Here is a 57,471-nt window from a genome sequence, read left to right as displayed (position 1 = left end):
CTGGTCGCGGACCTTGCCCTCGAAACCCGAATAAGCGTGAATGATGTACCAGCGCGCCATGAAGGTCCCTTACTGAGCCAGGCGGAGAAGATAGTTGACGATGGTGTCGAAGAAGGTGTCGACCCCGACGAAGAAGATCCCGAGGATTGTCGTCATGATGATGACCATCACGCCGGTCATGATCGTCTCGCGGCGCGTCGGCCACGCGACCTTCCGGGTTTCGGCCTTCACCTGATTGAAGAATTCGACGGGACTGGTCTTCGCCATCTGTCTCAACTCACGAAAGAATAGGCCCGACTTCGAGGCATGGGTCCGCTGCCCGGTCCTTCCTTGGAACCGGTGCAAACCCTACCGCGCTGTCGGATGGGTGTCGCATCTAGCGATTGTTGCCGGGGAGCGCAAGCGGCTGCGCCCCCGGGGCAATGTTCAGAGATAGGCGATCAGCGCGAAGCCGCCGACCAGCGCGATCAGGAACAGCCAGGCGATCAGGTTCAGCCGCTTTTCGATAAAGGCCTGAACCGGCTCGCCGAACCGCTTGAGCAGCGCTGCGATCAGGAAGAAGCGGCCGGCGCGGGTGATCGTCGCCAGGATCACGAAGAGCGGGAAATTATAGGCGAAGAAGCCGCTGGCCAGGGTGACGAGCTTGAACGGGATCGGCGTCAGACCCTTCAGCAGGATGATCGCTGCGCCATATTGCTCATAGCCGCCGCGCAGCGCCTCCATCTTGCTCTCCATATGGTAGAGCTGGACGAGCCACTGGCCCACGCTGTCCCACAGGAAATAGCCGATCGCATAGCCGAGCATGGCGCCGAGGATCGAGGCGACGGTGCAGACCGCGGCGATAGTATAGGCCTTGTCGCGGCGCGCGAGCACCATCGGCACCAGCATCGCATCGGGCGGAATGGGAAAGAAGCTGCTCTCCGCGAAGGAGACCACTGCCAGGCTTCGCATCGCGTGGCGATGATGCGCCATGCGCAGGACCCAGTCGTACATTGCGCGGAACATGATCTATCCTTTTGCCCAGCGCGCCTTTCGCAGACTGGCGTGCGCCGATCAATCCGCTTCGCCGAATTCCTCCGTGTCGATTTCGACCTGGGTCGCCGCCGGGTAGCGCGGGCCGGCGATCCGCGACGGCGCGAAGGCGGTCTCAAGCGCCGCCTCGCATTTGGGCGGGAGGGCTGCGTCGGTGACGCCCAGATTTTCCTCCAGATGAGCGCGCGAGGTGGTGCCGGGGATCGCCACGACATGATCGCCGCGGGTCAGCAGCCAGCGCAGGCACAGCTGGGCGGGCGTCAGGTGCAGCGCCTCGGCCTGGTCGCGCAGGATCTGGAGCAGCGCGAGGTTGCGTTCGAAATTGCCGGGTTGGAACCGCGGCATGCCGCGACGGATGTCGCGCTCGACCAGCGCGCCGGGCGAGGCGACGCCGCCGGCCAGGAAGCCGCGGGCGACGGGCGAGAAGGCGACGAGTGTCGCGCCGAGTTCGCGCGTCGCGTCGAGCACGCCCAGTTCGACGTTGCGCGACCAGAGCGAATATTCGTTCTGCACCGCCGCGATCGGATGCACCGCATGCGCCCGGCGCAACGTCGCCGCGGAGATCTCGCTGAGACCGATGGCGAGGATCTTGCCCGCCTCGACCATCCGGGCGAGTTCGCCGACCGACTCCTCGATCGGCACCGAGCGGTCCCAGCGATGGAGATAGTAAAGGTCGATCCGGTCGGTCTTCAGCCGGGTCAGGCTTTCCTCGATCGTCGCGCGCAGCGTCTCTGGCCGGCCGTCGATCACGCGCTTTCCGTCGACCCCGGTCATGCCGCATTTGGAGGCAAGGAAATACTCGTTGCGGCGGTGGGCGATCGCCTCGCCGATCAGCCGCTCATTGGCGCCGAAGCCGTAGAGCGCCGCCGTATCGAGATGGTCATAGCCGAGATCGAGCGCCGCATTGAGCAGCTGGGCGCCGTCGGCGGGCGAGGGGGGCTCGCCATAGGCATGGCTGAGCGACATGCACCCCAGACCAATCGGATTGACGGTGGACGATCCCAGGCGACGCTTCATAAACCCTCCGATGACCGGCCCCGATTGGGCACTCGCGCCGCGCGTGGCAAGCCCCGGTATCAGCGGCGGCGGGCAAAGTCGGCGACGGGCCCTTCGAGGAAGGCGGCGATCTGGCGGTCGATCCCGTCGGCGTCGCTTGCCTCCTGATTGTAATTGTCGAGGTCGAGCGAGAGCACCGGAACGCCCGCCCGCCGCAGCGCGCGAAGCACGAAAGGGTCGGCATCGGACAGCGCCACTGCACCGTCCACCGCATGGCGTTCGGCCTCGCGGACATGCCAGGCGCCCGCCCAGGTCGGCATGCGCAGTTCGTCGCCCATGGTAACGAAGCGTGCGGCGAGCGCCCGCATCGGATCGCGCCCGTCATCGATTTCCCGGATATAGCCGTCGGCGGCGAGCGCGAGATACATCGACCAGACGAACACCGCGCCATGGCTCTGCTCCCAGCGCTGGTAGAAGCCCATGTCGCTCCACATGCCGCGGCCGACCCACATCAGGCGGAGCTTCTCGTCGGGGCAGGCGGCTTCGCCCGCCTCGTGCCTCGCCTTGACCTCGTGATAGAAGTCGCGGGCGGCATCGCGCGCCCAGACGGTGCCGCGATGCCATTGCGGCACCATCGTCGCGGGCATGGTGTCCGCTACCGACACGGGCACCGGGTGCGCGCCGGCGATCAGGTCGCGGGTCTTGCGGTAATAATCCTGCTGTTCGTTCACCAGCGCCATGATCCCGGCGAAGCGGTCGGGATCGAAGTGGCGATCGGTGGTCGCCTCGATCCGCTCGATCAGGCCGGTCAGTTCGGCGACCATCAGGTCGATGCGGTGCGGCTCGATCCCCTCGTCCCAGCGGGTCTGGAGGCTGTCCCACCAGTCGATCGGGAAGTCGAGCCGCGTCTCGATGCTGCGTTCGAACAGGAACAGGTCGGCATCGGTCTCGCGCGCCCAATGTTCGAAGATGCGCGGGGTCGCGTCGGTGCCGAGCACCGCCTGAACGAAGGCGGGGCGGGGCAGGCCGCCCCAGGGCGCCTGATCCGCGTCGCTGTCGAAGGCGGCGGCAATGCCTTGCGCGCTATAGGCCTCGGCATCCGCCGGATAGCCATGGTCGCGCAGCAGGTCGAAATAGCGCGGCGATTGCTGCTTGGCGGCGACGATCGACGCCCACCATTGGTTGACGACGAACGGCACGTCCATCGCGCGCAGGATCTCCTGCGGCGAGTTGGCATTGACGAGCGCGAGCGGCGCGCCGTCGGATATCCGGTCGCGCAACCCCTTGAACCAGTCGCGCTGGAAGCTGCCGAAACCGGCGATCGAGTCGAGCGACTTGCGGCTGCGGCGCCCGCCCGCGGGCGCGGGGCGGGCGGCGGTGTCCGCGGGGGGCGGGGGCGGGGCACCGATCCGGTCGACGGTGATGCCATGCGCGCGCAACTCGCGCTCGAAATAGCCGGCGTCCCATACCGTGGCTTCGTCGCCCTCGGACTCCACGATCACCGCGCGGCGGGTGCCGAGGTCGCTCATCCGATCGACGATCCGGGTAAGGCGATCGGACACCGAGACAAGCATGCGCGGCTGAAGCCGGGCGGGGTCCGCCAGACCGTCGATCGTCAGCGGGCTGTCGGCCCATCCCGCGACCAGCGGGTCGCCCCAATCCTGATCGTCGCCCAGTGCGATGCGTCCCGAACGCTCGAGCTCGGCTTGCCGGGCGGTCGAGTAATGCGGGGAGCCGAGAACGAATATGGGCTCGCCCTCGAGTCCCCCGGACAGGTCCCCCACCGCCGCGCGCCAATCGGCGGGATCGAGGGCGTGGGCGGCGCCGATGGCGGCAATGCGAATGCGGCCCGACAGGCCGTTCATCAGCGCAGCGCGGCCGCGTTCCTCCTCGGCATGATACTTGAGCGTCGCGGGATCGAAGGGCGATGCGGCGACGGTGTCGAGCCAGCCGAGCAGCGCGGCAATGCGCCCCTGATTATATGCCCGGCTGGACTCGCGCGGCAGGTGGAGCAGGTCGAGCAGGTGGATCGGCCGGGGCGCAATATCGCCGGTGCGCAGCAGTTCGCGGACCGCAGCGAACAGTTGCGGCAGCTCACTGTTCGCATGGGTGAAAAGCAGCGGATCGCCGCTGTCGTCGGCGACGATCTGTTGCAGCAGCGATCGGCCGCGTTGCGACAGCGTACCGTCCCCGGCCAGCGCATCGGCATCGGGGGTGGGGCCGGGCCGGGGCACCATCCGCACCGGGAACAGGCCGGCGGCGCGCAGCAGCGCATAGGGCGCGTCCTGCCCGAGCACGCGGATCACCCGCCCGCCATCGGCGCGCGCGCGGGCCGCGACCGCGCCCGGATCGTCGCATGCCGCGATCAGCAGCGCCGCCGCATCGGCCATCAGATCACGCCCCGCGCGCGGAGATCGGCGATCCGTTCGGGCGGGTAGCCGAGCGTCTGGCTGAGGATCTGGTCGTTATGCTGTCCCACCTGGATCGGCATCACGTCGTCGAAGCCGGTATCGGCATCGGAGAAGACGATCGGGATGCCCGCGGTGCGCAGGTCGATATCGGAGTCGTAGCTGGGGTGGGAAACCGGCACCGCCTCGTGCCGGTCGGCCACCCGCGTGTCGCGCAGCGCATCCTCGGGATGGCGGACCAGTGCCGCTGGCACACCTTGTGCCTCCAGCGCGGCCACGACCTGCGCAGAGGGCAGCTGGCGCGACCAGGCGTTGATCGTTGCCTCCAGCGCCGCGGCATTGGCGACGCGGCTGTCGCGATTGGCGAAGCGCGGGTCGCGGCCGAGTTCGGGATTGCCCATCGCGCGGAACAGTCCCTCGGCCAGCTTCTCGTGCACCGCGACCAGCGCGACATAGCCGTCCGCGCATTCGAACACGCCGAAGGGCGACAGGCGCTGGACGGTCAGGCCGGTGCGCGCCTGCATCCCCGCCGCCGCCATCGCCGACCAGTTCTCGATCGCGACGAAGCTGGTGAGCGCGCCGAGCATCGAGACGTCGATATGCTGGCCGGTGCCGGTGCGATGCCGTTGTTCGAGCGCGGACAGGATGCCGATCACCGAGAAGACCGGGGCGAGCATGTCGGCGATCGGGATGCCGATCCGCACCGGCGGCTCGTCGGGGCCGCCGCTGGCATACATCGCGCCCGACAGCGCCTGGATAATGATATCCATCGCCTTGCCGCCCTCGGGCGCGGTCGCGCCGAAGCCGCTGAGCGAGCAATAGATGATGCGCGGGTTCACCTCGCGTGCGGCCTGATAGCCGACGCCCAGCCGGTCGGCTGTGCCTGCGGTGAAATTCTCGACCACGATGTCGGCCGAGCGGACGAGATCGAGGAACACCTCGCGCGCCTCGGGCCGTTTCAGGTCGAGCGAGACGCCGCGCTTGCCGCGTGCGCGGGTCAGGTGAGAGATCGAGACATCGTCGTCATGCTTGCGCTCGACGGTGATGCCGTCGCGGCCGACATAGGGGCTGTTCTCGCGCGCCAGGTCGCCACCCCTCGGGTCCTCGATCTTGATGACCTCGGCGCCCAGGCCCGCCAGCAGCAAGGTCGCATAGGGCCCGGCGAGCGCACGGGTGAGATCGATGACGCGGAGCCCTTCGAGGGGACGGTCGCGGGTGGGTTGGGTCACGGCAATCTTCCTTCAAGCGCATCGATCTGCGCATCGTCATAGCCAAGGCCGGCCAGCACCCTGCGCGTGTCGGACCCGGCGGGTCCGGCGGCGCGGGGAGGTGCGGGCGGCGTGTCGGAAAGGTGGATCGGGCAGCCGATCTGGCGCACGCTGCCGCTGCCCACGGGCAGGTCGACGACCATGTCGCGCGCCCGGTTGTGCGGATCGTCGAGCGCCTCGACGATGGTCAGCACCGGGGCATATTGGGTGCCGGCCTCGCCCAGCAGCGCGAGCCATTCTGGGCGGGTGCGGGTGGCCATCACCTCGGCGATCTGCGCCTTCATGGCCGGCCAGGCGGCGCGGTCCATCTGGCGGTCGGCGAGTTCGGGCAGGCCGATCGCCTCGACGAACAGCCGCCAGTAGCGCGGCTCCATGTCGGTCGTGACGAGGTGCAGGCCGTCGGCGCAGCGCCAGATGCCGCTGTCGGCGCGGTGCATCCCCTTGGGCGGGGCGCGCGACAGGTCGGGGTTGCGTGAGATGACATTGGCGATCAGCGCAAGCGAGCTGTCGGACATGGCGATATCGACCTGCTGCCCCTTGCCGCTGGTCGCGCGGGCGATGATCGCGGCGAGGATGCCGATCACCGCATTCGATCCGCTGAGCAGGTCCGCGACCGGCACGCCGGGAAAGGCGGGGCGGCCGGGATCCTCGCCCATGCGCGACAGTGCGCCGGCAATGGCGAGCGCGACCGGGTCATGGCCCGGCCGGGTCGCATAGGGGCCGGTCTGACCGCACAAGGTGACCGAGCAATAGACCAGGCGCGGGTTGAGCGCCGCCATCTCCGGCCAGCCATAGCCCATCGCCGTCATCACGCCGGGCCGGTAATCCTCGACCAGGATATCCGCGTCAGCGATCAGGCGGTGGACCGCCTCGCGCCCGTCGTCCGAGCCGGGATCGATCAGCACGCTGCGCTTGCTGCGGGCGAAGATGTCCTGTGCGCGGAGCCGGGCATTTTCCTCGTCCGACAGCCTGTCCCAGCCGAACACCTTGCGCTGCTTGGCGAGTTCGCGCGGATTCTCGATGCGGATCACCTCGGCGCCGAGTTCGGCCAGCAGCCAGGTGCAATAGGGGCCGGGGAGGAATTTCGAGAAGTCGACGACCTTCAGGCCGGAGAGGGCGGTCATGCCTCGTCCTCCAGCGAAGAGACCCATAGCTTGCCGGGCAAGTTGACGCCGTCAACATTGCGCCACAGGCTGCGCGCCGCGAGATGTTCGCTGGCCAGCGCATCCTCGGGCGTGTCGATCCAGGACAGGCCCAATCCGCCCGCGGCCGACATCGCGCCCAGCTCGGCGCGCGTGTGGCGCAGGAAGAAGGCTTCGACGATGGCCTCCCATTCGGCGAGCGTCTCGCGCGGGACATCGGCGACGAGGATCGAGCCCCAGTCGATCTCGGCCAAAGGTCCGGCGGCGTCGCCCATCGCCTTCACCATCCCGCGCATCATCGGTGGGTTGTCGACCAGCGCCCAGGTGACCCAGCCGTCGCTGCACGGCCAGACCTGACGCACGCCCGACTTGCCGCGGACCAGCAGATTGCCGGTGCGGTTGCCGACGCGCCCGGTCCAGGCCCAGGTCAGCGGCTCGCGGTAATTGGCGAGCACCGCCGACTGATAGGCGGACACCTCGACCAGCTGGCCGCGCCCGGTCGCGGCGCGGGCATGGAGCGCGGTGAGCGCGCCGATCACGCCCTGGATGCCGGCCAGCGCGAAGGCCTGCTCACCGGGCATGGTCATCGGCGCACGGTCGGGATCGCCGAGGATCGTCATCAGCCCCGAACGGGCCATCAGGGTGAGGTCGCTCGCCGGCCGGCCATCCTTGTCGCCGCCGGGCAGGAACGGTGCGATGACCACATCGATCAGGGCCGGATTGGCCGCCGCCAATGTTTCATGGTCGCGCCCGGGATTGCGAAACAGGATGTCGGCCGACGCCAGCAGCGCCTCGCCGTCGCCGGTCTCCTTGCCGTGCGCCCAGGCGACATGGCTGCCGGGATCGGGCCGCACGACGCGCGCGCCGAGTTCGGCCAGCATCCGCCCGGCGAGTTCGCCGAGACCGTGGGTGAGGTCGACGATGACGAGATGGGACAGGATGCCGGTCATGCCAGGGCTCCGCTCTCGACCAGGTCGCGCATCTCGGCCTCGCTCAGGCCGAGCAGGTCGACGAAGATCGCGTGGTTGTGCTGGCCCAGATTGGGCGGGGGACCGACACGCACCTCGCTTTCGGAAAAGCGCAGCGGCGGTGCGGGCATGTCGCATTTGCCAAGCTTGTCATGCTCGATGGCGCGGTAATGGCCGCGCTCGATCAGTTCGGCGTCGGTGAAGACGTCGCGGCCGTCATTCACCGCTTCCGACGCGATGCCGAACGCGGCGAGCCGGTCCGCCAGCACATGCTTGTCCTGCAGGCGCGTCCATCCCGACAGCGCGGCGTCCAGCGCGTCCTCATTCGCCTTGCGCCCGTCGAGGGTGGCGAAGCGGGGATCGTCGATCGCCGCGGCCCGTGCCAGCGCCTCCCATTCGGCATCGCTGCGCACGGCGATGGCCAGCCATTGATCGACGCCGCGCGCCGGGAAGGCGCCATGGGGCGCGTATCGCGCGGAGCGGTTGCCGGGCTTGGTCGTGTCGCCGGCCTGGGTCGCGGCGAAGCGGTCGGCGGTGACATGGATCAGCGGCTCGACCTGGCTGATGTCGATATGCTGTCCCTCGCCGGTGCGGCGGCGATGTTCGAGCGCTGCGAGCATCGCCACGGTCGCGAACATTGGCGCGACCACATCACCATAGGCGAAGGGCGGCATGTGCGGCGGACGATCGGGCCAGCCCGACTGGGCGGCGAGCCCCGACAGGGCGGCGGCCGAATTGCCATAGCCGCGCATCGGCCCCAGCGGTCCGGTCCGGCCGGCGACGCTGACGCTAACCTGGATAATGTCGGGCTTGATCGCCTTCAGCGTGTCGAAGTCGAGCCCGATCCGGTCCATATAGCCGTGGCTGAAATTCTCGACGACCAGGTCGGCTCGCGCGACGAGCTTCTTCGCCACCTCGACTCCGCGCGGATCGCCCAGATTGATGGTGACGCCCATCTTGCTGGTGTTGGTGATCGCGAAGAAGGTCGAGGCGTCGGGATCGCGGCCGCCCCCGGCAAAGGGCGGGCTGAGCCGGCCGAGGTCGAGCCGCTTGCGCGATTCGATCTTGATCACGGTCGCGCCCAGGTCGGCCAGATCCTTGGTGGCACGCGGACCGGCGCCGACCCAGGAAAAATCGGCAACCAGCACCCCTTCGAGCGGCAAGGCCATCAGCGGGTCTCCTGTGTGGTGCATCGGATGGCGCCCCCGGCGATCAGCCGCTGTGCCTCCTGAAGGATCGGCACCCCGTCCACGCCGACCGAGGAGAGCCGCTGCGCCTGGCCGAACGCGTCGCGATTATAGAGGGCGTCGAAGCCGCGCTGTTCATGCGCGGCGATCGCGCTGAAGCTGATGCCGTTGGCCTTGCCATAGGCGATGCCGGCGTCCTCCGCCTTCAGCAGCTGGCGCGCCAGTGCAGCTTCCCAGACCTGCTTGCCCTCGGTGAGGATCGCCTGGAGGTCGGGTGGGAGGCGGCGCCACGCCCGGTCGGACATGGCGCGCGCGGGATAGGCGCCGCGACTGAAGCGGATCGTCGTGAAATGCTTCGCCACTTCGGCGAAGTGCAGGCTGCGGATCGTGTCGGCGGGGGCGACGACGCCGTCGATCACGCCCTTGGCGAGCGCCGAATAGACCTCGCCCATCGGCATGTTCACCGGATCAGCGCCCAGCTGGCGCAGGATATCGACCGCATCGCTCTGCGCGCGCAGGCGAAGGCCCTTGAAGTCGGCAAGGCTGTGGATCGGGCGGTCGCGGGTCAGCGCGCCGGGGAAGTTTCCGCCCTGGACGGCGAGGACATGCAGCCCCTCCATCTCCTTGTCGAAACCGGGGAAGCGCGCCGCGAGGCAGTCATAGACCGCGACCTGATCCTCGATCGTACGGACGCCGCCATAGAAGCCCGACTGGCCACGCAGCAGATGCGCGCCGCCCTTGGAATAGATCGGCGTGATCAACCCGATATCGGCGACGCCGTGGCGGATCTCCTCCATGCTCATGTCGGAGGACAGCAGCGCGCCCGACCAATAGGTCTTGAAGCCGATCCGCCCGCCGCTCTTCGCCTCGACCCATTTCATCCATTCCTGGTCGGCAAGGCCGAAGGGATGGGTGGGCGGATAGGGGCTGGCATAGGTCAGCACATGTTCGGCGCTGGGCGGGGGCGCCGCCTTGCATCCGGCGAGCGCGAGCGCGGCGAGGATCAGGAACAGGCGCATGGGTCAGCCCCCCGTGACGCTTGGCAGCCACAAGGTGAGCGCCGGGACGGCGATCAGCAGGGCGAGGTGGAAGAAGTCGGCGATCAGGAACGGCACGATGCCGCGGAAGATCGACCCCAGCGGGATGTCCTTGCCGATCGCCTGGATGACATAGACGTTCAGCCCGAGCGGCGGGTGGACGAAGCCGATCTCCATCGTCCGCACCAGGAAGATCCCGAACCAGATCGGGCTGTAGCCCAGCTCGATCGCGATCGGCAGGAAGATCGGCGTCGTCAGCAGCATCAGCGCCAGCCCGTCGAGGAACGAGCCGAGCACCAGCAGCAGTAGCGCCATGACGATGATCGCGACAATCGGGCTGGTGTGCATCTCGCGCACCGTGTTCGACATCAGGTCGGCGATGCCGGTCACGCTGATGAAAGTGGCGAACAGGATCGCGCCGATGATGATCAGATAGATCATGCCGGTGGTCGACAGCGTCTTGGCGAATGCCTGGCCGATCGCCTCGCGGTTGAAGGCACCGCGCAGTGCGCACAGCAGGAAGGCGGCGAGCACGCCGACCGATGCTGCCTCGGTCGGGGTGAACCAGCCGATCATCAGCCCGCCGATCACGAAGACGACCAGCACGATGATGTCGAGAATGCCGACGATGCCGCGCATTCGGTCTGCCCAGCCGACCCGCGGCGAGCGGGGGCCGAGTTCGGGGCGGAAGGCGCACAGGATCGCGATCGCCGCCATGTAGAACAGCGCCTGGGAGAAGCCCGGGATGATCGCGGCGGTGAACAGCTTGCCGATCGACTGCTCGGCGATGATCCCGAAGACGATCAGCGCGCCAGAGGGCGGGATGAGCGCGCCGAGCGTGCCACCGGCGGCAAGCGCACCGGCCGCGAAGCCGGGGTGATAGCCCGCGCGCCGCATCTCGGGCAGCGCGGCCGATCCGACGGTGGCCACCGTCGCGAGGCTCGACCCGCTGATCGACCCGAAGCCGGCGCATCCGGCGATCGAGGCAAGCGCGAGGCCGCCGCGGCGATGACCGATGAAGCGCGCCGCCACGTCGAAAAAGTCGCGACTGGCCCCGGCTGCAAAGCACAGATGCGCCATCAGCAGGAACAGCGGCAGGACGCCCAGTTCATATTTGTTGGCGACCTCGAACACGACGACGCCCGCCTTGGCCAGCGCCGCCTCGGGCGAGAGCATGACCATCAGGCTGAGCACGCCGGTCAGCGCCAGGCTGACGCCGATCGGGACCCCGATCGTCAGCAGGAGCAGCAGGCCGAGGATGCCGGCAAAGCCGATCAGTTCAGGCGTCATGTCGCCTCCGCCCGATGGCGTCGCGGGCGAACAGCGCGGCGACGAACAGCAGGGCCGCGATCATCAGCATGCGGAACCAGCGCAGCGGGATGTGAAGGATTTCCGACCGCTCATATCCATTCCACAGGTCGGCCAGCATCATGATCGACCCGATTGCGAGCAGCAGCACCGCGACCGTGCCCAGCACCATCGCAAGCCGTCCCAGCGCCTCGCGGCGGACCGGCTGCAACCGGTCGGTCAGGATATGGACGGCCGCATGGCCGCGAACCAGGGTGACGCTGACCATCGACGATGCCGCGATGAAGACGATCGCTGCCTGGACGATCTCGATCGAGCCGAGCAGCGCGAAGCCGGTATGCCGGCCGAGCACGGCGATCGAATCCGCCGCGGTGGCCAGCAGCAGGCCTGCCGATCCGATCATGAAGATGATCCGCTGGGCGACGCCCCCGGTTGCCGCCGCCGGCGGCTCCTCGCCTTGCGGCGGGGCAATGTCAACTGGGTCAGCCAAGGCCTCAACCCCTCCCGATTGACAGCCCTTGAGGCGGGCAGTCTAATGACGTTCAATATCGAGATCGTAGAATAATTCAACCATCTATATTGCACCCTAAATTGGTGCGAGCGAGGCAGTGGCGTGACCGATGAACGGGGCAGGGATAGCGACGGCGCAAGCGAGCGGCGGGTGCAACTCGGCCGGCTCGGCGACTATGTCGGCTTCCGCATGCGCCGGGTGCAGAATCAGCTGTCCGCCGATTTCATGGCGGCGACTTCGCACTTCGGACTGCGCTCCGGCCTGTTCTCGTCGCTGGCGCTGATCGACGCCAATCCCGGCATGTCGCAACAGGAATTGTCGAGCGCGGTCGGTCTGGACAAATCGATCACGGTGCAGATCGTCGACGAGCTCGAGCGGCGCGGCTGGGCCCAGCGCGAACGGTCGAAGGTCGACCGGCGCCGCCATGCGCTGACCGCGCTTCCGGCGGGACGGGACTTTCTCGACCAGCTGTTCAAGATCATGGAAACGGTCGAGGCCGAGGTGCTTGCCCAGCTCAGTCCGGACGAGCGGCTGATCTTCGACGGCGCGCTCGACCGGATGTACGACGTCTTTCATCGCTGAGCATAGGCGACCGTGTAGGTCGCCGGGGCGAAGGGAAGCTGCACCGTTGAACGATGGGCGTCGTCGTTCAGGATGCGGATCCGCGACCGGGTGGTCGGCGCCTGACGTTCGCGCCAGTCCCAGCCGGTGACGGTGACCTGGAGCCGGTGTCCCTTGCGAAACACGTATGAGGCCGGGAGCATCGCGAATTGCAGCCGGGCTGGCTCACCCGCGGTCAGCGGTTGCGCATCCTCGCGAAAGGCGCGGTGCCAGGGAATGCCGATCGTCTGCCAGGGCGCGGCCGCGGTCTTGCGGATGCTCGCCTTCAACCGCCCCTCGGTCACGACGCTGGTCTTTCCGTCGGGGGCGACATCCTCAAGATAGGCGAACAGATGCTCGTCGGGCGCGTCGGAGGCGATCCACAGATCGACCTGCGGGATGCCGGTGATCTCGGTATCGGCGATCACTGGCATGCTCCAGGAGGCGCCCAGGCTCGGAAGGTGACAGGGCTGGGCGGCGGCACCGCTCGCGCCGGGGCAGGTGCCTTCACGCTTCACCTCGAATTCGGTGGCCGCGGCCTTGCCCGGGCGCGTCGCCAGCCGGCTTGCCGCGCCGAGATGGAAATTGCGCATCTCGGTTCCTGGTAGCGGAAAGGCAGCCGCGGAACGCCAGCCGGTCCCTTCGGGTGCGTTGATCGTGAAATAATGGACGGGCGCATCGGCGAGGATGCCGGTGTCGATGCCCTTCAGATGCTGGTCGAAGAAGCGCAGCGCCTCGGCCGCGACGCCGTCCTCGAAGCCGGTGGTCGCGCAGTGGGTCCAGGGGCCGATGATGATCCGCGGTCGGTTGGGCAGATTGGCCTGGGCGATCAATCCCTGCGCGCGGAAATCGTCATACCAGCCGCCCTGGATATAGGTCGCGACCTTCGACGTGCCGAGCTGTGCGGCATAGCTGCTCGCCGATCCCTCGCCCCAGAAGCGGCTGAAGGTCAGTGGCGAGGTCGTGTCGCGATACGGCATCGATAGCATCAGGTCGAACAAATTGGTCGATCCCTGATGCTCCTTGGCCGCCTGGCGCAGCAGCAGGCGGTTCTCGTCGCCATCGACCGGCGTGGACTTCATGTCCTGCTCGACCGTCCTGGTCGGGCCGGTGCCCCAATTGGCGATGATGCCACCGCGGGCAAAGCCGTCGAACTTGTTCCAGGAGAAGCAGCCCGAGAAGACCGCGGTCATGCTGGGTGGCAGGACCGACATCGAATGGAGCACCGCCTCGCCGGTGTTGGAGCAGCCGAACATGCCGACCTTGCCGGTCGACCAGGGCTGGTGCGCGGCCCATTCGGTGATCTCGTAGGAATCATAGGCTTCGTTGCGGTCCTGATAGCCGCGCCGCGTGCCGAACGACGCGCCCGATCCGCGCCGGGCGGCGGTGACGACGACATAGCCATGGCCAACGATCGTCCCCATGCCGAACCGGCCGCCGCGGACGTTGATCGGCCCGCCATCGCCATTGGGCCCGCCGATATCGAGCGACCCGGTCCAGATCACCGGGAAGCGCCCGGGCGCCGCGGCCTTGCCGATCGCGGGCCGCGTGACGCTGACCGCGATGCGGACGCCGTCGCGCATGGTGAGATATTCGGAGGTGACGATCGTGTCGGTGAACTTCAGCGCCGGCGCATAGCGCCCGAAGCTGGGCGCCTCCTGGGCATGGAGCGCGGTCGGGGCTGCGGCAAGCACCAGAGCTGCGGCGAGCGTGCGGATCATCTGAAGGCTTCCTCGGCAAAGTTGCGGGCTTCGGCTTTCTGGGCGGCGGCATCGGGCGCGAGCAGCCAGCGGGCGCGGACCAGTCGGTCGATCGCGGCATCGAAGCGGCGCAGATTGCCGTCGCGGCCGCCGGGATAGAGCGCCGCCAGTTCGGCTTTCGACAGCGGGATGCGGCGCATCGGGATCGACGGGCTGCCGATTCCGCCACGCGCCTGGTCGCATCCGGGCGCGGCGCCATATCGGGCGAGCGGGACGTCGAGCTGGGCAGGGCGGACGCCGCCCATCGTGTTGCCGCTCGCGTCGCGCTGCTGCCTGCCCTGGGCATGGCGCAGCCGCGCGGCGCGCGGCGGGGCAAGACCGCGGCGCGACCAGCTGTCGAGATTGGCGTGGGCGGCCGCGGCAAAGGCGGACATGTCGATATCGGTCTGGGCAAAGGGGCAGTCGTCGGTCCTCGCCGGCGCGGGACTGCCCAGACGTGTCGCGATCTGGCGTTCCGAAACGCCGTCACGCCGGCGGCTGGAGCCATGGGTCAGGCCGGGTACTTCGTAAAGCCGGTGCGCCCCCGGTGCGCGGTCCTTGTCCGGACTCTGCGGCTCGCGGTTGGTGATCGCCTCATTCTCGCTCTGAAGCTCGATCACCGGCACATCGATCGCGACATTGGTCCGGCGCGGATCGTCCTCGGCCAGATTGGGCGATCGCGAATTGATCGGGACATAGCCCGAGCGGTAGCTGAACGACGAAATGCCGATCAGATAGCCGTCGATCAGCGGCCTGCCGTCGGCGCGGCGGTATTTCGCGTGGAAGCCGGAATTGATGAAGGTGCGCAGGAAGCTGCCGGTGAACGACCAGCCCGAGGCATAGGCCCGTTCGACCTTCAGCGGACCGAGGGGCCCGGTGCGGGCGCGGATTAGCCGCGCAGTATCGGCGAACACGTCCCAGCGGATGCCGTCCTCATCGCTCGGCCAGTCGATCGGCGCATAGCGTTCGGGATTGAACCAGCCGAGCATTTGCGTCGCCATGATCGGCGATCGTCCCGGCGGCGCGCGGCGGGTGTTGTCGTCGGCGCCGATCATCACTCCGACAAAGGCATCGCCGCGGCGCATCGCATAATCGGCGATGGTGCCCCAGTTGAGATTGCCCATGACCGGATGCGCCGGGTTCAGCTGGACGGTACCGCTGAAGCGCTTCGGATCGGACGGGCGCAGGACGATCAGGCGGGTGGTGTAGGGGACGTCGCTGCGCTCGGTCCGCACCTTTCCGGCTGCGTCATAGCCATAGACATTGGCGGTGCCGCTCTGGAACCATTCTTCCCGCACATAGCCGGCCCGTGCCAGCGCCTCGGCTCCGGGCGTGCCGGGCAGGGCGGGATCGAGCCAGATTTGCGACGTCGCGCTGGGGGCGGGCGCGGGGCGGACGCTGTCGGGATCCGGCGCAGCGCTGGCGGTCAGCGCGAGCAGCGACGCCGCGAGGAAAGGGCGGATCACAGGCGCTTGCCCGGCGCAACGCAGCGGAACGAAGCGGCGCTGGCGGGATCGCCGCCGCGGTAGCGCGCCTGTTGCGGATAGGGGCAGATCAGCCGCGTGCGGGTGACCGAGCCGGCCTCGACCTTCGACGCGACCATCGATCCCGGTGCGCGGCCATGCTCGACCCATTGCTCCATCGCGGTCAACAGGTCGTGCTGCGCGTCGAGCATGGGCGCATCGCGGCCCGATCCGCCGATCTGGTCGGGGCCGGGGCCGCCCGCGCAGTGATGGACGCCGGGGAGCATGTAGAGGCGCGCGAAGCTCGATGTCGGCCGGACGCCCCCCATGCGCCGCGTCAGCGCGTCGTGATAGTCGATCACCATCCGCGCCGCGACCGCGCCGTCGAGCCAGCCGGTATATTGGATCAGCTTGCCGCCACGCCTGCGAAAGGCGGAAACATCGGGATCGTCGGCGCGCAGCTGGGGCATCACCCGGTCGATCGCCGCCAGATCCCGCGCCACGTCGAAATCGGCGCCGTTCCAGTCGCGCAGCCCGCGGATCGCTTGGCCGAAGGTGCCGATCGCCAGCTGCGACCGGCCTCTGTCGACCAGCACGCCGGGGAGCAGCCCCTTGTCGATCGCACGGCCGCTGACATCTGTCAGCGACGCATAGAAGCGCTCGGCAAAGCGGACCTGCTGCGCGCTAAGGCAGCCGCTCGTCTGGCCGGGGCGGCACTGGAGCGAGGCAATGCGAAAGTTGCAGGCGCGTGGATCCTCGACCAGCCCGTCGCGCACGCCGTCGCCGGCGTCGCATGCCTCGCTGCCCTTGTCGGCGATCAGCTTCCAGTCGGCGGGGGACATCAGGCCCGGATTGCGGTCGCGCTCGAGCAACTCCCACATCCGGCGCACCGTCATCTCGGGTGTCTTCGGCCCGTTCGCGCCGGTGACGATGCCGTCATAATCCTCGGGGAAGCGCTGCAGCGCTTTCAGCCCCTGACGGCCGCCGCCCGAACAGCCGATGAAATAGCTGTAGCGCGGTGCGGTGCCGTAATGCGCGGCGACGATCGCCTTGGCCTTTTGCGCGAGCAGATGGTTGGCGCGGTGGGTGTAATTCTCGCGCGCCCGGGCATCGAGCATCCATGCCGGATCGCTCATCTTGTGCCCGGTGTCGGTGGTCGCCGCGGCATAGCCGCGACTGATACCGCGGGGGAGGTCCTGATAGTTGAAGGTGCCGGCAGCCCCGCCGACGCCCGCGCCGAGAAACTTGCCGTTCCACCCAGCCTTGCCGGGCAACCAAAGCTCGAATGCGATGCTGCCCTCGATCCGGCCGCGCACCCGGCAGAAGGGCCGCGCGGTCGCGACCGGATCGCCGCGGCCCGGCGGCATGCCTGCCGCCCAGGCGGTACCGCTGTCGGTCGGTGTGGCGGAGTCGATGGTGACATCGGGGATGGCGAGGCTGGTCACACCTTCGCAGAGATTTGCTGGTGCCGGGATCGGCGGCGACGCTGCCGAGCCGAGCAACAACGCCGTGGCACCAAGCGCGAGACGTGCGATCATCTTCTTTCTCCGGTGCGGCATTCATAGGAAGCTGCCTGCTCGATCGGGCCGCCGACATGATGGGGGCGGGCGGGGAAGGCGCAGGCCGGGCGCGTGCGGACCGGCACGCCGTTCTCGACCCGGGCGGTGCGCACCTGGTTCGGGGCGGGGCCGCCATCGACCCACTGCTCCAGCGCGGTGAGCAGGTCGTCGCCCGCCGCGCGCGACACGCCTTCGCCGTCGAGGCCGCCCGCGCCGCCGAACCGGTCGGGCACGCCGCCGCCGCGGCAATGGTCCATGCCGGGCATCAGGAACAGCCGCGCGAAGCCGCTGGCGCGATCGGCGCCGAAGCGCTTTTCAAGGGTGCGGTAGTAGTCGATCGTCGGCAGGGGCGAGACCAAAGGGTCTGCCCAGCCATGATAGAGGATCAGCTTGCCGCCCCGCCGGACGAAGCGATCGATCCGCGGATCGTCGGCATGAAGGTTCATCACCCGGTCGATCGCGGACAGGTCGCGTGCGATCCGGAACCGGCGCACGTCCCAATTTGCGTCACGGTAAATGCCCTGTCCGAACAAGACCGTGGCCAGATATTTGGGACCCGGCGTGAAGGGTTCAGGAACGGCAACCGGCGAGACCGGCGTGCCGGGGAGGATGCCGTCGTCGATCCTGCGACCGCTCTCGTCATGCAGCGGCGCATGGATTCGCTCAGCCAGCGCGACCTGCTCTGGCGTCAGGCAGGCTTTGGATGATGCCCCGGCGGTGCAGGCAAGCTGGGCAGGACGGAAATCGCAGCGGCGCGGATCCTCGATCAGGCCGTCCTTCAACCCGTCGGCTGCATCGCACCGCCCCACGGCGGCATCGGCAATCCGCTTCCAGCCCGCCGCGTCCAGCACGCCGCGGTCGCGGTCATGCTGGATCATCTCCCATAGCCGCCGCGCGCTCATCTCGGGCGTGTTCACCCCCGGCGCGCCCGCCAGGATGCCGTCATAATCCTCGGGATAGCGCTGCAGCTCGGTCATTGCCTGACGTCCGCCGCCCGAGCAGCCGACGAAGATCGCCTTGCGCGGCGCGCGGCCATAATAGGCCGCGGCGATCGCCTTGGCCTTGAGCGCCAGCAAATGATTGGCGCGGCCGGCATAGTTGGCGGCGCGATCGGGACGGCCGAGCAGCCAAGTCTCGTCGGATGCCTTGTGGCCGGTATCGGTGCTGGCAGCGGCATAGCCGCGCTCCACGCCGCGGGCGAGATCGGGCAACGCGACGCTGCCCGCCTGTCCGCCGACGCCCGCACCCAGGAAACGCCGGTTCCAGTCCGCGCCGGCCGGCAGCCATAGTTCGAAGCCGATCTCGCGTTCGATGATTCCCTCGACGCGGCAGAAGCTGCGGGTCGGGCGGTAGCTGCGGGTGCCCGTCACCGTCTGCCCCGCTGCAACCGGCGATGCGGCGGTGATGCGGACATCGGGCGGCAGGTCGATGCGGACACCGCACAGCAGCGCGCTGGGCGCTCCTGCTGGTGCCGCGCTGCCTTGGAGCAGCAGCGCGGCACCAGTCGCGGCGATCAGCGTCAGGACCGGCCGGATCCTCACCGGCTCAGAACGACTTGCGCAGGTCCAGCGCGATGAAGCGGCCGATCGGGGACGCGTTCTGGCCGTCCCAGGCCTGGGTTCCGTTGATCACGTCGGGCGGATCGCGGTCGAACACGTTCTGGGCGCTGAGCGTGATCCTCAGGCCGTTGAGCGCGCCCTGGTCGGGGAATTTATACCCGATCGACGCGTCGAACGTGTTGTAGGCGCGGACCTGCTGGCTCGGGGTGATCAGGTTGTTGGTGTAGTCGCCGACATGGTTCCAGAACAGGTTCGCCGACCAGCGCCCGTCGCTCCATCCCAGATTGCCGCGGATGCGGGTGTCGACGGGGAAGTTGATCAGGTTCAGCGCGTTGCGGAACGGCACGCCGGGTGCGGAGGACCGTTCGGCATTCAGGATCTGGGTCAGGTAGAAGCCGACATTGAAGGCGCCGATTCCGGTGTCGATCCGCTGGTCGAGCTGCACGTCGATGCCGTCCTGATGCAGTTCGCCGATATTGTCGCGCCGGCCGTCGACGATCAGCAACAGGCTGGAGGCGGGCTCGCGGACCGTCTCGAGATTGGGCGAGTTCAGCAACGCCTCGACCTGCTGGATCGTCGGATTGCGATTGACATAGCTGCTGTACAGGCCGTCGCTGCTGAGGATCGTCGCCGGGGCGAGCGCGTCGATCAGGTTCGAATATTTGATGTTATAATAGGTGACCGAGGCGCTGAAACCGGTCAGGAAGCTTGGCTTGAAATCGGCGCCCACCGACCAGGTTTTTGCGGTCTCGGGGCTCAGGTCGTTGCGGCCGCCATTCATGAAGATGCCGCGCTTCGTGACGCCGTTGTCGACCAGATTCTGGATGAAGATGTTGAAGATCGCGTCGGAGGAGTCGATCAGCGACGGCGCGCGGAAGGATGTGCCCCAGCTGCCGCGCAGGCGAAGGCTGTCGATCGGCGTCCAGGTCACGCCGATCTTCGGATTGAAGGTGTCGCCGAAGTCCGAATATTCCTCGTAACGGCCGGCCAGCTGGACGGTCAGTTCCTGGAATCCGCCAATGGCGTTGGCGGAGCTGAACAGCGGGATGTTGAGCTCGCCGAACACCGCCTTGTTGTTGCGCGACTTGGTCCGCTGGCGGTCGAGGATCAGGTCGTTGGCGAGGTTCTTGAGCGTCGAGTAGATCGTGTATTCGAGCTCGTTCTCATGATATTCCGCACCGATCGCGACGCGCACGTCGCCGCCGCCGATGCCGAACAGCGGACCGTCGATCTTGGCGACGAAATCGCGCCCGTCATTCACGGTGAAGCTGTCGCGATAGCCGGCGATGCTGGCAAGGGTGGCGGGATTGTTGTTGGCGAAGGCGCCGTTGCCGAACGGATTGAACGCGGTCGCCGGGTTGCTGTCCGCGAGCGCGCGGGGAAGCGTCAGCGTGTTGAGCAGGTCATCGGTCTTCGCACGACCACGATTGCGGTTGAGCGCGGCATAGGCGTTGAGCTGCCACGCGCCGCCCAGATCGTAGCGCAGGCCCAGCGTGTTCTGCCACCCGATGTCATGGCCCGACCAGGTCGCGTCGCGCTGGGCATCGATGAAGCGATATTCGACCGTGACATTGGCCGCCGCCGGATTGGTCGGGTGGACGAAGAACGGATTGCTGCGCGGCACGATCAGGTTCGAGCCCGGCGGCTGGACATTCTCGCTGAAGGTCCGCCGGCTGTAAAAGCCCTCATAGGTCAGCGTCAGCCGATCGGTGAGCTCCTGATAGGCGCTGAGGAAGACCGAGTGGCGCTCCTGTTCGGGCAGCAGGTCGCCCCAAAGCCCCTGGTCGAAATAATTGGGCGTGCCCGCCACTAGCTGGCCCGCGGTCAGCCCGCGGCCGTTGCCGTTCGGCAGGGGATAGCGGGTGCTGCCGATCAGGATGTTGCCGGGCGCCGCCTGGGTCGATCGCTGGTCGGTGCCGCCGATGCTGCGCAGATCGGCAGAGGTGAAGTCGCGGTCGACCGCGCGCAGATTGCTGCGGAAATAATAGTCATAGGCGGCCAGAAATCCGCCATTGCCCCATTTGCGGCTGAACAGCGCTGAGCCCTGCATCTGGTCGAGCCCGTCCGCGCCGCCATAGCGCAATTGTACCTCGGCACCGTTGAACGGCCGGCGCGTGATCATGTTGACCACGCCCGCAACCGCATCGGCACCATAGATGGCCGAGGCGCCGTCGGGCACGATCTCCAGCCGCTCCAGCGCGATCGCCGGGATCATCGCCGGGTCGGCCAGCGCGCGGATCGTGCCGTTCGGTGCCAGGCGGCGGCCGTTCAGCAGCAGCAAAGTCGCCTCGTTCGACAGGCCGCGAAGATTGATGCCCGAGGTACGGGTACGATTGGCCGCGGCATCCTGCGCACCGCCGCGCCGGCTTTCGTCCGCGCCGATATTGACCACCTGGGGCAGGGTGCGGGCGATCTCGGTCGATGTCGCCGCGCCGCTGCGCAGGATATCCTCGCGGTCGAGCTGGACCGAAGGGGAGGCGGGCGGTGCCACGCCGCGAATGCTGGTGCCGGTGACGACGATCTCGTCATCCGCGGCAGGGGCCTGAGCCTCCTGCTGTTGCTCGACCGGCGTCGGGTCGGTCTGCGCATGCGCCAGCCCCGCCTGCACGAGTGAACTCAACGCAACCCCGATGAACAGGCCCGATGACGTGCGCATGCCCTTCTCCCTCTCCGATGAACGGCCGCTTTGCGACTCTCAATTGATATGAATATAAACAGTCCATAATGTCAACGATATTGGTTCGAACCTAAGCGGAGATTGACGGACGGGCGCAAAACGTGTCTTCGCTGTGTCCCATGTCCCGAGAGAATGACGTTGGCGCGCTCGCGCCGCTGATCGGCTATCATCTGCGTCGCGCCTCGGGCGCCTTTGCCAGCGACTTTGCCGCGGCGGTGGACGGCACCGGCATGCGCCAGGTGCTGATCGGCATCCTCGCGGTCGTCGAAGGGACGCCGGGGATCAATCAGGGAGCGGTCGGTCGCGTTCTGGGCATCAAGCGCGCCAACATGGTTTCGCTGATCAACGAGGTGGTCGATGCCGGCCTGATCGACCGCGAGATCGATGTGAGCGATCGCCGCGCCTTTTCGCTGAGCATCACGGAGCTGGGCCGCGCCAAGCTGGCGGACTGCCTGAAGCGCATCGAGGCGCATGAGCGGCAGATGCTGGCGGGCTTTTCCGAGGCGGAGAAGGCGACCCTGCTCGAGCTGCTGGGCCGGATCGAGCGCCGCGCGGCGTCCGACCTGAGCTAAAGCCCCAGCAGCCGGGCCGCATTGCCCTTCAGGATCGGGTCGCGAAGCTCTGGCTTGAACCCTGCCTCGTCAAACGCAGCGATCCACCGATCGGGCGGGATCAGCGGGAAGTCGGACCCGAACAGGAATTTGTGGCCCAGCTGGCTATTGGCGTAGCGGACGACCTGGGGCGGGAAATATTTCGGGCTCCAGCCGGACAGGTCGATGAAGACGTTCGGCTTGTGCAGCGCCATCGACAGCGATTCATCGGTCCAGGGCCAGCCGGGATGCGCCAGCACGATCTTCATGTTGGGGAAGTCGACCGCGACATCGTCGACCAGGATCGGCTGGCCATATTTCAGGCGGATGCCGCCGCCGGCGGGCATGCCGGTTCCCATGCCCGAATGACCGGTGTGGAAGATTGCGGGCAGGCGATAATGATCGATCACCTCGTAGAGCGGCCAGGCCATTCGGTCGCCGGGGTCGAAATCCTGCAGCGGCGGGTGAAACTTGAACCCCTTCACCCCGTGCTTCTCGATCAGGTCGCGCGCCTCGATCGCGCCGCGCTTGCCCTTGTGCGGATCGATCGAGGCGAAGGCGATCATGATGTCGCTGTTCGCGGCCGCCGCCTCGGCGATCTCCTCGTTCCGGATTCGCCGGATGCCGGTGCCGGCCTCCATGTCTACCGTGAACATGACCAGCCCGATCTGGCGCTCGCGGTAATGAGCGATCGTCTCGGGGATGGTCGGGCGGCGCCGATCCGCCTTGAAATAGGTAGTGCTGGCATCGAGGAACTCGCCGAAGATCGGGTCCTCGGGATCGTGGCACGACACCTCGGCATGGACGTGGATGTCGATCGCCTTCAGCTTGTCCACGTCCATGGCGGCGACTCCTATTCGGCGAGGATCAGCGCATCGAGCGCCACCGCGCCCTTGCCCTTGGGATAGACCACCACCGGGTTGAGATCGACCTCGCGGATCGCCGGCGTTCCCGCCAGCGCACCGCCCAGCGCGGCGATCAGCGTCGCGACCGCATCGATATCGAGCGCCGGACTGCCGCGATAGCCGTCGAGCAGCGCGCCCTGCTTGAGGCTGCGCAACTCGGCGACGATCGCGTCATGCGTCAGGTCGATCGGCAGCAGGCGGACGTCGTGGAGCAGCTCGGCGGTCACTCCGCCGAAACCGACCAGGATGACCGGTCCCCAGTCGGGATCGTTGCGCGCGCCGACGATCAGCTCGGTCCCGCGCTCGCCCATCGCCTCGATCAGTGCGCCGTTCAGCGCGATGCCGGAGTCATAGACGGCGACATTGTCGTAGAGCCGGGTCCATGCCGCTTCCAGCGCGGCGGCATCGGCCAGGTTCAGGATGACCCCGCCGGCATCGCTCTTGTGGCTGAGCGCTGCTGCCTGTGCCTTGATCGCCACCGGATAGCCGACGCGCGCCGCGACCGCCTTCGCCTCTTCCACATCGCGGGCGAAGCCGCCCTCGGGAAAGCGGACGCCCAGCGGGGCGAGCAATGCCTTGGCCTGATATTCGGGGATGACGCCGTGCGGCAGGTCGAGCGCCACGGCCTGGCTGTCGCCGGCGGCGAAGTCGCGCTCGGCAAGCTGGCTCAGATGCCGCAGCGCGCGGAAGGCGCGGTCGGGCGAGGCGAAATAGGTGACGCCGATCTCGCGCAGCTGATTGATATAGGCCGGGGGCACGGGGGCGCCGTCGTCCAGCCCGGCGAAGATCACCGGCTTTTCGGGCTTCAGCGCCTTCACCGCATCGATGATCGGCGGGAATTTGCGCGCGCTGGTCGCTTCGTCGGTCTGGATGATGCCGAACACCAGAGCCGCGAAATTCTCGTCGGCCAGCAGCGGCTCCATCGTGCGGCGATACAGGTCGGGATCGACCAGCGCCTGGGCGGTCAGGTCCATCGGGTTCGACACGGGGATGAAGTCGGGGATCGCCTCGCGCATCCGCGCCGCAGTTGCGCCGCTCATCTCCGGCAGGTCGAGCCCGATCCGCTCTGCCAGGTCGAGGGTCAGCGCCTTGAACGCGCCGGACTCCGTCAGCACTGCGGTACCGCCGCGGCGCACCGGCTTGGACCGGACGACCAGCTCGATCACGTCGCCCAGTGCCTCGAGGCTGTCCACCAGCACGACGCCCGCGCGCTCGACCTTGGCCTTCATCAGCTGCCAGTCGCCCGCCATCGCCCCCGTATGGGTGGCCGCGGATTCGCGCGCTGCGCTCGACGTGCCGGGGTGCAGCAGGACGATCGTCTTGCCCGCTTGGCGCGCCTGCTCGGCGAGCGCGAGGAAGCGCGCCGGCTTGCGGAACTGCTCGACGATCATCGCGATCGCCGGGGTCGCGGGATCGTTCAGCAGATGCTCGACATAATCCTCGACGCCCGACGCGGCTTCGTTGCCGGTCGATACCGACACGGTGATGCCCAGGCCCTTGGCCATCAATGTCGTGCCCAGCACCACCGCCATCGCGCCCGACTGGCTGACGATCCCGACCGCCGGCTTGCCCTCCAGCGGCAGGATCGGCGTCTCGACGAAGGTCAGCGGGATGCCGGCGGCATAGTTCACCATGCCCAGGCAGTTCGGCCCCTCGATCACCATTCCATGCTCGGCGGCGATGCGTGCGACCTCGGCCTGGGCGGCGAGCCCCTCGGCACCGCCTTCGGCAAAGCCCGCCGAGAAGATGATCGCCGCCCCGACGCCGCGCCGGGCCAGCGCCTGAACCGCGGGCAGTACCGCCGGGCCGGGGATGGCGAGCACGGCGGCGTCGACGCCCTCGGGCAATTCGTCGATCGACTTGAGGCAGGGGCGCCCGCCAATCTCGTCGCGCTTCGGGTTGATCAGGTGGATCGCGCCCGAATAGCCGTGCCGGTCCAGATTCTGCAGCACCGAATTGCCGAGCGCCCCCGGCGTGGGCGATGCGCCGACGATCGCGACCGATTTCGGCGAGAGCAGGCGGGACAGGTTGAGCATCGTCGTTCCTAGCCGGGCGCCCGCCGGCCCGCGGCGCGCGCGAACCGGCGGGGACACCCCGTATCGTTGGTCGTCACGCCGCCGGCGCGAGGCGCCGGTGCGGCTCGGTCAGGCGAGGGTGGGGGCGTCAGCCCTTCACCCGCTCCTTGTCATAGGCGCCGAGGCCGGGCTTGTAGCTCTTCTCGTCGATGAACTGGCGGATGCCTTCCTTGCGACCTTCATTGTCGTAGGAATTGGCCGCTTCCTGCGCGCGGACCAGATAGTCCTCGGCATCGTCATAGCTCATCAGCGTGACGCGGCGGACCGCGTCCTTGGTCGCCTTCAGCGCGACCGGGTTCTTGGCGAGCAGAACCGTGGCGACCTCGGTCACCCGAGCCTTCAGCTGGTCGAGCGGCAGCGCCTCGTTAACCAGGCCCCATTCGACCGCGGTCCTGCCGTCGATATTCTCGCCCATCATCGCATGGTACATCGCCTTGCGGAACGGCATCAGCTCGACCGCCACCTTGGTCGCACCGCCGCCCGGCAGAATGCCCCAGTTGATCTCGGAGAGGCCGAACTTCGCGTCCTCCGCGGCAAAGGCCAGGTCGCAGGCGAACAGCGGGCCATAGCCGCCGCCGAAGCACCAGCCATTGATCATCGCGATCGTCGGCTTCTGGTACCAGCGCAGGCGGCGCCACCAGCCATAGCTTTCGCGCTGTGCCTTGCGGGTGCCGCGCAGGCCGTCCGCCTCGGTCTCGCGGAAATATTCCTTCAGGTCCATGCCCGCGGTCCAGGCGCTGCCCTCGCCGGTCAGCACCAGCACGCCGACATCGTCGCGGAACTCGAGCTCGTCGAGCACTTCCATCATGTCGCGGTTGAGCGTCGGGCTCATCGCGTTCCGCTTGTCCGGGCGGTTGAACTTCACCCAGGCGATGCCGTTCTCGACATCATAGGCAACGACGCCGTTGCTGCTCAATTCGGTCATTCTTCGGTCCTTGCTGGCGCGGGTCCGCGCTCGATGATCAACGGTAGGATGGAAACGGGGATCGGCGCCTTGCGCGGCGTCAGATCGGATAATGGCCGGGCTCGGTCTCGATCGTGACCCAGCGCAGCTCGGTGAAGCTGTCGATGCCCGCGCGGCCGCCGAACCGGCCATAGCCGGAATTCTTGACGCCCCCGAACGGCATCTGCGCCTCGTCATGCACGGTGGGTCCGTTGACGTGGCAGATGCCCGACTTGACCCGACGCGCGACCTTCAGGCCACGCGCAGTGTCGCGGGTGAAGACCGAGGCCGACAGGCCATATTCGGTATCGTTCGCCAGCTCGATCGCATGCGCCTCGTCGCGGGCGCGGATCACGCCGACGACCGGGCCGAAGCTCTCGTCGCGGAACAGCTTCATCTCCGGCGTCACCTTGTCGATGACATGGGCGGGCATCAGCACGCCATTGGCGTCGCCGCCATTGACCTGCACCGCGCCCTGCGACGTCGCATCGGCGATCAGCGACTTCACATGATCGACCGTCTTCTGATCGACCACCGCGCCCAGCGGGGTCTTGCCCTCGCGCGGATCGCCGACCGCCATGGTGGCGACCTTCGCCTTGAACTTCTCGACGAACGCATCGGCGACCGACTCGACGACGATGATCCGCTCGGTCGACATGCAGATCTGGCCCTGGTTCATGAAGGCGCCGAAGGCAGCCGCCTTGACCGCCTCGTCCAGGTCAGCATCGTCCAGCACGATCAGCGGCGCCTTGCCGCCCAGTTCGAGCAGCACGGGCTTCAGATGCTCGGCAGCGCGCTTGGCGATGATCCGGCCGACTGCGGTCGATCCGGTGAAGTTGATCCGGCGGACATGCGGATTGTCGATCAGCGCGCCGACGATCTCGCCGGCATCCTCAGGCGCGTTGGTGACGATGCTGACGCTGCCCTCGGGCAGGCCCGCCTCGGCAAATGCCTCGGCGATCAGCGAATGGGTGCGCGGGCACTGCTCGCTTGCCTTCAGCACCACGGTGTTGCCGCAGGCCAGCGGCACCGCGACCGCGCGCACGCCCAGGATGATCGGCGCGTTCCACGGGGCGATGCCCAGCATCACGCCGACCGGCTCGCGCAGCGCCATGGCGATGCAGCCCGGCTTGTCGGACGGAATGACCTCGCCGCCGATCTGGGTGGTCAGGGCGGCTGCCTCGCGCACCATGCCGACGGCCAGCATCAGGTTGAAGCGCGCCCAGCCTTCGGTCGCGCCGATCTCACCCATCATCGCATCGACGAACTGGTCGGCCTTGGCGGCGAGCGCGTCGGCTGCCTTGGTGAGCAAGGCGCGGCGCGCATTCGGGCCCATGGCGGACCAGATGGGGAAGGCCGCGGCGGCAGCAGCGGCGGCGGCGTCCGCCTCCGCGACCCCTGCAGCTTGCGCGGTGGTCGCGACGTCGCCCGTCACGGGGTTCAGCCGGGTGAAGGTCCTGCCGGTGGCCGGCGGTGCGATGGTAGCCATGAGCCTCTCCTTTATTGTTATGTGATATAACCTAAACCGGGCGCGCGCAAGCGGTCCTTTGCGATTCCGTCCAGCAGATTTGCCGCCGCGCTTTCGGTCGGGAAGTGAAGAATGCGGTTCGCGAGCATCTCGGCATCATCCGTCGCCAGAGGGGTGGCCGAATAGCGGGTGCAATCGACGAATTTCGCGATCAGGCCGGCATCGTCGATCGGCCGATCAGGGTGGCCTGCCGCCTGGATGACGACCTGATGGCGCACCGACCCGTCCCGCAACTGCACGGTCAGCGATCCGCTCGCTGCCTCGGCGCGGCCCCAGTCGGGATTGCGGCGCTCGACCACCTTGATGGCAAGGTCGCGCGTCGCCTGATCCTCCAGCCGTTGCGGCAGGAAGGTCGCGAGCGTCACCTCGCCATCGATCAGCGCCGCGGCGACGGTGTAGGGGATGCTGAACTTCGCCTCGATCGGGCGGGAAGGGGCTACCTTGGTCGGTTGTGGCCGAATCAGCATCTCCTGGATCGGTCCGGTCTCGGCCTCGATCGACACGATTTCGTCCAGGTCGAGCCCCTCGCGCAGGGTTAGCGCCGCCTCGATATAGGGATGGGTGCCGCGGCAGGCGGGCCAAGGTTTGAAGCTGACCTGATCGCCCAGAAAGCGCGTGCCGAGATCGGTCGTCAGCGAGTCGTGCGGCGGCCCACCGCCATAGACCGCGAAAAACCCGGCCTTGCCTTCCAGCGGTTCGGCAAATCCGCGCGCGCCGCTCTGGGCGAGCAGGGCCGCGTCGACCGCGGCGCGCGCGACGAACCCTTCGCGCATCCCGCGCATCGGCGATGCAAAATCATATTTGATCTCGCTCGGGAAGCTGCCCTGGACCAGCGCCAGCCCCATCGCGTGGCGAATGGCTTCGGCGTCCAGCCCGATCAGCCTGGCGCAGGCGGCCGCGCCTGCGATCAGGTTGACCAGCGGCGGCGGATACCAGCCGCCCTCCTCATAGGGGCGGGGTGGGGCGATCGACAGGCGGCAGGCCAGGTCGCTGCCCGCGGCCATCGCGGCGAGGAAGGTTCCGAAATCGATCCCGCGATCCGCATCGGCCAGCGCCAGGAGAGCCGGCACCAGTGCCGCATTCGGATGCGCGGGGCCCGCATCGAACGTGTCGCCGAAATCGAGCGCATGGGCGAGCGCACCATTGGCCAGTGCAGCCAGCGCGGGGGAGGTGCGCGCGTCGATGCCCAGGAGCCGGGACTGCCCCGCGCCCGCCATCGCATGCGTGCGATAGGGAAGAATATCCCCGCTCAACCCGGTCGCGCCGAGCATCACGCCCAGCGCGTCGAGCAGCGCCCGCCGGGTCGCATGGACGGTCTGCGCGGGCAGATCGTCATGGGTCAGCGCCGCGATATGCTCGGCGATGTGCTGCGAAATTGCTTTATCACAAAACATTCTATGCAAACGCTTTCATCGACCGTATCGGGATTGCAAGCGAAAAGGAGAGGATATGCGTCTCAAGCTCGGTCTGGCCGTGACGGCCGCGGCGATCTTCTGGCCCCAGGGCGGCACGATCGGGCAGGTCGCGCAGGAGACGAACCTGCTTCCCGGCGGCGCGCGCTGGGCCGCTGAAGTCCCGGCCAACTGGAACGGCGCGCTGCTCCTCTACAGCCGCGGCTATTCGCCCTCGCCGGGCGCGCCCGAGGCGGCCCCGCGTCAGCATCGTCAGGCACTACTCGACGCCGGCTATGCGATTGCCGGTTCGGATTATGGCAGCGGCGGCTGGGCGGTCGAGCAGGCGATTCCGGCGCAGCGGGCGACGATCGCTGCCTTTGCGAACCGCTATGGCAAGCCGAAGCGCGTCATCGCCTGGGGATCGTCGATGGGCGGCCTCGTCACGACCGCGCTGGCGGAGATGCCGGGCAGCGGGATCGACGGCGCCGCGCCGATGTGCGCCTCGATCGGCGGGTCGCTCGGCATGATGAACATGGCGCTGGACGGCGCCTATGCCTTCCGCACGCTGCTCGCGCCCGATTCGGGCATCCGGCTGGTCGATATCGACGACGACCGCGTCAATGCCGAACGGGTCGGCGATGCGCTCGAGCAGGCGCTCAAGACCCCGCAGGGGCGTGCCCGCGTGGCACTGGCGGGCGTGCTGGCCGGCATACCCGGCTGGACGAGTCGCGACCGACCGCAGCCGGCGGTGAGCGATTATGACGCGCAGACGGCGGAGATTGCGCGCGCCTTCGTGATGGGCGTCTATCTGCCACGCGTCGACCAGGAGAAACGCGCCGGCGGCGCCTTCTCGTGGAACACGGGAATCGATTATCGCAGCCAATTGTCGCGATCGGGCAGGCGCGACATGGTGGCCGCGCTCTACCGCGAGGCGGGGCTTGACCTCGACGCCGACCTGGCCAGCCTGAATGGCGGCCCACGAGTCAGCGCCAGGCCCGGGGCGGTCGCCTATATGCGGGCGAACTACGCGCCCAATGCGCGTCCGCTGGTGCCGTTGCTCGCGGTGCAGACGATCGGCGACGGCATGACCGCACCGGCGATGCAGCGCGGCTATGCCGAGGCGGCGCGCAGCACCCGGGTGCGGAGCCTGTTCGTCAATGCGGCGGGCCATTGCACCTTCGACACGCCCACGATCGTCGCGACGATCCGCTATCTCGACGACCGGATCGTGTCGAAGAACTGGGGGCCGACCCCCGCCGAGTTCGTGCCGCACCAGCCGGCCGCGATGCTGCGGCCGTGCTGGCGCGGCAAGACCTGCCGCTGAGGCCGCGTCAGAGGCCCTTGCGCTCGATCTTCCACTTCGGATCGCTGCACAGACCGCAATCGCTGCCGGTGAACATCTTGCCGGCCTGAACATCGCCGCGCAGCTGCCAGTTCAGCCAGGCAACGGTGAAGCGCGCGACATCGCCGCCATTGGGCTGGCGGAAGGTCCCGCCATGGCCGACCTCGCCGTCGATCAGCACCGCGGGAACATGGCTGATCCGCGCGAAATCGTCGCTGCCGTTCGGCCAGGCGACATCGCCCTTGCCGCCCAGGACATAGAGCACCGGGGTGTGCAGCTTCTGCAGCAGCGACTTGTCGACCGTGATACCGCGGATCGGGTTGGTACCGTCGGTGAAGACGCCGCTGTTGTTGACGATCACCGTCCGGATGCGCTTGTCCGCGCCGACCTGGATCGCCTGCAGACCGCCGCAGCTGTGCCCGGCGACCGCGACCTGCGCCGGATCGATCAGCCCCTTGTACGGACTGCCGGCGCGTTGATTCTCGGCCAGCGCCCAGTCGAGCCCCTTCGTCACGTCCTGCGAGGTCGTGGCAACCGCCAGGCGGGTGGCGACATTGCCGTCGGTCGGGCGCGGTGGGCGCGTCTCTGCGGCGGGGCCGCTCAGCACCTTGCCGGGCGCGATGACCAGATAGCCATGCGAAGCGATCTCGGCGAGGTGGAAGCGGGCGCTGGCGCCGTCATCGCTGCATCCGCCATTGCCCCAGATCAGAACGCCGAGCTTCCTGCCGCCAAGCTTCGACAGGTCGGCGGGGCGATAGACGACATGGTCCGGCAGGCTCGGGTCGACCTGCTTGAGCGCGGGGTACGGGCCGGTGCCGGGGGTATCGGGCAGGCGGTTGGCGGCGGCGCGTGCCTCGGCCTCCTGCTGTGCGGCGGGGTTGGGTGCAGGCGCCACCTGTGCCTGCGCTGCCGTCCCGATCAGTGCCAGCGCCAGTGCCGTGATGCTCGTCCGCATAGATCCTCTCCCGGATTGTTATGCGGCAAAGCTACCCGTGATGGGGGCTGATGCAAGCCCTTTCATGCGCTCTCACGGGCGATGACGCGAAATCCGACATCGATCCGGGTTTCGATATCCTGCCCGGCGGCGCGGGCGCGCAGGACGCGCATCACCTCGCGCGCGATCCGTGCGCCGTCGACATCGACCGAGGTGATCGTCGGCCGCATGTCGCCCGCCATGCGCAGATTGCCGAAGCCGGTAACGGCAAGCTGGTCGGGCACGCGGATGCCCGCCGCCTGCGCCTCGACGATCAGCCCCTGCGCGATCCAGTCCGATCCGCACACGACGACATCGGGCCGCTCCGCCAGGTCGCCGAGCGCGCGATAGGACAGGCGGCCCTGGCCGAAATGGCTGGGCACGTTGACGTCGAGCCGCGTCGGTTCCGGCCCGCCGTCATGCATCCAGCGCGTGATGAAGCCGCTCGCCCGCCGCTCCGACCGGGTCGAACGCGGCACGACCAGGTGCGGCCGGCGATAGCCGCGCTGGCGCAGGAACCGCGCCATCTCCTCGCCCGCCGCGCGGTGCGAAAAGCCGACCGCGACGTCGATCGGATCCTCGGGCAGGCCCCAGGTCTCGATCACCGTCACGCCGGCGGAGCGCAGCCGCTGGCGCAACTCCTCATCGGACACGATCCCGGTCAGGATGATGGCATCGACCCGCCGCGCCAGCGCCATGTTGATCTCGCGTGCGAGGCGGTGATTGTCGGGGCCGGTCAGCGCCAGCATCACGCTGTTACCGTCGCTGGCCAGCTCGTCGATCATCGCCTCGACCGTGTCGTTGAAGATCGACTGGGCGATGTCGGGAACCAGCGCCGCGATCATCCGCGAGCGGCTGCTGGCCAGCGCGCCCGCAGCGAGGTTCTGGATATAGCCGGTCGCCTCGATCGCCTCGCGGATCCGCGCGCCGGTGGCGGCGGCGACCACGCCGGGATTGTTGAGGAATCGCGACACGGTGGCGGCGGATACGCCCGCCATCGTCGCGACATCGTCCAGCCTGGGATTTCGACCTGCCATGCGCCGACCCTACTCCACCGGCGCACAACTGCAAAACGCGCTTGCAAGCGCTTTCATCACCCTCTAGCATAATTGTTATGACACATGACTTCGATCCGCTGCAGCCGGAGACGTTCGACAGTCCGAACGCCGTCTATGCCGACCTGCGTGCGCGATGCCCGGTCGCGCATAGCGACGCGTGGGGCGGCTTCTGGGCGCTGATGAAGCATGACGATGTCAGCGCCGCCGCGGCCGACTGGCAGACCTATATCACCTCGAAGCAGAATGTCGTTCCCAAGGTTGCGTTCACCGGGCGCCGCCCGCCGCTTCACCTCGATCCGCCCGAGCATACGCCCTATCGCCGCGCGCTGGCGCCGCTGCTGACCGAGCGCAAGGTCGCCCGACTCGAGCCGGTGGTGCGGAAGATTTGCCGCGATCTGCTGAGCGCGATGCGGCAGCGTGGCGGGGGCGATGTCGTCGCCGACTTTTCCGCGCATATGCCGATCGCGGTGTTCGCCAACTGGATGAACCTGCCGCCCGACGCGGTCGAGGAGCTGACCCGCGTCGGCCAGCGCTACAATATCGCGGTCCAGTCGAACGACATGGACTCGACCAAGGAGTCGAGCCTCGTCCTCTACGACATGGCGCGCGGCATCGTCGCCGATCGCCGGGCCAATCCGATGCCGGTCGACGAGGATGCCACCAGCGCGCTGCTCGCCGTCCGGGTCGATGGCGAGCCGCTGCCCGAGGAACTGATCGTCGGCACGATTCGTCAGGTGCTGGTGGTCGGCATCATCGCGCCCAGCGTCATGATCGGATCGATCGCGGTGCATCTCGGTCGCGATCGTGCGCTGCAGGACAGGCTGCGCAGCGATCCCGCCCTCGTCCCGGCTGCGATCGAGGAATTCATGCGGCTCTATACGCCCTATCGCGGGTTCGCCCGCACCGCTGTCCAGGACGTGACGATCCGCGGCCGCACCATTCCGGCGGGTGAGCCGATCGCGCTGGTCTATGCCTCCGCCAATCGCGACGAAGACGTTTTCGAGGCGCCGGACGAGTTCCGCATCGACCGGCCGAACATGAAGGATTCGGTGGCGTTCGGCCGCGGCCCGCACATGTGCGTCGGCGCGGCGCTTGCCCGGCTCGAGCTTCAGGTCGCGCTGGACGAATTGCTGGCGATCGCGCCGGGCTTCGCGCTGGCCGGCGAGCCCAAGCCGACCCGCTTCCCCGAGATCGGTGCGCTGTCCGTTCCTGTAACCTTTGAGGGGGTGGCGGCATGACCCATGTCGTCCTCGCCGCCGGCGATCTCGCGCCCGACCGCGATCATTATGACGAGAGCTACGACGCGACGCGCGACGTGCTGCGCGCGGCCGACATCGCCTTTGCCCAGCTGGAAACCAGCTTCGCCGAGCGCGGCGTCCGGTTGCCCCAGGCACGCCACGCCGTGCTGGCGCGGCCCGACGGGGCCGACGCGCTTGCCCGCGCCGGGTTCGACGTCATCTCGATGGCGGGCAATCATGTGCTCGACTGGGGCAATGACGCGTTTTTCGAGACCAGGGCCAATCTGGAACGCGTCGGGCTGAAGGTCGTCGGGGCAGGGGCGAACATCGCCGAGGCGCGCCGGCCGGTCCGCATCACGCTGGGCGACGGCACGCGCGTCGCGATCCTCGCTTATTCCAGCATCCTGCCGCACAGCTATTGGGCGGAGGAACGGCGTCCGGGCTGTGCGCCGATGCGCGCGCATACGCTGTACGAGCAGATCGAGCATGACCAGCCGGGCACGCCGGCGCGCATTCACACCTTTCCCCACCGCGAGGATTTGGCGGCGCTGGAGGCGGACATCCGCGCGGCCAAGGCCGATGCCGACCTCGTCTTCGTCTCGTTGCACTGGGGCATCCATTTCGTCCGAGCCGCGATCGCCGACTATCAGCGCGACATTGCGCGCGCGGCGGTCGCGGCCGGGGCGGACGCGATCCTGGGTGGCCATGCGCATATCCTGAAGGGATGCGAGATCATCGACGGCAAGCCGGTCTTCCACTCGCTGTGCAACTTCGCGACCGACCTGCGGATGGACCCGGTCCATGCCGCGTCGAAGAGCTTCAACGAAATCCGCGTCCTGGCCGAGGAATGGGAGCCCGATTTCGACAGCCTCTATAATTTCCCCAAGGCATCGCGCCTGTCGATGGTCGCGCGCTTCGAGATCGCCGAGGGGCGCATCATGCGCTCGGGTTTTCTGCCGCTCTATATCGACCGCGACGCGATCCCGCGCTTCGTCGAACCGGGCAGCGCGCGTCACGCCGAGGTCGTCGAGTACATGACCGCGGTGACCGGCGAGGCCGGCCTCAACGCCCGCTACCGCATCGGTGCCGACATGGTCGAGCTGGAGGCGGCGGCATGAAGGGCAAGGCATCCGGCTTCCCGCTGGAAGGCTATGTCTTCCTCTATCTGCTCGCCTATCTGCCCAACGTCATCGTCACCAAGCTGGTCACGAGCACGCCGCATCCCGGGCTCGGCCGTCCGCTGACCGGGCTCGAGACGCTGCCCGCGTCGCTGATCATCAGCACGGTGCTGACCTATCTCTTCATCTGGTGGTCCGGCTGGCACCGCGATGCGCACGGGGTGATGATCCTCGGCCGGCGCATTCCGGTGCCGACGAAGTACACGCTGCTCTCCGGAATCGGCACCGCGCTGGTGCTGTTCACCGTGCCCTTGTCCTTCACCTTCGAAGGGGTCAGCATTCCCTTCATCCAGCTGCTGATGCGCGGCGACATCCTGCTGATCGCGCCGATCGTCGATCTGGCGTTCGGGCGGCGGGTGCGCTGGTGGAGCTGGGCGGCGCTGGCGATGGTGCTGGTGGCGATGCTGATCACGCTCAGCGACCGGGGCGGCTTCTACCTGCCGCCGCTCGCGATCCTGACCGTGGTCCTCTACACCATCGGCTACTTCATCCGCCTCGCGGTGATGACCAAGGTGTCGAAGAGCGGCGATCCCGCTTCGGTCCGTCAGTATTTCGTCGAAGAAAAGGTGTTCGCGCTGCCGCTGTCGGTGGCGATCCTCGCCGCGATCTCGGCATCGGGGATCGGTTCGCAATCGGGTGCCCTGGGCTGGGGCTTCGTGTCGGTCTGGACCGATCCGGTCATCCTGCCGCTGCTCGGCATCGGCATCACCCTGACCATCGTCTCGGTGTTCGCGATCATCATCCTGCTCGACCCGCGCGAGAATGCGTATTGCGTGCCGCTGGAGCGCGCAGCGAGCCTGGTGGCCGGGATCGGCGGCGCGCTGATCCTCGCCTGGGTCTGGGGCCTGCCCCATCCGCGTCCCGCCGAGCTCGTGGGAGCCGGCATCCTGGTCGGTGCCATCGTCCTGTTGTCGCTGGCGCCCCGTTTCCTTGACCGGCCCGCGCGCGCCGCACGAGCCGAAACCACCTGATCGAAACCCGTTCGCCGAACCGCAGGAACATGCGGGGCGCAAAGAGGAGAGGTTATGAAGACCATATTTTTCCGCCGTACCGCGGCCCTGCTCGGTCGCACCGCGCTTCCCGCACTTGCCTTCGGCATCGCCATGCCGGCCTGGGCCCAGACCGAAGAACCCCAGGCTCCGGCCGCTGAAGAGGCGGAGGTCGACTCGATCGTCGTCACCGGCAGCCGCATTCGCGGCATCGACCCGGTCGGGTCGAGCGTCATCGCGATCGACGCGCAGCAGATCCTCGAGGAACCCGTCGTCTCGACCAACGACCTGCTCCGCCGCGTGCCGCAGGTCGTGGCACTCGGTGCCAACCGCGCCGGTGGCAGCGCCCAGAATGGTGCGGCCAACGCGACGCGCGGCGCCGGCGTCAATCTGCGCGGCCTGTCGACCAACGCGACACTGCTGCTGTACGACGGCAAGCGCCTGCCGCCGCAGGGGACGCAGGGCCAGTTCACCGATCCCTCGGTGATCCCCTCGATCGCGCTGGGCCGGGTCGAAGTGGTCGCCGACGGCGCCTCGGCAATCTACGGGTCGGACGCCGTCGCCGGCGTGGTCAACCTGATCCTGCGCAAGGACTTTTCGGGCGTCGAGGTTCGCGCCCGCCACGGGATGACCGAGGGCGATTTCAACGAAAGCCAGATCGCCGCGCTTGCCGGACATAAATGGGATGGCGGCTGGGTCATGGCCGCGGCCGAATATTCGCGGAACAACACGCTCTACGGCGCCGACCTCGATTTCTATCAGCAGGACAATCGCTATCGCGGCGGCCGCGACCTGCGCGTCACCAATTGCAACCCGGGCACCATCACTGCCGGCGGCGGCACCTATGCCATCCCGACCGGCGGCGTGACCGGCGCCAATGTCGGCAGCCTGGTGCGCGGCACGAGCAATCGCTGCTTCTACGGCGCGCTCGATCCCGTCATTCCCGAGCAGGAGCGGGTAAGCTTCGTCGGCGCTGCCAGCCATCAGATCACCGACGGCATCCGCATCTTCGCCGACGGCTTCTATTCGCGGCGCAGCGGCTTCGTCACGATCACCCCGAACATCAACGCCACCGTTACCAGCGCCAATCCCTTCTTCGTCAGCCCGATCCCGGGCGGCACCTCGGTTTCGGTCGCCTATTCGCTGGTGCCCGAACTCGGCATGCTTGAGGCGCCCTATTACGCGTCCTCATGGAACGTGTCGGGCGGGATCGAGGCCAATCTGTTCGGCGATTTCCGGGGCACGGTCTATTACGCGCATGGCCAGTCCGAAGAGGTCGCCGACCGGCGGCGCTCGGGCGTCAATGCTGCTGCGCTGACTGCCGCGCTCAACGATCCCAACCCGGCGACCGCGCTGAACCTGTTCGGCGGCGTCAATAATCCGGCGACACTGGCACGGATCACCGACAATCTGTTCATCATCACCGGGCGTACCCGCCTGGATGTGATCAACGCGCAGGTCGACGGATCGCTGTTCGAGCTGCCCGGCGGCAATGTTCGCATCGCGCTCGGCGGCGAGCACCGCGTCGAATATACCTATACGGACCTGATCACCGGCCAGGCGGCGACCCCGGTCAGCCTGTCCAGCGACGGCAGCCGCAACGTGGACGCGATCTTCGGCGAACTCTTCGTGCCGCTGGTCGGCGCCGCCAATGGCCGCCCGGGCCTCGAGCGCCTGTCGGTCAGCCTGGCGCTGCGCCACGAGAATTACAGCGACTTCGGCAGCACGACCAATCCCAAGTTCGGCCTGACCTATCAGCCATGGCAGGGCCTGACGCTGAAGGGCACCTATGGCACCTCGTTCCGCGCGCCGACTTTCACCGAAGTGTCGACCGTCGGTGGCGGCGCCGGCCTGTATTTCGACACGCTGCCCGGGCCCTCGGGCAACCAGATCGGCATCGGCATCGCCGGCGGCAATCCGGGGCTGAAGCCCGAAAAGGCCAAGACCTGGTCGTTCACCGTGGAGGCCGCACCGGTCCAGCTGCCGGGCTTCACCGCCTCGCTCAGCTATTTCCGGATCGACTATACCGACCAGATCCAGGCGCTGCGCGGCACGCCGGGCCTGCTGACCAATCCGCTCTACACGAACTTCGTCCAGTTCAACCCGACCGCGGCGGAGGTCGCTGCGCTGGTCAATTCGGGCCTGCCGATCAACAGCGCGATCGATCAGTCGCAGGTGACCTTCATCGCCGATGGTCGCCGCCAGAATCTGGGCACGTCGCTGCTGCGCGGGCTCGACTTCACCGCGGGCTATCGCTGGACGATGGGCGGGATCGATTTCGATGCCGGCATCCAGGGGACCTATGTCCTCGACTATCTGTTCCGCGCGGTGCCGGGCGCGCCGCTGGCCGACGTGCTCGACACGATCGGCTTCACCCAGAAATTCCGTAGCCAGGCGGACATCGGCGCGCGCGTCGCCGGGTTCAAGACGCGGCTGACCTGGAACCATCTGGCGGGCTATGAGAACACGACGGTCACCCCGCGCCAGCAGATCAGCAACTACGACACGTTCGACCTGCTGGTCGGCTATGACCTGACCCGCAACCTCTCGCTGGCGTTCGACGTGCGCAACCTCTTCAACGAGGATCCGCCCTTCGTCGACACGACCAACGGTTACGACCCGCAGGCGTCGAACCCGATCCCGCGGATGTTCGCGCTCACCGCCAATCTGAAGTTCTGATGCCTGGCCTGATCGCCGCAGCCCTGGCCGGATGCGCTGCCCTCACCGGCGCGCATCCGGGCGAGGTGGTGGTGCGCGCCGCCACCGCGATCGCCCCGCCGCCCGCCTGGCAGGCGCCGGAGCAGGGGAGGGCCTATCCGGGCAGCCCGGTGGGCGTTCCCTTCTGCCGGGTCGAAGGGACGATCGAGGGCACTATCGGCTTCGAACTATGGCTGCCGGCCGACTGGAACGGGCGGCTGCTCGGCGCGGGAGTTGGCGGCGATGCCGGTGTGTTCAACTATAGCGACATGAGCCGCCGGCTGGGCGAAGGCTTCGCGACGGTCACGACCGACAGCGGCCACAAGGCCAGCCAGGCGCGGTGGATGGCCGAACCCAAGGCGCGCGTCGATTACGAACATCGCGCAGTCCACCTGACCGCGGTCGCGGCCAAGGTGCTTGCCGGGCGCTTCTATGGCCGCGGCGTCGACCGCAGCTATTTCACCGGCTGCTCGGGCGGCGGGCGCCAGGCGCTGAAAGAGATGCAGAATTATCCGGGCGACTATGACGGCGTCATCGCCGGCGCGCCCGGTCCCTATATGCCGCTCCAGTCGGTGCGGATGATGTGGTTCTCGCTGCAACAGAAATGGACGCCCGCCGGTGCGCTGAGCGATGTCGACTGGTCGCTGTACGAAGCCAGGGCGACCGCCTCGTGCGACGCTGCGGACGGCGTGCGCGACGGGATCATCGGCAATCCGATGGCGTGCCGCTTCCGCACGGCCGAGCTTCTGTGCAAGCCCGGCCAGACCAGCGGCTGCCTGACCGCGCCGAAGCTGGCCATGTTGAACAGTATCATCGCGCCGATGCGCGACGAAAATGGGCGGGCGATGGACGGCGGTCTGTTCCCCGGTGTGCGCACTCGACCCGGACCGCCATCCCCGCTGCTGCGCGCAATGTGGGCCGACGGCGTGCATGACGATGCCGACTGGAACGAGGACAGTTTCCGCCGCACCGCCGATCTGGCCGCAGCCAATCGCGCCATGCCCGAACTGCGTGCCGACAGGGTCGCGATCGCGCCGTTCGTGAAGGCGGGCGGCAAGGCGATCATCTATCAGGGCTGGGCCGACCCCTCGACCAATGCCGGGCCGACCATCGACTATTATGGCGCACTCGCCCGCGCGAATGGCGGGCTCGATCGGCTGGGCCAGTCGGTGCGCCTGTTCATGGCGCCGGGCATGTATCACTGCAGCGGCGGTCCGGGCGCCGACCAGTTCGGCGGCTCCGGCCAGGCAAGCTGGGCGAAGGACCCCTCGCGCGATGTCCTCTGGGCGCTGATCGACTGGGTCGAGCGCGGCCGTGCGCCCGAGCGGCTCACCGCGACGAAGCTGGTCGAGGGCCGTGAGGCCTTCACCCGTGCGCTTTGTCCCTATCCTCAGGCGGCGCGCTATGACGGGCGCGGACCACAGGACCAGGCAAGCTCCTATCGCTGCGTCGCCGATCCCATGCTGCAGCGCTCGCTCAGTCGGAAGTCTCTGGTCGGATCCTGATGTCGACGCGGCGTTCGTCCGGGCCGGCCAGCCCGTCGAACGCCGCCGGCACCATCGGACCGGGCAGCGTCCGCACGATCCGGATCCGCTCGGCGGGAATGCCGCGCAGGATCAGCGCGCGCTGCACCACTTCGGCGCGCGTGCGCGCCAGCGCCGCATCCTCGACCAGCCGCTTGCCCGAGACTGTGTCAGGCCGCGTCTGGGCAACCCCGGCGATCTCGATCCGCGCGGGCTGGACGTCGAGCGCATAGTTGATCGTCGCGTCGAGATAATAGTCGGCGATCTGATAGGTGACGAAGCTGCTGCGATAGTCGAACGGGATGGTGAACCGACCCTCGACATAGGGTTTGTCCGGCTTCTTGCGTACGTCGTACAGCGGCCGGACATTGCGCGCCGGAAGCGCGAACCGGCGCCCCTTATAACCCTCCGCCTTGATCAGGTGCCGGGTGCACGTATCTTCCAGCACCGACACGCGCGCCGGCTCGATCACCACCCCGCCGCATGGATCGCCGGCATCCGCCGCCACCTTGCCCTCAACCAGGATGGCGTGATTCCAGTCGGGCTTGGTCGGCGCGGCGGTCACGTCGTAGCGAATGCCGGTCGCGGGGTCGGTCGCCAGCCAGCACCCCGACTTACGCCCGGCATCGGTGTCGCGGTAGATCGGACAGGTCACGAAGCGGATCGTCCGCTCGGCATCCTGTGCGCCGGTCAGCGCAGCCATCCCGGCCAGCAGCGCGGCGCGGATCACAGCGCCCTCATCAGGTTCACCAGGTCCTGCTTTTCCTGCTCGCTATAGCCGATAGTGTAGCGGCGCTCGTAATAGTCGATCACTCCGCGCAGATCCTTCGCGCTGCCGTTCGAGAAATAGGGCGCGCGTGCCGCTAGACCGCGCATCGTCTGCAGCGTGATCCGCCCGACATCGGCGCATTTGCCGGTGGTCAGCGCAAAGCCCGGATCGCTGGTCAGGATCGTGCGACCATAATGCGGATGCGGCTTGCCGGTGCAGGTGATGCGGAACAGCGGCAGGTGCGGCGCGGGATCGGCGAAGGGCTGGTTAGTGGTGCCCAGATCGACCTGCCCGGGCGCCACGTCCATGCCCATATAGGACATGTTGTGACAGAAGACGCAGCTGTTGCGCACAGGATTGCCGAAGCCGATCGGCGAGTTGATACCCGCGCTGTCGCTGATCAGGAAGGTTTTCTCCCGAAACACGCGTGCCCCGCGGGCGACCGACTCGCGAAAAGCGCGCACTTCGGGCGGCAGCTTCGCCTTCTGCGCCTCGGGCATTTTCTCCCACGCCTCGAACTCGCTCCACACCGGGATGCCGCCATCGCTGCCCAGCCGCCCCGCTTCCGAGACCTGGAGCATCCTCGGGCCGCCCTTCGCACCGTCCGTGTCCAGCGCGCCGCCGGTCGCGTCAACCTGCTGCGCGACATAGATGCGCCGTTCGAAATCGAGGATTTGTTCGATGTCCCGGGCGTCGAGCGCCTTGAGAAACGCCAGGTGGGTCCCTGCGGCGTCGCGCATCTGGGCGCGCAGGCTGGGCACGCGCCCATCCGCCATCAGATTGCCGCTGACCGGCTTGCCCGTCTCCGGATCGAGCTGGAGCGGCATGCCCGCCTTGGGGTCATAGGCGAAGCCCATCGCCTCGATATATTTGAAGTTCGCCACCGGCCGCGGCCGGCGGAAGACCGAGATCATGCCCGCAGTTTTCAGCCCGTATTTCGGGTCGAGATTGCAGGTCGACGGATCGCGGACCACCTCGATCGTGAAGTCCGCCTTGATCGGCTTGCCGGCACTATCGCGCGCGGGCCACGGCCGGGCGATGCGGATCAGGCCATGCTTGATCAGGAGCGAGTGCGACGCCGCCTCGCCCTGCGGCAGGCTGGGGCAGTTGGACCCGTCGCTGGCGGCGAACAGCGGATCCTTCGCACCGTTGCGCTCCCACTGCCGCCGCGCCGAGGCAGCCGACAGGCTCATCGCGTCGGCAGGCTGGTGACAGGTGACGCATGCGCGCCCGTTCGGCCCGATCGCGGTGAAGAAGGGGTGGCCCTTCGTGTCCATCGGGCCATTGTCGAGCAGCAGGCGCAGCGTGCCATTGGCGTTGCGATAGTCGAGCGAGGCGGGGAAGACCCGCCCTTCGTCGGGATTCCACCAGGGATCCATCTCCGCCGGCGCCTTGGCGAAGGTGACCGCCGCGAACAGGATGCCGGCCGCCGCCAGCGCCGCGCCCTTGATCATCGCGATCCTCCCCGCGCGACCGCCAGCCGGCGCAACGGCAACACCAGCAGCGCGCCGACCAGCAGCAGCGCCGCGAGCGTGTACACCGGCACCGCGACCGACCCGGTCTGCGCCACCGCCCAGCCGATCGCGACCGGCGCCACGCTGCTGCTCAGATTGCCGCACAGGTTGATCGTCGCGATCGCGCCGGGATTGCGCGCGCCGACGAAACGCGTCGGGATCGTCCAGAACACCGACTGCGCACTACCCAGACCAAGCCCGCCGATCATCAGCGCCGCCATCGCCAGCGCGCCCTGATGCGTGACGATCGCTGCCACGAACAGCGCGATGGCCGCGATCAGCATCGGCCAGGCGAGATGGTGATAACGCTCGCCGGTCCGGTCCGAATGCCGCGCATTCAGGATCATGCCGGCCCCGATCGCGATCCAGGGGAGGGCGCTGAGAATGCCGACCTCGAGCGGGTCGGTTCGTCCCAGCGTCTTGAGCGCGATCGGCAGCCAGAAGATGATCGCGTTGGCGCCGGTGATCAGGACGAACCAGATCGCCGCCGACACCCACAGGATCGGGTCCTTGAGCGCGTCGCTCAATGCGCCGCCCGGCTGGCGTGCCGCCGCGACTTCCGCGGCCAGCGTGGTCTCGATCCCCGCGCGCTCGTCTTCGGACAGCCACCGCGCCTGGGCCGGCCGGTCGACGAACCAGAAGAGCGCGACGATCCCTGCGGCGACCGTCGCCAGTCCCTCGACCGCGAACATCACCCGCCACGATGCGATGCTGCCGGTGTCGAGCGCGAGCAGCGCGCCGCACAGCGGGCCGCCCAGGATCACCGAGATCGGCACCGCCAGCAAGGTGCCGGCAATGGCGCGCGCACGATAATGCTGCGGCAGCCACTGGCTGACATACCAGACGACGCCGGGCGCGAAGCCGCTCTCGAACAGCCCGAGCAGGAAGCGCAGGACATAGAAGTGGAACGGCGTCTGGATCGCCGCCATCGCGGTCGCGACGCTGCCCCAGCCGATCACGCTGCCCGCGATCCACCAGCGCGGCCCGATCCGCCGAAGCACCGCGGCACTGGGCAGCTGGAACAGCAGATAACCGACGAAGAAGATGCCGACCCCGAAGCCATAGGCCTTGGGGTCCAGCCCGATATCCGCGTTCATCCGCAGCGCCGCGAAGCTGACGTTCACCCGGTCGAGCGAGCTGAGCACGATCAGGAAGGCGAGTGGCGCGACGACGCGTGCCATGACCTTGCGATAGGTTGCCGGTTCCAAGCCTCTCTCCTTGCCAAAATGCTATGCGATAGAGCATTTTTATGTCAACGAGATTGTCGACAATTTTCGGGAGTTGAGACGAATGGACCGTCTTGAGGCCGGCCAGGACTATGATCCGCTGGCGCATGAGGAGTTCGACACGCCGCACCAGGTGTTCGCGGATCTGCGCCGCACCTGCCCCGTCGCGCGCAGCGACGCGTTCGGCGGCTTCTGGATCGCGACGCGCCACGCCGACATCAAGCGCATCCTCGACGATCCCGCCGAGTTCACCACCACGGTGCGCAACGTCGTGCCCGGCGCCTCGGCGACCGGACGGCGTCCGCCGCTCCATCTCGATCCGCCCGACCACACACCCTATCGCCGCGCAATCGATCGCGCGCTCGGCGCGCGGCGGCTCGCCGCGATCGAACCGGTGATCGAGGCGCATACCGCCCGGTTGCTGGACGACTTCATCGCCGCCGGCGGGGGCGATTTCGTCGAGGGGTTCGGCAGTCCCTTGCCCGCACTGATCTTTTCCGACTGGTTCCGGCTGAGCGAGGCGCAGACGACCCTGTTGTGGCGGACCGCCCAGGCATTCGTGAAGGCATGGGAAGCCTTCGATGTCGAAACCGTCTCGCGCACCAGCGAGACGCTCTACGACCTCGCCCGCGACCTGATCGCGGAGCGCAGCGCTGCCCCGCTCGATCCCGAGATGGATCCGGTCAGCAGCCTGCTCGCCGCGGTCGATGCCGATGGCGCGCCGCTGCCGCACGAGATGCTGGTCGGCTGCGTCCGCCAGATCCTGGTCGTCGGCCTGGTCGCGCCGCCGGTGTTCCTGGGAAGCGTCGCGGTGCATTTGTCGCGCCATCCCGACCTCGCCGCGCAATTACGCGCCACGCCGGAGCGGATCGAGGATGCGGTCGAGGAATTCCTGCGCCTCTACACCCCCTATCGCGGCTTTGCCCGAACCAGCCGCAACGGGGTGGAGCTGGGCGGACGCCGGATCGAGCCGGGCGAGCCGATCGCGCTCGCCTATGCCTCGGCCAATCGCGACGAGGCGGTGTTCGACGCGCCCGACAGGTTCGATCTCGATCGCGCCAATGTCCGCGACCACCTGGCGTTCGGCCGCGGCCCGCATCGCTGCGCCGGCATGGCAATGGCGCGGATGGAGTTCCGAATCGCGCTGCGCCAGCTGCTCGCCCGCACGCGCTCGATCGCGCTGGCGGGCGAGGTGAGGATGAGCGGGATGCCCGAGGTCGGGCCGGTCTATGTGCCGCTAAAGGTCGAGGCTGCCTGAGGCCCGGCCGGCGCGGCGTCAGGGCGCCGCGCCGGCAGCCTCAGAAGCTGAACCGCGCGGTCGCGTAGATTTCGCGCGGTGCGCCCGGGATCGCGACATACTCCCCGGTCGGAGCCAGCGTGCCCTTGTAATAGGCATAGTTGGTCTTGGTCAGGTTGGTGCCCTCAACCGACAGCTGCACGCCCGGCGCGAAGCTCGGATCCCAGGAAATTCTTGCGCCCAGCAGCGTATAGGCATCCTGGTACGAGGTGACATCCGCCGGGGTCAGGAATTGCGACCCCTTGTGCGACACGTCGCCGCGCAGCGTGACCTGACCGGCTCCAGTCTCGAACGCATAGGATGCACCGGCGTTGATCGACCAGTCGGGGATCTGCGGCACGCGGCTGCCCAGCACGAAGCCGCTGCCGAGCGCGGCGGCGGTCAGCGTGTCGAACCGCGCATCGACATAGCCGACGCCCAGGTTGAGATTCAGCCCGCGCGTCGGACGCGCCGCGACCTCGAGCTCGAACCCCTTGATGTCCGATCCCCCCGCATTGCGCGTGGTGCGGATATTGGCGTTGGTCAGCGGATCGACCGACTGCACCGTCAGCTGGATGTTGCGATATTCGGACAGGAAACCCGCGACGTTGAACGTCAGACGATTGTTGAACCAGGCCGTCTTCGCGCCGACCTCATAGCTGGTCAGGCGTTCGGGATCGTAGCGCGGGGTGGGCGTCGATGCGACCGTCGATGCGCCGAAGCCGCCCGATTTGAACCCCTTCGACCAGCTGGCATAGAAGAGCAGGTCGCGATTGGGCTTGTACTCCAGCGCGACGCGCGGGGTGAAGCTGTCCCATTCGGCAACCGCACTCGACAGCGGGACCACGACTGCGCCGTTCTGCGGCCGGATGACCGAGGTCGCATATTCCTTGCGGTCGCGATTGTAGCGCGCGCCGACGGTGACGCCGAGCCCATCGACGATCGTCAGCGTTTCCTGGGTGAACAGCGCGAAACTGGTCGCCTTCATGTGGAAGGTCGTGAAGGTATTGCCGACATCCGCCGCGGTCGGCGTGCCGCCGGCGGCGCGTATCGCCTCGTAAATGCCCTCGAACGACCGCGTCAGGACGGTGGAATCGCCTTCCTCCTGAAACGCATAGGCGCCCAGCAGGAAGTTCAGTCGATCACCCAGAGCGGTGCCGCCCAGCTGGAATTCCTGGCTCAGCTGGTTCTGCGTCATCGTCGTGCGCGACTGCTGCAGCGGGTAGGGGGTCTGGTCGCCATCGACCTCGATCAGCGCGTCGATCGCGCGCCAGGCGCTGATCGACTTGAAGGTGACGGTGTCGCTCACATCGACGCTCAGCACTGCCGACACGCCGCCGATATCGGCGTCGTCCTGCTGCGGCTGGAGCGAGTAGATGCTGTACGGGCTCTCGGATTCCCACCGCGCGTCATAGATCGATCCCGCCGGCAGGCCGAGCGTGGGGTTGAGATAGGGCGCGGCGAACTGGTTGTAGCGGGCGATCTTGGCAACCGTCGGGCCGCTCGGCACGAAGTCGATCAGATAGCCCGAGGGCGGGTTCTGCCGCTGGCGGGTATAGTCGCCGGCGATCTTCAGCGTGACGCCGGCGCCGAGCTGCGCCTTGATCGCGCCGCGCAGGATGAAACGGTTCTCGCTGGCATAATTCACATCGTCGAGGATGCGATGGCCGAAACCCTCGTTGCTCAGATAGGAGGCGGACAGCTTCACCCCAAGCTTGTCCTCGGCCAGCGGCAGGTTGATCAGCGCGGACAGATCGGCGCGGCCATAGCTGCCGGCACGCGCCTTAATCAGGCCGGTGGCGGGGCCGGACAGGGCAGGCTCGGTGGTGATGACGTTGATCGCGCCGCCGATGGTGTTGCGGCCGTACAGCGTCCCCTGCGGCCCCTTCAGCACCTCGACCCGCTCGATATCCTCCAGGCTCAGCAGTCCGCCGAGCGAGCGGGCAATGTAGACGTCGTCAACATAGAGGCCGATGCCGGGATCGGTCGGAAACTGGAAGTCGCCGGTCCCGACGCCGCGGATATAGCCGGCAAAGGCCGATCCGCCGCCCGCCGGGCGATTGGTCGGATGCAGTTCGAGATTCGGCGCGAAATTGCTGATGTCGGCGAGGTTGTCGATGCCGCGTGCGGTCAGCGCCTCGGTCGACAGCGCGGTGACCGACAGCGGCGCGTCCTGCAGCCGTTCGGCGCGGCGCTGGGCCGTCACGACGATCTCGCCGACGCCCTCCTCCTCGGGTGCCGCCGCCGGGGCTGCTGCGTCTTGTGCGAAGCTGGCGGGCGCAAAGGTCAGGCCTGCGAGGGCGACGCCGGCGACAAGCGCGGCCCGAGCGAGAGTGCGACGATATGGCATGAGAGATCCTCCCCAAGCTGACGCGGAGGTTCGCCTCCGTCGCCAGATTGGTTATGGATCAATACAAATTTTGTCAACAATCTTGTCGGCAAAGCGCCTCAGTCGGGCAAAACGTCTCCCAGCGCCATGATCGCGCCCAGCGCTTCGGCGATATGCTGGCGCATCAATGCCTCCGCCTCGACGCCGTCGCCGCGCAGGATCGCGTCGGTAATCTGGCGGTGATCGGCATTGGCATCGTCGATGCGGTGCGGCTGGTAGAAAGCCGAGAAGAGCAGCCGGTACAGCGGCAGGCGCAGCCGCTCGACGAAGCTGCGGATATATTCGTTCTCGGCGCCGTCGAGGATCAGCGAGTGCCACGCATCATTGGCGCGCACGAAGGCGGGATGGTCGCCGGTATGCTCGACCGCATTCAACTGTTCCTGCAACTCGGCGAGCTGCTGCTTGCGCTCGGGATCGTCGGCGACGGCAAAGTCATGCGCGGCAATGCCCTCCAGCGCCATGCGCGCGCGATAGATCTGGCGGATCTCGTCGCGCGTGAAGCGGCGGACCGAGGCGCCGCGAAACTCCTCGATGACGACCAGGCCTTCACTCTCCAGCCGTTGCAGCGCCTCGCGCACCCGGCTGCGGGTGGCGCGCGTCTCGCGGATGATGTCCGCCTCGATCAGCCGCTGGCCCTGGACCACGCGGCCGGTCCGGATGCGGTCACGCAGCCAGGCGGCCACCTCCGAAGCGGCGAGGATGGGTTCGAGCTCGTCGGGCTTGGCGTCGATCATGCGAATGGTTCGCCAAACCCGCCGCCTCGTGTCAACGGGCGAAATCCGCTTGCGGCGCCGTCCTCCACCCGCGCATCGCGAACAGGGCGACGGCGCCTACGATCGAACCCAGGCCCATGATCACCGCAACCGTCTGCAGCCCGTAACCTGCGGCGAACAGGAAGCCCGCCAGCGCCGGGGCAAGCGCCGATCCGCCGCGCCCGACCCCGATGACGAAGCCGGTGGCGGTCGCCCTGACCTGGGTCGGGAAGGACTGGGCGATCAGCGCATAAAGCCCGACCACGCCGGCATTGGTGGCGAAGCCCGCCAGCGCCGCGACGATCGACAGCGACGACAGGTCGCCCTGGTCGCGACCGAAGACGATGACGAGCGCGGTCGAGAGCAGCATCGCGCCGATGGTGAGCGGCAGAACGCGGATCTTTCCGGTCAGCAGGCCCAGGATCAGCGATCCGGTTGCGCCACCGATGCTCGCCCAGACCAGCACGCCGGCGGCCTCGGGCGGTGGGAAGCCCATGTCGACCACGATCTTCGGGATCCATTTGAGGATGAAGTAGAAGGTCATGATGTGCGCCAGATAGGCGAGCGTGAGCAGCAGCGTCGCGCGCAGCAGCTGCGGCGAGAACAGCTCGACGACCGGCACCTTGCGCGCCGGGCCGTCGGCGGGGGGCAGGGCGTCGATCGGCGGATGGCCCATCCGGCCAAGCGTCCGGTTGATCCGCTCGAGCGCGTCGGGCGGCCGCTTGTGCATCAGGAAGGCGATTGATTCCGGTGCGCGCCACAGGACGAGCGGCACGAACAGCAGCGAGCAGATCGCGCCGAACACGAACACCGCGCGCCAGTCGAAATGGCTGAGCAAAACCGCCGAGATGGACCCGCCGACGATGGTGCCGACCGGATAGCCGGCCGCCATCAGCACGACCGCCAACGCGCGCCTCTGGGCGTTCGCCGCTTCGGCCACCGCGGCATTGGTCGCCGCCAGCATGCCGCCGATGCCGAGCCCGGTCAGCACGCGCCAGGCGGACAGGGTATGGACGTCATGAGCCGTCGCCGCGCCCAGCATACCGATCGACATCAGCACCAGGCAGCCGAGGATCGTCGCCCGGCGCCCGACCCGGTCGGCCACGCCGCCCAGGAACAGCGATCCGATCGCCATGCCGATCAGCTCCATCGACAGCACGAGGCCCAGCGCGGCGCGATCGATGCCCCATTCGGTGGCGATGCCGGGGGAGGCGAAGCTGATCGACAGCACGTCGAAGCCGTCGAGTGCATTCAGGCCGACCATCGTCGCGACGATTCCCCACTGGAATCGCGACATCGGTTCGCGGTCGATCACCGCACGCGGATCGCTAGCCATTTCCTCTCCCCGCCTCCATCCAGATGGAATGCTATAATCTAGAACAAATCAGCGATAGATGCGCGCGAGCAATTCCTCAAGCACCGCCAGCTCGGATGCGTCGAACCGCGCCTTCAACCACTGCTCATGCGCCTCGATGGCCGCTTTGGCCTCGTCCAGCAGCCTAGTCCCCTCCGGGGTCAGCTGAAAGGCGATCTTGCGCCGGTCGGACTCGGATGCGCGGCGCGCCACCAGCCCGCGTTTTTCCAGCGCGTGGACCAGCGCCATGGTCGTCGCGCGGTCCATGTCGAGCGCCGCGGCCAGGTCGGTCTGCGCCAGACCGGGATGGTCCCCGGTCAGCCACAGCACCGACACCTGTTTCTGCGTCAGGCCCAGCTGCGCGAAATGGTCGCCGAAATGGCGCTGGACCGCGCCATGGGCGCGCCGCAGCCTGAGGCCGAGAACATGGTCCAGCGCGCCGCGGTCGATCCGGGCCACGTTACGCGCCTCCCGCGATCAGGCGCGAGATGATCTGGCGCGCGCGCACGCTGCCCTGGTCGATCGAATAGCCGCGCAGCTTCAGGTCGGGATTGGCAGTGATCGATCGCTGCTGCGCCTCGAGCACCTCGACATCCTCGTCGAACACCTGGCCTTGCTGCACCTTGAACCGGGCGGTGAACCCGGCATCCTCGACGTCGAAATTGCGCGCCATGCCCCAGAAATAATGGGTGGTCGTTTCGGTCTCCGGGGTCATCGCATCGACCACGAAGCCGCGGACGCCCGAATCATGACTCTCGATCGTGTCGCCCGCCTCGACCGGCGACACGCCGACGTCGATCAGGACCGAGGAGGGCGGCAGGAAGTGACAGACCTGCCAGCGGTCGACCGGCCCGGCCGAGCGCAGCGCGTCACGCCAGAAGGGCGGCGGCTCGATCCCCGGCATCCAGCGGCGGACATAGACCTGTTCGCCGTCCACGACCGTCTCGATCGGGGCTTCGGTGATCTCATGCTGGCCGATCGATCCCTGGTGCACCCAGGTTTCGTGGCTGAGGTCCATCAGATTGTCGATGACCAGTCGATAGTCGCAGTTGATGTGGTTGTATCCGCCGTCGAACGTCCAACCCGGCGCGCTGCACGGCCAGAAATCGGGAATCAGCGCGGGATCGGCCTTGGCTGCGTCGCCGATCCAGATCCAGATGAAGCGGTGCTTCTCGGCAACCGGATAGAGGCTGGCGCAGATGCCCTTTGGCACACGCTCCGACTTGATCGGCATTTCGGCGGCGGCGCCGTCCGGACCGATCAGCAGCCCGTGATAGCGGCAGCGGATCGAATCGCCTTCCTTGAACCCCATCGAGAGCGGCAGCAGCCGATGCGGACAGGCGTCGCGCATCGCGACGACGGCGCGGTCCAGCTTGCGGTACAGCATCACCGGTTCGCCGCAGATGGTGCGGGCGATCGGAGTGCGGTCGACCTCATAGTCCCAAGCCGCGACATACCAGCGGTTGGTCATCCAGGTCATTGCCCTTCTCCTCTCACAGCCTTATTCGATTAGCGTCGAATTTGTATGTACCACTTACAATTGTCACCGGGAGAGTCCAGATGTCCAAGCCGCCCTTTCGTGCCGATCATGTCGGTAGCTTCCTGCGTCCCAAGGCGCTGATCGACGCACGCGAGGCCTATCGCGCGGGGACGATCGACCCGCAGGCGCTGCGTGCGGCGGAGGACGAGGCGATTCGCGGCGTCGTGCAGCTGCAGGAAGGGCTGGGGCTTCACGGGATCACCGACGGCGAGTTCCGCCGCACCTATTTCCACACCGACTTCCTGCTCCAGCTGGACGGCGTCGAGGAAGCCGGCGGCAGCGAGGTGAAGTTCCACCAGCATGGCGGCAAGGAGCTGGCCTATGCACCGCCGGTGATGAAGATCGCGGGCAAGATCTCGCACGCGCGCGACATCCAGCGCGCGGATTATGAATTCCTTGCCAGCTGCACCTCGCGCACGCCCAAGGTGACGATCCCTTCGCCGACGATGCTGCACTTCCGCGGTGGCCGCGATGCGATCGACACCGCCGCCTATCCCGATCTCGACGATTTCTACAGCGATCTGGCCGCCGCCTACCGTGCCGAGATCGCCAGCCTGGCGGATGCGGGCTGCCGCTATCTCCAGCTCGACGACACGAACCTCGCCTATCTGTGCGACGACACGCAGCGCGAGAATGCCCGCAAGCGCGGCATGGACCCGGACGAGCTGCCGCGCCTCTATGCCCGGATCATCAACGAGTCGATCCGCGACAAGCCCGACGACATGGTCGTGTGCGTCCATCTGTGCCGTGGCAACTTCCGCTCGTCCTGGGCTGCCGAGGGCGGCTATGAACCGGTCGCCGAGGTGCTGTTCAACGAACTGAACATCGACGGCTATTTCCTCGAATATGACGATCCGCGCTCGGGCGACTTCGCGCCGCTGCGCCATCTTCCCAAGGGCAAGACCGTCGTGCTCGGCCTGGTCACGACCAAGTTGGGCGAGCTGGAATCGGCCGACGACGTGAAGCGCCGGATCGACGAGGCGGCGCAATATGCCCCGCTCGACCAGCTGGCGCTGTCGCCCCAGTGCGGCTTCTCGTCGACCGTCCACGGCAACGACATCGAGGTCGAGCAGCAGTCGGCGAAGATGCGTCTGGTGATCGACGTCGCCGAACAGGTCTGGGGCACCTCGGCCTGATCTAGGTCGTGCGTGGCGCGCCGTCGGCAAGGCGGCGCGCCACCAGCGCACCGACCACCAGCACCCCGATCAGAGCCAGGTCGAGATCGGGCGAGGGCGAAAAGCGCACCGCCGCCGTCGAGATCAGCGCCGCGCCGCCCATCTGGATCGTGCCGAACAGGCTGGTCGCGGCACTCGCCCGTTCGCGCTGGCGCTCGATCGCCTGCGCCAGCAATGCCGGCCCGGTCAGCCCGCTGCCGAACGCCATCAGGATCATCGCGCCCATCAGGCCGGGGACGCTGGTGCCGAACAACGGGAGCGCGATCACCGCCGCCGCGCCGGTGGCCAGCGCGGCGGTGCCGATCGGGGTCAGCCAGCCCGGCCGGCGACGCAGCACGATCGGCACCGTCAGCGTGCCCGCAATGATCGCGCTGGCAATCACCGAATAGAACAGACCCGACAGGGCAGGGCTGGCGCCCGCAGCGTTGAGCACGAATGGCGAGACGGCGAGGAACAGATAGAAGCCGCCGCTGATCAGCGCGTTGGACAGGACCAGGGGCAGATAGCCGCGATGGCGCAGCACCTGCCAATAGGTCGCGGCCAGCCGGTGCGGATGCAGCGGCGCGCGGTCGCCGGGACGGGTTTCCGCCAGCATTCGCTGCGCCAGGACCAGCCCGACTACGGTCAGTCCGGCCAGCACCCAGAACAGCGCTCGCCAGCCGGCAAGCCCGGTCAAGGTGCCGCCCACCACCGGCGCGACGGCGGGGGAGATCAACGTCACGCTGGTCAGGATCGCCAGCGGCGCGGCTGCCTTGCCGACCGGCGTGGTGTCTGTCGCCATTGCCCGGGCAGTGACCAGCGACGAGGACGCGCCGATCGCCTGGAGCGTGCGGCCAGCCAGCATCGCAGCGAGCGTCCCCGAAACCGCGCAGCACAGCGTGCCGATCAGGAACAGGCCGAGCCCGCCCAGCAGCACCGGCCTGCGGCCATGATGATCGGCGATCGGCGCCCAGATCAGCTGGCCCAGCGCCAGTGCGACCAGATAGACGGAGATGACCAGCTGCCCACCCGCCGGCGATGCGCCGATCGCGGGCGACAGGATCGGCAGCGCCGGAACGATGATCTGGATCGCCAGCGACCCGAGCGCGGCGATCCCGCCGAGCAGGATCAGGCGGCGGGTGTCGCGCTCCAGCTCAGGCTTCCTCGGGCCAGTAGAGCCGCATCGGATTGTCGACCAGCAACTTGCGCCGCAGCGTCTCGGTAGGGGCGATGCCGGGGATCACGTCGACCAGCCCGCCGTCATCGGGCAGCGTCTTTTCCATGTTCGGGTGAGGCCAATCGGTGCCCCACAGCACCCGGTCAGGATAGGCCTCGACCAAGGGGCGGACCGAGCGGACGAAATCGGCATAGGGCGGCCCTGCCGGATCGAGCCGGTCGGGGCAGGTGACCTTGGTCCAGATATCCTCGCGGCTGTCGAGCAGCGCGCGAAACGCGGTCATGTCGGCGCCGTCCGGACCCTGGGCGACATCGGGCCGGCCCATATGGTCGATGACGATCGAGGTCGGGATGGCGGCCAGGAACGGCTTCATCTCGTCCAATATGTCGGCCTCGAAATAGACGACGACATGCCAGCCGAGCCGCTGGATCCGGTGCGCCACCTCCAGGAACTTGTCCTTGGGCGCATCATCGACCAGCCGCTTGAGGAAGTTGAACCGCACCCCGCGGATGCCGCCCTCGTGCAGCGCATCCAGCTCGGCATCGCCGATCGCCGGATCGACCACCGCCACGCCGCGCGCCTTGCCGTCCGATCGGGCAATCGCGTTCAGTGTCGCGCGATTGTCGGTGCCGTGACAGCTTGCCTGGACGATCACGTTGCGCGCGAAGCCCAGCCGGTCGCGCAGCGCGAACAGTGCTTCGGGCCCCGCATCTTGCGGCAGATACTTTGCCTTGGGGCTGAACGGGAACTCGGCCATCGGCCCGAACACATGGCAATGCGCATCGACCGCGCCCGGGGGCGGGGTGAAACCGGGGCGCGAGGGCGTCAGCGTCCAGCTGCGGATGCGGCCGTCTGCATCGGTGCTCATGCGAAAACCTCTCCGTCCATCAGCTTGCGCGCGGTGCGCAGCATGCCCGCCTCGACCGGCTGGCCCTGTTCATCCAGCGTCACCACGCATTCGGTGACTCCGCTGGGGTGCTCGACCCCCAGCGTCAGCTGCGATCCCTCGGGCACCTGCGCCACCGCGGCGGCGGGCGATCCGGGGATCAGGCAGGCGGTTGCAACGCTGACCGCGCCCAGCACGCCGATCGACGCGTGGACGCGGTGCGGGATCAGCGACCGGACGGCGATCGCGCCACCGTCCTTGGGCGCTGCGACCAGCATCATCTTGGGCACCGATTTCTCGGTCACGTCGCCCAGATTCATCATCGGGCCGGCCTTCAGCCGGATCGCCTCGACCCTGGCCTTCATCGCATCGTCGGCATCCAGCGTCTCGCGATCCTCATAGCCGGTGATGCCCATGTCCGACGCGCGGATCACGACACAGGGCATGCCATTGTCGATCAGCGTGCAGTCGACCTCCTCGATCCGGTCGACCCCATTGCCGGTCGGCAGCAGCGCGCCGCAACTCGACCCCGCCGTGTCGCGAAAGGCGAGGGGGATGGGCGCTGCGGTGCCGGGCACGCCGCTGATCGCCGACTCTCCATCATACCGCACCACCCCGCCCGGCGTCTGCACGGTCGCCACCGCAACCTGGCCGGTATTCTCCATGAAGATCGCGACGCGCGTCTCGCCATCGCCGGCCTGGACCAGCCCGCGCTCGATCGCGAAGGGGCCGACCCCGGCGAGGATGTTGCCGCAATTCTGGGCGTCGGTGACGATCGCCTGGTCGACGAAGACCTGGAGGAACAGATAATCGACATCGACGCCATCGCGGGTCGATGCGCTGACGACCGCGACCTTGCTGGTCAGCGGATCGGCGCCGCCCATGCCGTCGATCTGGCGCGGATCGGGCGATCCCATCACCCGCAGCAGGAACGCGTCGCGCTCGGCGGTATCGGCGGGCAGATCGTCCTTGAGGAAATAGCCGCCCTTGGACGATCCGCCGCGCATCCACATGCACCGCGCCGAGGTCGCTGCGCTCTCAGACATAGCGCAGGCCCATCTCGGCCAGCCGCGGACGCATGTCGTAAATGTCGAGACCCAGTTCGCCCGCCGCCAGCCGCTTGCGCTTCGCTTCCTCGGCCGCCTCGCGCGCCTGCGCCTTTTCCAGCACTGCGGCGGCATCGGCGCGCTTCACCACGCACACGCCGTCGTCATCGGCGACGATCACATCGCCCGCCTCGATCGCCGCGCCGGCGCAGACGATCGGCACATTGACCGATCCCAGCGTGTTCTTGACAGTGCCCTGCGCGAATACCGCGCGCGACCACACGGGAAAGCTCATCTCGGTCAGGTCGCGCACGTCGCGCACGCCCGCGTCGATCACCAGCCCGCGGCAGCCGCGCGCCATCGCGCTGGTCGCCAGCAGGTCGCCGAAATAACCGTCGACACAGGGGGAGGTGGGGGCGAGCACCAGGATGTCGCCCTGTTGCAACTGCTCGATCGCGACATGCACCATCCAGTTGTCGCCCGGCGGGGCGGAGATCGTCACTGCGCTGCCCGCGATGCGTGCGCCGGCGTAGATCGGGCGCATATGGTGCGCGAGCAGGCCGATCCGGCCCTGCGCCTCATGCACCGTCGCCACGCCGGCATGCGCCAGCCCGTCGATCACCGATGCTTCGGCGCGATCGATATTCTGAACCACGACAGCCATGTCTTCTTTCTCCAGATCGTCCTGCCACGTCACGCGCGCGGCGCGCGCACGCCAATCGAACTTGCGTAGCCGCGATAAGTTTTTGTTATAGACGCGCATGCTCCGGCCTTTCGACCTCAATCTGCGCCACCTGCGCGCGCTCGGCGATGTGGCGACGCATCGCAGCCTCAATCGCGCGGCCGAAGTTGCCGGCCTGTCGCAACCCGCGCTGACCCAGGGATTGGCCAAGCTCGAGCGCCAGCTGGGCATGGCGCTGTTCGATCGCCATCCCGACGGCGTGACCGCGACCGAGGCGGGGCTGGCGCTGGCCGACCGCGTCGAGCGCGCCTTCGCCATGCTCGCCGAGGCGACGCGCAAGGCGGCCAAGGGCGGGGTGCGCGGCTTTGCCCGACCCGAGCGGCTGATGACCGCGACCCAGCTCGACGCATTCCTCCACTTCGCCGATGCGCAGGGCTTTTCGGGCGCCGCCGCCGCCAGCGGCGTGTCGCAGCCGGCGATCCACCGGGCGGTGCGCGACCTCGAGCAACTCTGCGCCACGCCACTCGCCGAGCGCCGCGGGCGCGGCATGGTCCTGACCCCCGCGGGACGCGCCATCGCCCGCGGCGTGCGGCTCGCCGCCCGCGAGATCGCCGCCGGGATCGCCGAGGCACGGGGCGAGGGCGCAGAGGGCGGGCGTATAGCGATCGGGGCGATGCCACTCAGTCGCGCGATGCTCCTTCCGCGCGCCCTGTCGTTATTCCTGCGCGACAGCCCGTCCGCGATCGTCCATGTGATCGAAGGGTCCTGGCGCGAACTGGTCGATCCGCTGCTCGACGGCGTGGTCGACATCATGGTCGGCGCGTTGCGCGAGGCGCCGCCGCCGGGGGTCGATCAGGTGCCGCTGTTCACCGATCGCCTCGCCATTTTCGGGCGGCGCGGCCATCCGCTCGACGGCAGCGCGGCCGATCTCGACATATTGGCGCGCCAGCCTTGGGTCGTCGGGCCGGTCGGCACGCCGCTGCGGCACCATTGGGAGGCGCTGTTCGCCGGGCGGACGCTGCCGCCGGTGCCGATCGAGTGCGGGTCGGTGATGGTGATCCGCGGCCTCCTCGCCCAGAGCGACTTGCTCACTCTGTTGTCACCCGATCAGGTGGCGATGGAAGTCACTGCCGGCATGCTGGCTCAGATCGGACCGGAACTGCCGGGCGCTATCCGCACCATCGGCATCAGCACCCGTAGCGGCTGGCGGCCCACTGCGCCCCAGCAACGACTGATCGACCTGCTCCATCAAGCGACACGAGATACAAGACTTCAGGAAATTGGATAGCGTCGAGGCCAAATCGATTGGCCCCGGATCGGTCAGCAGGTCTAGCCTCGCCCCCATGAGCGAGAGGATCACCTTCATCGGCTATGGCGAAGCGGGACAGGCCTTTGCCCGCCCCGGCGACCGCGCCTTCGACCGGAAGACGCTCGACCCGGTCTCGCGCGACGCCAAGCTCGCCGATTATGCGGCAGGCAGGGTAAGCGGTTACGACACCGCGGCCGAGGCGCTGGCGGGGGCGACCGCGATCCTGTCGCTCGTCACCGCCGACCAGGCGCTGCCCGCGGCGCGGGATTACGCCGCCGCCCTGGCACCCGGCGCGCTCTGGCTCGACATGAACAGCGTAGCCCCTGGCACAAAAGGTGCCGCTGCCGAAGCGATCGAGGCGGCGGGCGGTCGCTATGTCGATGTCGCGGTCATGTCGCCGGTCCTCCCCGCGCGCCACGCCGTGCCGCTGCTGGTCGCCGGTCCGCATGCCGAGGCAGGCGCGGCGGCGCTGACGGCGATCGGCTTCACCAATGTCAGCATCGCCGGTGC

General features: G+C 67.9%; 48 protein-coding genes (2 of these 48 only partly in view). 12 read left to right on the top strand and 36 right to left on the bottom strand.

The features are described 5' to 3' along the window. The 12 genes from nusG to ACZ1H8_RS02420 all read right to left on the bottom strand — a co-directional run. Positions 1–60: the 5' end (the start) of a transcription termination/antitermination protein NusG gene (gene nusG / locus ACZ1H8_RS02475; RefSeq protein ID WP_110153952.1), read on the bottom strand. 477 nt of this gene lie to the left of the window's left edge; only the first 60 of its 537 coding nucleotides appear in the window; the start codon lies at positions 58–60; its stop codon lies beyond the left edge, outside the window. 9 nt (positions 61–69) lie between these two features. Beyond that, positions 70–267, bottom strand: coding sequence for a preprotein translocase subunit SecE (gene secE / locus ACZ1H8_RS02470; RefSeq protein ID WP_110153953.1), 198 nt, complete (start codon positions 265–267; stop codon positions 70–72). A gap of 159 nt (positions 268–426) precedes the next feature. After that, the gene (locus ACZ1H8_RS02465; RefSeq protein WP_465179836.1) at positions 427–1,005 is read right to left on the bottom strand and encodes a YqaA family protein; all 579 of its coding nucleotides are present in this window, start codon (positions 1,003–1,005) and stop codon (positions 427–429) included. A 48-nt stretch (positions 1,006–1,053) separates the two neighbouring features. Beyond that, complete coding sequence (locus ACZ1H8_RS02460) at positions 1,054–2,049, bottom strand: aldo/keto reductase (protein WP_465179835.1); 996 nt, start codon at positions 2,047–2,049, stop codon at positions 1,054–1,056. A 59-nt stretch (positions 2,050–2,108) separates the two neighbouring features. Then, positions 2,109–4,418, bottom strand: a complete 2,310-nt coding sequence (locus tag ACZ1H8_RS02455; protein WP_465179834.1) for a 2-hydroxyacyl-CoA dehydratase — start codon at positions 4,416–4,418, stop codon at positions 2,109–2,111. Then, complete coding sequence (locus tag ACZ1H8_RS02450; RefSeq protein WP_465179833.1) at positions 4,418–5,665, bottom strand: CaiB/BaiF CoA transferase family protein; 1,248 nt, start codon at positions 5,663–5,665, stop codon at positions 4,418–4,420. The genes ACZ1H8_RS02455 and ACZ1H8_RS02450 overlap by 1 nt, the downstream gene beginning before the upstream one ends. After that, a complete protein-coding gene (locus tag ACZ1H8_RS02445) occupies positions 5,662–6,828 on the bottom strand; it encodes a CaiB/BaiF CoA transferase family protein (RefSeq protein WP_465179832.1) in 1,167 nt (388 codons plus the stop codon). The genes ACZ1H8_RS02450 and ACZ1H8_RS02445 overlap by 4 nt, the downstream gene beginning before the upstream one ends. Further along, positions 6,825–7,796 (bottom strand): CoA transferase, encoded by a 972-nt coding sequence (locus tag ACZ1H8_RS02440; protein ID WP_465179831.1) that lies wholly within the window; start codon positions 7,794–7,796, stop codon positions 6,825–6,827. The genes ACZ1H8_RS02445 and ACZ1H8_RS02440 overlap by 4 nt, the downstream gene beginning before the upstream one ends. Further along, positions 7,793–8,983: a CaiB/BaiF CoA transferase family protein gene (locus tag ACZ1H8_RS02435; RefSeq protein ID WP_465179830.1), complete on the bottom strand. Its 1,191-nt coding sequence runs from the start codon at positions 8,981–8,983 to the stop codon at positions 7,793–7,795. The genes ACZ1H8_RS02440 and ACZ1H8_RS02435 overlap by 4 nt, the downstream gene beginning before the upstream one ends. After that, the gene (gene dctP, locus ACZ1H8_RS02430) at positions 8,983–10,020 is read right to left on the bottom strand and encodes a TRAP transporter substrate-binding protein DctP (RefSeq protein ID WP_465179829.1); all 1,038 of its coding nucleotides are present in this window, start codon (positions 10,018–10,020) and stop codon (positions 8,983–8,985) included. Before dctP ends, ACZ1H8_RS02435 begins: the two co-directional genes overlap by 1 nt. Positions 10,021–10,023: 3 nt before the next feature. Then, on the bottom strand, positions 10,024–11,328 hold the full coding sequence (locus tag ACZ1H8_RS02425) for a TRAP transporter large permease (protein ID WP_465179828.1): 1,305 nt from the start codon (positions 11,326–11,328) through the stop codon (positions 10,024–10,026). After that, positions 11,318–11,836, bottom strand: coding sequence for a TRAP transporter small permease (locus ACZ1H8_RS02420; RefSeq protein ID WP_465179827.1), 519 nt, complete (start codon positions 11,834–11,836; stop codon positions 11,318–11,320). Before ACZ1H8_RS02420 ends, ACZ1H8_RS02425 begins: the two co-directional genes overlap by 11 nt. 123 nt (positions 11,837–11,959) lie before the next feature. Between ACZ1H8_RS02420 and ACZ1H8_RS02415 the strand changes: the two genes are divergently transcribed. Beyond that, positions 11,960–12,439 (top strand): MarR family winged helix-turn-helix transcriptional regulator, encoded by a 480-nt coding sequence (locus ACZ1H8_RS02415; RefSeq protein ID WP_465179826.1) that lies wholly within the window; start codon positions 11,960–11,962, stop codon positions 12,437–12,439. Here ACZ1H8_RS02415 and ACZ1H8_RS02410 read toward each other — a convergent pair. The 5 genes from ACZ1H8_RS02410 to ACZ1H8_RS02390 are packed head-to-tail and all read right to left on the bottom strand — an operon-like array spanning position 12,430 to position 21,433. Continuing rightward, positions 12,430–14,178 (bottom strand): CocE/NonD family hydrolase, encoded by a 1,749-nt coding sequence (locus ACZ1H8_RS02410; protein ID WP_465179825.1) that lies wholly within the window; start codon positions 14,176–14,178, stop codon positions 12,430–12,432. The genes ACZ1H8_RS02415 and ACZ1H8_RS02410 overlap by 10 nt on opposite strands. Further along, positions 14,175–15,662, bottom strand: coding sequence for an alpha/beta hydrolase domain-containing protein (locus ACZ1H8_RS02405; RefSeq protein WP_465179824.1), 1,488 nt, complete (start codon positions 15,660–15,662; stop codon positions 14,175–14,177). Before ACZ1H8_RS02405 ends, ACZ1H8_RS02410 begins: the two co-directional genes overlap by 4 nt. Further along, complete coding sequence (locus ACZ1H8_RS02400) at positions 15,659–17,197, bottom strand: tannase/feruloyl esterase family alpha/beta hydrolase (RefSeq protein WP_465179823.1); 1,539 nt, start codon at positions 17,195–17,197, stop codon at positions 15,659–15,661. Before ACZ1H8_RS02400 ends, ACZ1H8_RS02405 begins: the two co-directional genes overlap by 4 nt. Then, positions 17,194–18,759, bottom strand: coding sequence for a tannase/feruloyl esterase family alpha/beta hydrolase (locus ACZ1H8_RS02395; RefSeq protein WP_465179822.1), 1,566 nt, complete (start codon positions 18,757–18,759; stop codon positions 17,194–17,196). Before ACZ1H8_RS02395 ends, ACZ1H8_RS02400 begins: the two co-directional genes overlap by 4 nt. Positions 18,760–18,763: 4 nt before the next feature. Beyond that, complete coding sequence (locus ACZ1H8_RS02390) at positions 18,764–21,433, bottom strand: TonB-dependent receptor plug domain-containing protein (protein WP_465179821.1); 2,670 nt, start codon at positions 21,431–21,433, stop codon at positions 18,764–18,766. A gap of 140 nt (positions 21,434–21,573) precedes the next feature. On the opposite strand from ACZ1H8_RS02390, the gene ACZ1H8_RS02385 reads away from it, so the two are divergent. Continuing rightward, on the top strand, positions 21,574–22,026 hold the full coding sequence (locus ACZ1H8_RS02385; protein WP_465179820.1) for a MarR family winged helix-turn-helix transcriptional regulator: 453 nt from the start codon (positions 21,574–21,576) through the stop codon (positions 22,024–22,026). On the opposite strand, the gene ACZ1H8_RS02380 is transcribed toward ACZ1H8_RS02385, so the two are convergent. From ACZ1H8_RS02380 to ACZ1H8_RS02360, 5 genes are all read right to left on the bottom strand, one after another. Then, positions 22,023–22,886 (bottom strand): amidohydrolase family protein, encoded by an 864-nt coding sequence (locus ACZ1H8_RS02380; RefSeq protein ID WP_465179819.1) that lies wholly within the window; start codon positions 22,884–22,886, stop codon positions 22,023–22,025. The genes ACZ1H8_RS02385 and ACZ1H8_RS02380 overlap by 4 nt on opposite strands. An 11-nt stretch (positions 22,887–22,897) precedes the next feature. After that, positions 22,898–24,985: an acetate--CoA ligase family protein gene (locus tag ACZ1H8_RS02375; RefSeq protein ID WP_465179818.1), complete on the bottom strand. Its 2,088-nt coding sequence runs from the start codon at positions 24,983–24,985 to the stop codon at positions 22,898–22,900. A 127-nt stretch (positions 24,986–25,112) separates the two neighbouring features. Continuing rightward, a complete protein-coding gene (locus tag ACZ1H8_RS02370; RefSeq protein ID WP_465179817.1) occupies positions 25,113–25,949 on the bottom strand; it encodes a p-hydroxycinnamoyl CoA hydratase/lyase in 837 nt (278 codons plus the stop codon). Positions 25,950–26,028: 79 nt separating this feature from the next. Beyond that, the gene (locus tag ACZ1H8_RS02365) at positions 26,029–27,456 is read right to left on the bottom strand and encodes an aldehyde dehydrogenase (RefSeq protein WP_465179816.1); all 1,428 of its coding nucleotides are present in this window, start codon (positions 27,454–27,456) and stop codon (positions 26,029–26,031) included. Between the two features lie 17 nt (positions 27,457–27,473). Beyond that, on the bottom strand, positions 27,474–28,889 hold the full coding sequence (locus ACZ1H8_RS02360) for an MmgE/PrpD family protein (RefSeq protein ID WP_465179815.1): 1,416 nt from the start codon (positions 28,887–28,889) through the stop codon (positions 27,474–27,476). 55 nt (positions 28,890–28,944) lie between these two features. Here ACZ1H8_RS02360 and ACZ1H8_RS02355 point away from each other — a divergent pair, with 55 nt between their 5' ends. Beyond that, complete coding sequence (locus tag ACZ1H8_RS02355; RefSeq protein ID WP_465179814.1) at positions 28,945–30,213, top strand: alpha/beta hydrolase; 1,269 nt, start codon at positions 28,945–28,947, stop codon at positions 30,211–30,213. A 7-nt stretch (positions 30,214–30,220) separates the two neighbouring features. Here ACZ1H8_RS02355 and ACZ1H8_RS02350 read toward each other — a convergent pair whose 3' ends face one another. Both ACZ1H8_RS02350 and ACZ1H8_RS02345 read right to left on the bottom strand, forming a co-directional pair. Then, the gene (locus ACZ1H8_RS02350) at positions 30,221–31,186 is read right to left on the bottom strand and encodes an alpha/beta hydrolase (RefSeq protein ID WP_465179813.1); all 966 of its coding nucleotides are present in this window, start codon (positions 31,184–31,186) and stop codon (positions 30,221–30,223) included. Between the two features lie 62 nt (positions 31,187–31,248). Continuing rightward, on the bottom strand, positions 31,249–32,241 hold the full coding sequence (locus ACZ1H8_RS02345; RefSeq protein ID WP_465179812.1) for a LacI family DNA-binding transcriptional regulator: 993 nt from the start codon (positions 32,239–32,241) through the stop codon (positions 31,249–31,251). A 77-nt stretch (positions 32,242–32,318) separates the two neighbouring features. Here ACZ1H8_RS02345 and ACZ1H8_RS02340 point away from each other — a divergent pair, with 77 nt between their 5' ends. The 5 genes from ACZ1H8_RS02340 to ACZ1H8_RS02320 are packed head-to-tail and all read left to right on the top strand — an operon-like array spanning position 32,319 to position 39,869. Then, on the top strand, positions 32,319–33,500 hold the full coding sequence (locus ACZ1H8_RS02340; RefSeq protein WP_465179811.1) for a cytochrome P450: 1,182 nt from the start codon (positions 32,319–32,321) through the stop codon (positions 33,498–33,500). Next, positions 33,497–34,618: a CapA family protein gene (locus tag ACZ1H8_RS02335; RefSeq protein ID WP_465179810.1), complete on the top strand. Its 1,122-nt coding sequence runs from the start codon at positions 33,497–33,499 to the stop codon at positions 34,616–34,618. The genes ACZ1H8_RS02340 and ACZ1H8_RS02335 overlap by 4 nt, the downstream gene beginning before the upstream one ends. Further along, positions 34,615–35,649: a hypothetical protein gene (locus tag ACZ1H8_RS02330; protein ID WP_465179809.1), complete on the top strand. Its 1,035-nt coding sequence runs from the start codon at positions 34,615–34,617 to the stop codon at positions 35,647–35,649. Before ACZ1H8_RS02335 ends, ACZ1H8_RS02330 begins: the two co-directional genes overlap by 4 nt. Before the next feature lie 54 nt (positions 35,650–35,703). Further along, positions 35,704–38,346: a TonB-dependent receptor gene (locus ACZ1H8_RS02325; RefSeq protein ID WP_465179808.1), complete on the top strand. Its 2,643-nt coding sequence runs from the start codon at positions 35,704–35,706 to the stop codon at positions 38,344–38,346. After that, positions 38,346–39,869 (top strand): tannase/feruloyl esterase family alpha/beta hydrolase, encoded by a 1,524-nt coding sequence (locus ACZ1H8_RS02320; protein WP_465179807.1) that lies wholly within the window; start codon positions 38,346–38,348, stop codon positions 39,867–39,869. Before ACZ1H8_RS02325 ends, ACZ1H8_RS02320 begins: the two co-directional genes overlap by 1 nt. Here the strand turns inward: ACZ1H8_RS02320 and ACZ1H8_RS02315 are convergent. Genes ACZ1H8_RS02315 through ACZ1H8_RS02305 form a run of 3 tightly spaced genes read right to left on the bottom strand, consistent with a single transcriptional unit; the run spans position 39,841 to position 43,378 of the window. Continuing rightward, complete coding sequence (locus ACZ1H8_RS02315; protein WP_465179806.1) at positions 39,841–40,617, bottom strand: OmpA family protein; 777 nt, start codon at positions 40,615–40,617, stop codon at positions 39,841–39,843. The two genes, ACZ1H8_RS02320 and ACZ1H8_RS02315, sit on opposite strands and share 29 nt — an antisense overlap. Next, on the bottom strand, positions 40,614–42,110 hold the full coding sequence (locus ACZ1H8_RS02310; RefSeq protein WP_465179805.1) for a hypothetical protein: 1,497 nt from the start codon (positions 42,108–42,110) through the stop codon (positions 40,614–40,616). Before ACZ1H8_RS02310 ends, ACZ1H8_RS02315 begins: the two co-directional genes overlap by 4 nt. After that, complete coding sequence (locus ACZ1H8_RS02305) at positions 42,107–43,378, bottom strand: MFS transporter (protein ID WP_465179804.1); 1,272 nt, start codon at positions 43,376–43,378, stop codon at positions 42,107–42,109. The genes ACZ1H8_RS02310 and ACZ1H8_RS02305 overlap by 4 nt, the downstream gene beginning before the upstream one ends. Positions 43,379–43,460: 82 nt before the next feature. Between ACZ1H8_RS02305 and ACZ1H8_RS02300 the strand changes: the two genes are divergently transcribed. Continuing rightward, the gene (locus tag ACZ1H8_RS02300; RefSeq protein ID WP_465179803.1) at positions 43,461–44,654 is read left to right on the top strand and encodes a cytochrome P450; all 1,194 of its coding nucleotides are present in this window, start codon (positions 43,461–43,463) and stop codon (positions 44,652–44,654) included. A gap of 40 nt (positions 44,655–44,694) precedes the next feature. Here ACZ1H8_RS02300 and ACZ1H8_RS02295 read toward each other — a convergent pair whose 3' ends face one another. From ACZ1H8_RS02295 to ACZ1H8_RS02275, 5 genes are all read right to left on the bottom strand, one after another. After that, on the bottom strand, positions 44,695–47,022 hold the full coding sequence (locus tag ACZ1H8_RS02295; protein ID WP_465179802.1) for a TonB-dependent receptor: 2,328 nt from the start codon (positions 47,020–47,022) through the stop codon (positions 44,695–44,697). 98 nt (positions 47,023–47,120) lie between these two features. Further along, positions 47,121–47,795 (bottom strand): GntR family transcriptional regulator, encoded by a 675-nt coding sequence (locus ACZ1H8_RS02290; RefSeq protein ID WP_465179801.1) that lies wholly within the window; start codon positions 47,793–47,795, stop codon positions 47,121–47,123. Positions 47,796–47,826: 31 nt separating this feature from the next. Beyond that, on the bottom strand, positions 47,827–49,149 hold the full coding sequence (locus ACZ1H8_RS02285; RefSeq protein ID WP_465179800.1) for an MFS transporter: 1,323 nt from the start codon (positions 49,147–49,149) through the stop codon (positions 47,827–47,829). Between the two features lie 48 nt (positions 49,150–49,197). After that, a complete protein-coding gene (locus ACZ1H8_RS02280; RefSeq protein WP_465179799.1) occupies positions 49,198–49,626 on the bottom strand; it encodes a MarR family winged helix-turn-helix transcriptional regulator in 429 nt (142 codons plus the stop codon). Between the two features lies 1 nt (position 49,627). Continuing rightward, positions 49,628–50,647 (bottom strand): Rieske 2Fe-2S domain-containing protein, encoded by a 1,020-nt coding sequence (locus ACZ1H8_RS02275; protein WP_465179798.1) that lies wholly within the window; start codon positions 50,645–50,647, stop codon positions 49,628–49,630. 80 nt (positions 50,648–50,727) lie between these two features. Between ACZ1H8_RS02275 and ACZ1H8_RS02270 the strand changes: the two genes are divergently transcribed. After that, entirely contained in the window at positions 50,728–51,843 is a 1,116-nt protein-coding gene (locus ACZ1H8_RS02270) for a 5-methyltetrahydropteroyltriglutamate--homocysteine S-methyltransferase (protein WP_465179797.1), read from the top strand. A gap of 1 nt (position 51,844) precedes the next feature. Here ACZ1H8_RS02270 and ACZ1H8_RS02265 read toward each other — a convergent pair whose 3' ends face one another. From ACZ1H8_RS02265 to ACZ1H8_RS02250, 4 genes are all read right to left on the bottom strand, one after another. Then, positions 51,845–52,921, bottom strand: coding sequence for an MFS transporter (locus ACZ1H8_RS02265; RefSeq protein ID WP_465181321.1), 1,077 nt, complete (start codon positions 52,919–52,921; stop codon positions 51,845–51,847). Between the two features lie 94 nt (positions 52,922–53,015). Continuing rightward, positions 53,016–53,906 (bottom strand): amidohydrolase family protein, encoded by an 891-nt coding sequence (locus ACZ1H8_RS02260; RefSeq protein WP_465179796.1) that lies wholly within the window; start codon positions 53,904–53,906, stop codon positions 53,016–53,018. Next, on the bottom strand, positions 53,903–54,970 hold the full coding sequence (locus tag ACZ1H8_RS02255; RefSeq protein WP_465179795.1) for a 4-oxalomesaconate tautomerase: 1,068 nt from the start codon (positions 54,968–54,970) through the stop codon (positions 53,903–53,905). The genes ACZ1H8_RS02260 and ACZ1H8_RS02255 overlap by 4 nt, the downstream gene beginning before the upstream one ends. Continuing rightward, positions 54,963–55,634: a 4-carboxy-4-hydroxy-2-oxoadipate aldolase/oxaloacetate decarboxylase gene (locus ACZ1H8_RS02250; protein ID WP_465179794.1), complete on the bottom strand. Its 672-nt coding sequence runs from the start codon at positions 55,632–55,634 to the stop codon at positions 54,963–54,965. Before ACZ1H8_RS02250 ends, ACZ1H8_RS02255 begins: the two co-directional genes overlap by 8 nt. A gap of 97 nt (positions 55,635–55,731) precedes the next feature. Between ACZ1H8_RS02250 and ACZ1H8_RS02245 the strand changes: the two genes are divergently transcribed. Together ACZ1H8_RS02245 and ACZ1H8_RS02240 are read left to right on the top strand one after the other, a co-directional pair. Then, positions 55,732–56,940 (top strand): LysR family transcriptional regulator, encoded by a 1,209-nt coding sequence (locus tag ACZ1H8_RS02245; protein ID WP_465179793.1) that lies wholly within the window; start codon positions 55,732–55,734, stop codon positions 56,938–56,940. A 55-nt stretch (positions 56,941–56,995) separates the two neighbouring features. After that, positions 56,996–57,471: the 5' portion of a DUF1932 domain-containing protein gene (locus ACZ1H8_RS02240; RefSeq protein WP_465179792.1), read on the top strand. 388 nt of this gene lie beyond the right edge of the window; only the first 476 of its 864 coding nucleotides appear in the window; its start codon is at positions 56,996–56,998; its stop codon lies off the right edge, out of view.

Source organism: Sphingomonas sp. BL-S-25, from assembly GCF_055521555.1.
Note: the sequence above shows the minus strand (reverse complement) of the source record. Positions and strands in the feature narration are given on the sequence as shown.

Coding starts and splice junctions, on each gene's coding strand:
- ACZ1H8_RS02290 (WP_465179801.1), bottom strand. CDS start 47,795: ATGATCGACGCCAAGCCCGACGAGCTCGAACCCATCCTCGCCGCTTCG.
- ACZ1H8_RS02310 (WP_465179805.1), bottom strand. CDS start 42,110: ATGATCAAGGGCGCGGCGCTGGCGGCGGCCGGCATCCTGTTCGCGGCG.
- ACZ1H8_RS02355 (WP_465179814.1), top strand. CDS start 28,945: ATGCGTCTCAAGCTCGGTCTGGCCGTGACGGCCGCGGCGATCTTCTGG.
- ACZ1H8_RS02440 (WP_465179831.1), bottom strand. CDS start 7,796: ATGACCGGCATCCTGTCCCATCTCGTCATCGTCGACCTCACCCACGGT.
- ACZ1H8_RS02325 (WP_465179808.1), top strand. CDS start 35,704: ATGAAGACCATATTTTTCCGCCGTACCGCGGCCCTGCTCGGTCGCACC.
- ACZ1H8_RS02425 (WP_465179828.1), bottom strand. CDS start 11,328: ATGACGCCTGAACTGATCGGCTTTGCCGGCATCCTCGGCCTGCTGCTC.
- ACZ1H8_RS02410 (WP_465179825.1), bottom strand. CDS start 14,178: ATGATCCGCACGCTCGCCGCAGCTCTGGTGCTTGCCGCAGCCCCGACC.
- ACZ1H8_RS02400 (WP_465179823.1), bottom strand. CDS start 17,197: ATGATCGCACGTCTCGCGCTTGGTGCCACGGCGTTGTTGCTCGGCTCG.
- ACZ1H8_RS02295 (WP_465179802.1), bottom strand. CDS start 47,022: ATGCCATATCGTCGCACTCTCGCTCGGGCCGCGCTTGTCGCCGGCGTC.
- ACZ1H8_RS02340 (WP_465179811.1), top strand. CDS start 32,319: ATGACACATGACTTCGATCCGCTGCAGCCGGAGACGTTCGACAGTCCG.
- ACZ1H8_RS02345 (WP_465179812.1), bottom strand. CDS start 32,241: ATGGCAGGTCGAAATCCCAGGCTGGACGATGTCGCGACGATGGCGGGC.
- ACZ1H8_RS02390 (WP_465179821.1), bottom strand. CDS start 21,433: ATGCGCACGTCATCGGGCCTGTTCATCGGGGTTGCGTTGAGTTCACTC.
- dctP (WP_465179829.1), bottom strand. CDS start 10,020: ATGCGCCTGTTCCTGATCCTCGCCGCGCTCGCGCTCGCCGGATGCAAG.
- ACZ1H8_RS02335 (WP_465179810.1), top strand. CDS start 33,497: ATGACCCATGTCGTCCTCGCCGCCGGCGATCTCGCGCCCGACCGCGAT.
- ACZ1H8_RS02370 (WP_465179817.1), bottom strand. CDS start 25,949: ATGACCGAATTGAGCAGCAACGGCGTCGTTGCCTATGATGTCGAGAAC.
- ACZ1H8_RS02275 (WP_465179798.1), bottom strand. CDS start 50,647: ATGACCTGGATGACCAACCGCTGGTATGTCGCGGCTTGGGACTATGAG.
- ACZ1H8_RS02330 (WP_465179809.1), top strand. CDS start 34,615: ATGAAGGGCAAGGCATCCGGCTTCCCGCTGGAAGGCTATGTCTTCCTC.
- ACZ1H8_RS02285 (WP_465179800.1), bottom strand. CDS start 49,149: ATGGCTAGCGATCCGCGTGCGGTGATCGACCGCGAACCGATGTCGCGA.
- ACZ1H8_RS02465 (WP_465179836.1), bottom strand. CDS start 1,005: ATGTTCCGCGCAATGTACGACTGGGTCCTGCGCATGGCGCATCATCGC.
- ACZ1H8_RS02455 (WP_465179834.1), bottom strand. CDS start 4,418: ATGGCCGATGCGGCGGCGCTGCTGATCGCGGCATGCGACGATCCGGGC.
- ACZ1H8_RS02380 (WP_465179819.1), bottom strand. CDS start 22,886: ATGGACGTGGACAAGCTGAAGGCGATCGACATCCACGTCCATGCCGAG.
- ACZ1H8_RS02375 (WP_465179818.1), bottom strand. CDS start 24,985: ATGCTCAACCTGTCCCGCCTGCTCTCGCCGAAATCGGTCGCGATCGTC.
- ACZ1H8_RS02360 (WP_465179815.1), bottom strand. CDS start 28,889: ATGTTTTGTGATAAAGCAATTTCGCAGCACATCGCCGAGCATATCGCG.
- ACZ1H8_RS02445 (WP_465179832.1), bottom strand. CDS start 6,828: ATGACCGCCCTCTCCGGCCTGAAGGTCGTCGACTTCTCGAAATTCCTC.
- ACZ1H8_RS02320 (WP_465179807.1), top strand. CDS start 38,346: ATGCCTGGCCTGATCGCCGCAGCCCTGGCCGGATGCGCTGCCCTCACC.
- ACZ1H8_RS02435 (WP_465179830.1), bottom strand. CDS start 8,983: ATGGCCTTGCCGCTCGAAGGGGTGCTGGTTGCCGATTTTTCCTGGGTC.
- ACZ1H8_RS02255 (WP_465179795.1), bottom strand. CDS start 54,970: ATGTCTGAGAGCGCAGCGACCTCGGCGCGGTGCATGTGGATGCGCGGC.
- secE (WP_110153953.1), bottom strand. CDS start 267: ATGGCGAAGACCAGTCCCGTCGAATTCTTCAATCAGGTGAAGGCCGAA.
- ACZ1H8_RS02350 (WP_465179813.1), bottom strand. CDS start 31,186: ATGCGGACGAGCATCACGGCACTGGCGCTGGCACTGATCGGGACGGCA.
- ACZ1H8_RS02300 (WP_465179803.1), top strand. CDS start 43,461: ATGGACCGTCTTGAGGCCGGCCAGGACTATGATCCGCTGGCGCATGAG.
- ACZ1H8_RS02245 (WP_465179793.1), top strand. CDS start 55,732: ATGCTCCGGCCTTTCGACCTCAATCTGCGCCACCTGCGCGCGCTCGGC.
- ACZ1H8_RS02250 (WP_465179794.1), bottom strand. CDS start 55,634: ATGGCTGTCGTGGTTCAGAATATCGATCGCGCCGAAGCATCGGTGATC.
- ACZ1H8_RS02385 (WP_465179820.1), top strand. CDS start 21,574: ATGTCCCGAGAGAATGACGTTGGCGCGCTCGCGCCGCTGATCGGCTAT.
- ACZ1H8_RS02460 (WP_465179835.1), bottom strand. CDS start 2,049: ATGAAGCGTCGCCTGGGATCGTCCACCGTCAATCCGATTGGTCTGGGG.
- ACZ1H8_RS02270 (WP_465179797.1), top strand. CDS start 50,728: ATGTCCAAGCCGCCCTTTCGTGCCGATCATGTCGGTAGCTTCCTGCGT.
- ACZ1H8_RS02260 (WP_465179796.1), bottom strand. CDS start 53,906: ATGAGCACCGATGCAGACGGCCGCATCCGCAGCTGGACGCTGACGCCC.
- ACZ1H8_RS02365 (WP_465179816.1), bottom strand. CDS start 27,456: ATGGCTACCATCGCACCGCCGGCCACCGGCAGGACCTTCACCCGGCTG.